The organism is Pseudomonas sp. LBUM1645, assembly GCF_059716185.1.
In genome coordinates, this window is record NZ_CP166811.1 from 2,374,789 (window position 1) to 2,432,459 (window position 57,671).

Annotated in this window: 39 protein-coding genes and 2 pseudogenes (2 of these 41 only partly in view); 24 read left to right on the forward strand and 17 right to left on the reverse strand. The window is 59.9% G+C overall.

Annotation, left to right across the window (positions count from 1 at the left end; genetic code table 11):
* The 3 genes in view from ACA079_RS10555 to ACA079_RS10565 are tightly spaced (at most 35 nt apart) and all read right to left on the reverse strand, a layout consistent with a single transcriptional unit that may run on beyond the window.
* Positions 1-400, reverse strand: partial view of a YoaK family protein gene (locus ACA079_RS10555; protein WP_497703393.1) — the 5' portion only. The gene continues 305 nt to the left of window position 1, outside the view; only the first 400 of its 705 coding nucleotides appear in the window; it begins with the start codon at positions 398-400; its stop codon lies off the left edge, out of view.
* A gap of 35 nt (positions 401-435) precedes the next feature.
* Positions 436-765, reverse strand: a complete 330-nt coding sequence (locus ACA079_RS10560; RefSeq protein WP_497703394.1) for a DUF6388 family protein — start codon at positions 763-765, stop codon at positions 436-438.
* A 20-nt stretch (positions 766-785) separates the two neighbouring features.
* Positions 786-1,034 (reverse strand): hypothetical protein, encoded by a 249-nt coding sequence (locus ACA079_RS10565; protein ID WP_008154823.1) that lies wholly within the window; start codon positions 1,032-1,034, stop codon positions 786-788.
* A gap of 160 nt (positions 1,035-1,194) precedes the next feature.
* Between ACA079_RS10565 and ACA079_RS10570 the strand changes: the two genes are divergently transcribed.
* Positions 1,195-1,545 carry a hypothetical protein gene (locus ACA079_RS10570; protein WP_497703395.1) on the forward strand — a complete coding sequence of 117 codons (351 nt, stop codon included), beginning with the start codon at positions 1,195-1,197 and terminating at the stop codon, positions 1,543-1,545.
* 150 nt (positions 1,546-1,695) lie between these two features.
* Here the strand turns inward: ACA079_RS10570 and ACA079_RS10575 are convergent, their stop codons facing one another.
* Positions 1,696-2,127 (reverse strand): GNAT family N-acetyltransferase, encoded by a 432-nt coding sequence (locus ACA079_RS10575; RefSeq protein WP_497703396.1) that lies wholly within the window; start codon positions 2,125-2,127, stop codon positions 1,696-1,698.
* A 152-nt stretch (positions 2,128-2,279) separates the two neighbouring features.
* Between ACA079_RS10575 and ACA079_RS10580 the strand changes: the two genes are divergently transcribed.
* Both ACA079_RS10580 and ACA079_RS10585 read left to right on the forward strand, forming a co-directional pair.
* On the forward strand, positions 2,280-2,717 hold the full coding sequence (locus ACA079_RS10580) for a hemerythrin domain-containing protein (RefSeq protein WP_497703397.1): 438 nt from the start codon (positions 2,280-2,282) through the stop codon (positions 2,715-2,717).
* Positions 2,718-2,778: 61 nt separating this feature from the next.
* A complete protein-coding gene (locus tag ACA079_RS10585; RefSeq protein ID WP_497703398.1) occupies positions 2,779-3,372 on the forward strand; it encodes an NUDIX domain-containing protein in 594 nt (197 codons plus the stop codon).
* A gap of 118 nt (positions 3,373-3,490) precedes the next feature.
* Here the strand turns inward: ACA079_RS10585 and ACA079_RS10590 are convergent, their stop codons facing one another.
* Positions 3,491-4,003, reverse strand: coding sequence for a methylated-DNA--[protein]-cysteine S-methyltransferase (locus ACA079_RS10590; RefSeq protein ID WP_497703399.1), 513 nt, complete (start codon positions 4,001-4,003; stop codon positions 3,491-3,493).
* A 150-nt stretch (positions 4,004-4,153) separates the two neighbouring features.
* On the opposite strand from ACA079_RS10590, the gene ggt reads away from it, so the two are divergent.
* Positions 4,154-5,881: a gamma-glutamyltransferase gene (gene ggt, locus ACA079_RS10595; protein ID WP_497703400.1), complete on the forward strand. Its 1,728-nt coding sequence runs from the start codon at positions 4,154-4,156 to the stop codon at positions 5,879-5,881.
* Positions 5,882-6,126: 245 nt separating this feature from the next.
* A complete protein-coding gene (locus ACA079_RS10600) occupies positions 6,127-6,660 on the forward strand; it encodes a cysteine hydrolase family protein (RefSeq protein WP_497703401.1) in 534 nt (177 codons plus the stop codon).
* 32 nt (positions 6,661-6,692) lie between these two features.
* Here ACA079_RS10600 and ACA079_RS10605 read toward each other — a convergent pair whose 3' ends face one another.
* Positions 6,693-7,595: a LysR family transcriptional regulator gene (locus ACA079_RS10605; RefSeq protein WP_497703402.1), complete on the reverse strand. Its 903-nt coding sequence runs from the start codon at positions 7,593-7,595 to the stop codon at positions 6,693-6,695.
* Positions 7,596-7,742: 147 nt separating this feature from the next.
* Here ACA079_RS10605 and ACA079_RS10610 point away from each other — a divergent pair, with 147 nt between their 5' ends.
* The 3 genes from ACA079_RS10610 to ACA079_RS10620 all read left to right on the forward strand — a co-directional run bounded on the left by ACA079_RS10610 (position 7,743) and on the right by ACA079_RS10620 (position 11,655).
* The gene (locus ACA079_RS10610) at positions 7,743-9,242 is read left to right on the forward strand and encodes a purine-cytosine permease family protein (protein WP_497703403.1); all 1,500 of its coding nucleotides are present in this window, start codon (positions 7,743-7,745) and stop codon (positions 9,240-9,242) included.
* Entirely contained in the window at positions 9,239-10,084 is an 846-nt protein-coding gene (locus ACA079_RS10615; RefSeq protein ID WP_497703404.1) for a nitrilase family protein, read from the forward strand. The genes ACA079_RS10610 and ACA079_RS10615 overlap by 4 nt, the downstream gene beginning before the upstream one ends.
* Before the next feature lie 362 nt (positions 10,085-10,446).
* Complete coding sequence (locus ACA079_RS10620) at positions 10,447-11,655, forward strand: MFS transporter (protein WP_497703405.1); 1,209 nt, start codon at positions 10,447-10,449, stop codon at positions 11,653-11,655.
* Positions 11,656-11,835: 180 nt separating this feature from the next.
* Here ACA079_RS10620 and ACA079_RS10625 read toward each other — a convergent pair whose 3' ends face one another.
* From ACA079_RS10625 to ACA079_RS10645, 5 genes are all read right to left on the reverse strand, one after another.
* Entirely contained in the window at positions 11,836-14,931 is a 3,096-nt protein-coding gene (locus ACA079_RS10625) for an efflux RND transporter permease subunit (protein WP_497703406.1), read from the reverse strand.
* Positions 14,928-16,040, reverse strand: coding sequence for an efflux RND transporter periplasmic adaptor subunit (locus ACA079_RS10630; RefSeq protein ID WP_497703407.1), 1,113 nt, complete (start codon positions 16,038-16,040; stop codon positions 14,928-14,930). Before ACA079_RS10630 ends, ACA079_RS10625 begins: the two co-directional genes overlap by 4 nt.
* Positions 16,041-16,070: 30 nt before the next feature.
* On the reverse strand, positions 16,071-17,585 hold the full coding sequence (locus tag ACA079_RS10635; RefSeq protein WP_497704303.1) for a TolC family protein: 1,515 nt from the start codon (positions 17,583-17,585) through the stop codon (positions 16,071-16,073).
* A gap of 117 nt (positions 17,586-17,702) precedes the next feature.
* The gene (locus ACA079_RS10640; RefSeq protein WP_497703408.1) at positions 17,703-17,918 is read right to left on the reverse strand and encodes a hypothetical protein; all 216 of its coding nucleotides are present in this window, start codon (positions 17,916-17,918) and stop codon (positions 17,703-17,705) included.
* Between the two features lie 121 nt (positions 17,919-18,039).
* Positions 18,040-20,937 carry an AAA family ATPase gene (locus ACA079_RS10645; RefSeq protein ID WP_497703409.1) on the reverse strand — a complete coding sequence of 966 codons (2,898 nt, stop codon included), beginning with the start codon at positions 20,935-20,937 and terminating at the stop codon, positions 18,040-18,042.
* A gap of 276 nt (positions 20,938-21,213) precedes the next feature.
* Here ACA079_RS10645 and mhpA point away from each other — a divergent pair, with 276 nt between their 5' ends.
* Both mhpA and ACA079_RS10655 read left to right on the forward strand, forming a co-directional pair.
* Complete coding sequence (gene mhpA / locus ACA079_RS10650) at positions 21,214-22,872, forward strand: bifunctional 3-(3-hydroxy-phenyl)propionate/3-hydroxycinnamic acid hydroxylase MhpA (RefSeq protein ID WP_497703410.1); 1,659 nt, start codon at positions 21,214-21,216, stop codon at positions 22,870-22,872.
* A 2-nt stretch (positions 22,873-22,874) separates the two neighbouring features.
* Positions 22,875-23,522, forward strand: a complete 648-nt coding sequence (locus ACA079_RS10655) for a TetR/AcrR family transcriptional regulator (protein WP_497703411.1) — start codon at positions 22,875-22,877, stop codon at positions 23,520-23,522.
* 4 nt (positions 23,523-23,526) lie between these two features.
* Here the strand turns inward: ACA079_RS10655 and ACA079_RS10660 are convergent, their stop codons facing one another.
* Positions 23,527-24,765, reverse strand: a complete 1,239-nt coding sequence (locus tag ACA079_RS10660; protein ID WP_497703412.1) for an NADH:flavin oxidoreductase/NADH oxidase family protein — start codon at positions 24,763-24,765, stop codon at positions 23,527-23,529.
* 227 nt (positions 24,766-24,992) lie between these two features.
* Between ACA079_RS10660 and ACA079_RS10665 the strand changes: the two genes are divergently transcribed.
* From ACA079_RS10665 to ACA079_RS10705, 9 genes and pseudogenes are all read left to right on the forward strand, one after another.
* Positions 24,993-25,607: a TetR/AcrR family transcriptional regulator gene (locus tag ACA079_RS10665; RefSeq protein ID WP_497703413.1), complete on the forward strand. Its 615-nt coding sequence runs from the start codon at positions 24,993-24,995 to the stop codon at positions 25,605-25,607.
* Positions 25,608-25,692: 85 nt separating this feature from the next.
* Positions 25,693-26,784 (forward strand): VOC family protein, encoded by a 1,092-nt coding sequence (locus ACA079_RS10670; RefSeq protein WP_497703414.1) that lies wholly within the window; start codon positions 25,693-25,695, stop codon positions 26,782-26,784.
* Positions 26,785-26,959: 175 nt separating this feature from the next.
* Positions 26,960-27,916, forward strand: coding sequence for a fumarylacetoacetate hydrolase family protein (locus ACA079_RS10675; RefSeq protein ID WP_497703415.1), 957 nt, complete (start codon positions 26,960-26,962; stop codon positions 27,914-27,916).
* Positions 27,916-29,817 (forward strand): acyl-CoA synthetase, encoded by a 1,902-nt coding sequence (locus ACA079_RS10680; RefSeq protein ID WP_497703416.1) that lies wholly within the window; start codon positions 27,916-27,918, stop codon positions 29,815-29,817. Before ACA079_RS10675 ends, ACA079_RS10680 begins: the two co-directional genes overlap by 1 nt.
* A gap of 160 nt (positions 29,818-29,977) precedes the next feature.
* Entirely contained in the window at positions 29,978-31,297 is a 1,320-nt protein-coding gene (locus tag ACA079_RS10685; protein ID WP_497703417.1) for an outer membrane protein transport protein, read from the forward strand.
* 56 nt (positions 31,298-31,353) lie between these two features.
* A pseudogene (locus ACA079_RS10690) lies at positions 31,354-32,136 on the forward strand (MCP four helix bundle domain-containing protein); the annotation flags it as partial.
* A gap of 261 nt (positions 32,137-32,397) precedes the next feature.
* Positions 32,398-32,994: pseudogene (locus ACA079_RS10695) on the forward strand (methyl-accepting chemotaxis protein); the annotation flags it as partial.
* 172 nt (positions 32,995-33,166) lie between these two features.
* Positions 33,167-36,064 (forward strand): sensor domain-containing phosphodiesterase, encoded by a 2,898-nt coding sequence (locus ACA079_RS10700; RefSeq protein ID WP_497703418.1) that lies wholly within the window; start codon positions 33,167-33,169, stop codon positions 36,062-36,064.
* A gap of 119 nt (positions 36,065-36,183) precedes the next feature.
* The gene (locus ACA079_RS10705; RefSeq protein WP_497703419.1) at positions 36,184-37,110 is read left to right on the forward strand and encodes a Gfo/Idh/MocA family protein; all 927 of its coding nucleotides are present in this window, start codon (positions 36,184-36,186) and stop codon (positions 37,108-37,110) included.
* Between the two features lie 94 nt (positions 37,111-37,204).
* Here the strand turns inward: ACA079_RS10705 and ACA079_RS10710 are convergent, their stop codons facing one another.
* The 3 genes from ACA079_RS10710 to ACA079_RS10720 are packed head-to-tail and all read right to left on the reverse strand — an operon-like array spanning position 37,205 to position 41,618.
* Positions 37,205-38,533, reverse strand: coding sequence for a TolC family outer membrane protein (locus ACA079_RS10710; RefSeq protein ID WP_497703420.1), 1,329 nt, complete (start codon positions 38,531-38,533; stop codon positions 37,205-37,207).
* A 1-nt stretch (position 38,534) separates the two neighbouring features.
* On the reverse strand, positions 38,535-39,875 hold the full coding sequence (locus ACA079_RS10715; RefSeq protein WP_497703421.1) for an HlyD family type I secretion periplasmic adaptor subunit: 1,341 nt from the start codon (positions 39,873-39,875) through the stop codon (positions 38,535-38,537).
* Positions 39,876-39,881: 6 nt separating this feature from the next.
* Complete coding sequence (locus ACA079_RS10720) at positions 39,882-41,618, reverse strand: type I secretion system permease/ATPase (protein WP_497703422.1); 1,737 nt, start codon at positions 41,616-41,618, stop codon at positions 39,882-39,884.
* 681 nt (positions 41,619-42,299) lie between these two features.
* Between ACA079_RS10720 and ACA079_RS10725 the strand changes: the two genes are divergently transcribed.
* The 3 genes from ACA079_RS10725 to ACA079_RS10735 all read left to right on the forward strand — a co-directional run bounded on the left by ACA079_RS10725 (position 42,300) and on the right by ACA079_RS10735 (position 55,410).
* Positions 42,300-53,342: a peroxidase family protein gene (locus ACA079_RS10725; RefSeq protein WP_497703423.1), complete on the forward strand. Its 11,043-nt coding sequence runs from the start codon at positions 42,300-42,302 to the stop codon at positions 53,340-53,342.
* A gap of 692 nt (positions 53,343-54,034) precedes the next feature.
* Positions 54,035-54,730 (forward strand): tRNA (adenine(22)-N(1))-methyltransferase, encoded by a 696-nt coding sequence (locus ACA079_RS10730; protein WP_497703424.1) that lies wholly within the window; start codon positions 54,035-54,037, stop codon positions 54,728-54,730.
* A gap of 83 nt (positions 54,731-54,813) precedes the next feature.
* Positions 54,814-55,410: a hypothetical protein gene (locus ACA079_RS10735; protein ID WP_497703425.1), complete on the forward strand. Its 597-nt coding sequence runs from the start codon at positions 54,814-54,816 to the stop codon at positions 55,408-55,410.
* A 137-nt stretch (positions 55,411-55,547) separates the two neighbouring features.
* On the opposite strand, the gene ACA079_RS10740 is transcribed toward ACA079_RS10735, so the two are convergent.
* Positions 55,548-55,973: a DUF2871 family protein gene (locus ACA079_RS10740; protein WP_497703426.1), complete on the reverse strand. Its 426-nt coding sequence runs from the start codon at positions 55,971-55,973 to the stop codon at positions 55,548-55,550.
* A 97-nt stretch (positions 55,974-56,070) separates the two neighbouring features.
* Between ACA079_RS10740 and ACA079_RS10745 the strand changes: the two genes are divergently transcribed.
* Entirely contained in the window at positions 56,071-56,763 is a 693-nt protein-coding gene (locus ACA079_RS10745; protein ID WP_497703427.1) for a TetR/AcrR family transcriptional regulator, read from the forward strand.
* 81 nt (positions 56,764-56,844) lie between these two features.
* Here the strand turns inward: ACA079_RS10745 and ACA079_RS10750 are convergent, their stop codons facing one another.
* On the reverse strand, positions 56,845-57,207 hold the full coding sequence (locus ACA079_RS10750; protein ID WP_497703428.1) for a winged helix-turn-helix transcriptional regulator: 363 nt from the start codon (positions 57,205-57,207) through the stop codon (positions 56,845-56,847).
* A gap of 112 nt (positions 57,208-57,319) precedes the next feature.
* Between ACA079_RS10750 and ACA079_RS10755 the strand changes: the two genes are divergently transcribed.
* Positions 57,320-57,671, forward strand: the beginning of a protein-coding gene (locus tag ACA079_RS10755; RefSeq protein ID WP_497703429.1) for an SDR family NAD(P)-dependent oxidoreductase. 383 nt of this gene lie beyond the right edge of the window; only the first 352 of its 735 coding nucleotides appear in the window; the start codon lies at positions 57,320-57,322; its stop codon lies off the right edge, out of view.

The window sequence follows — 57,671 nt, forward strand, 5'->3', positions numbered from 1 at the left end:
TGGCGATGATCGCCGCCAACAGCGCTGGCAATTGTTCGTCGTAGGGCCAGGCGGCGGCGCCGCAGAGCAGCATGGCGATGCACAGCAGCAAGGGTAGCGCGCGGCGACCGCCGAGGCGGCTGACGACAATCCCCAAGGCGTTGCCGACGATGAAGGTGCCGACGAGGATCACCAGGCGCAAGGTCAGGCCCAGGTCGCCGTCGCTGATGGCGACGGCGAGGCGGGTGGTGTTACCGCTCATGAACGAGACGAAATCGCCGCTGGCCATGAAGCCGATGGCGTCGGTCATGCCAGCGAGCACCGAGAGGCTGGCCACCAGCGACATGCCGATGCGTCCGCGCCATTTGCGGGTATGCAGATGGCCTGGGCTGGCGCGGTCAGTTGAGAGGGATGGCAACATCAGCGAAGGTCGTCCTCAGGCAGCGACCGAAATGGTCACTTACTCAATCCATATAACTCGCAATACTCAATCCAGTCCATGCCGGCCATCTCGGCCACTTCCTTGTGTACTTCCAGGCGCTGTGCCTGATAGTCCTCAGCCGTCGCGGCAGTCAGTTGCAGCGTCAGTTCCCAGGCAAACAATCCCAGGCGCTCGGCCTCGGCTTCGAAGGCTTCATGCAAGCGTTCGTCGCGGTACTGCGCCGCGGTCTCGCCCTTGGCCTGAGCCAACAGAGGGTTGAGGTTGTCGAGTTCGACGCGCAGTTCAGGGCGCTCATCGAGAAACTTCTTCAGCGCTTGCTCGTGTTGCTGTTCGGTTGCCGCCATGGTCGCTCCTTGAGGCTGGATTACGAAGACTGCTTCTTGCTGGCCTTGGCCGCTGCTGCCAGGCATTCGAGGGCAAACTGCTCGGGATACGTCATTTGAATCGGCGTGGTTTCACCTTTGACGGTTCTTTCGCCGTCGAGGATGTAACGAATCCGCTTGTCGGTGACGCCAATTCGCTTGGCGATCCAGGACGGCGTCTGACCGATCTGGCTGATCAGCTTGTCGGCATATTCAGCGGTCGGTTTGTAGTATTCGGCGTTGGGTGTCATGACCTTTCCAGAAAATAAGCCCGGAAAACGGGCGATGCGGTGTTAATGGCGCGACAGGGTGCGCGAATCGTCACTCGGTGTCGCGGTATAAATGAAGTAAAGCAGAACGATACGCCGTGCCGCGGTGATACAGTCCGCTTTTTCTTGATGAGCGAACGCAATGCGAATTCTGATGGTGGCGCTGGCCGTAACATTGCTGGCGGGATGCGCGGGCTCGGCGATGAACGAAGCCCGCACTGGAACCCCGTACAAAACCCTGACGTCGGACAAACCGGAAAAGGTCGTCGCCCAGTGTGTGCAGTTTTCCTGGCAGGATGAGGCGGTGTTCGGTGTCGATGCTGGTGCGTATTTGCAGCCTGGCGAGAAGGGCGGCACTACCGTTTACACGCGCTCGGCGGAGTCCTTTGTGGACGTGAAGACTGACGCATCCGCCACCGTGCTGAATTATTACGCGCAGCATGACGACTTTGTCGCCAAGCGCCGACTGGCGGCGTTGGCGACCTGCCTTTGACCTGACGCACAACCCCTGTGGGAGCGAGCTTGCTCGCGATAGCGGTTTATCATTCAACGTAGATGTTGACTGACCCGCCGCCATCGCGAGCAAGCTCGCTCCCACATTTGTTCTGTGTCGCTCATGAAAATGGGGTCTGCTCCCACCGGGTTATGTGTTGTTTATCAGGCGCTTCTGGAAAAAGAAGCGATTATGACCCGGCGGATAGTCAGTGATCTGCCCGAACTCGCTGTAGCCCAGTTTCTTGTAGAACTCTGGCGCCTGGAAGTCGAAGGTGTCGAGCCAGACCCCGATGCATCCCTTCTCCCGCGCCAGGTCTTCGGCCATCTGCATCAGCTTCGAACCCATGCCCTGGCCCCGGGCCTGTTCCGGTACCGACAGCAACTCGATGTATAACCACTGGTAAAACACCCGGCCATAGAGCCCGCCGAGGATCTCGTCGTTGTCGTCGCGGATTAGCAGGGCAATCGGCTCCGGCACGGTGGCGCCGGCCTTTGAAGCGTTATAGGCACGCAACGGCAGCACGATTGCATGTTCTTCGGCATCCGTGGGGCTCAGCGACTGTTCGATTCGCAAGGTCATCAGCTATTTCCTTATGGCTAGAGTGGACAACAGACCCAAGCCTATCGCGGCCAGCGGTCGTTGTTCCAGCCCCTCGGGCGGAACCGTCGCCAGCGCGCAGATGTCTAGCCTAAACAGCGTCATTCCAGAACGCGGCCTATGAGGACAATTCCGTGAATATTTTCGAAGCCTTGCGCGAAAGCCATGACCGCCAACGCACCTACGCCGATGCATTGATCCAGACCAGCGGCGACACCCCCGAGCGGGTCAAGGCTTACAAGCAACTCAAGTCCGAACTTCAGGCCCACGAAACCGCTGAAGAGCGCCATTTCTACATCCCGCTGATGGAGTTCGATAACGGCGTGGACCTCAGCCGCCATGCCATTTCAGAACACCACGAGATGGACGAAATGATGGAGGAACTGGACGAGACCGAGATGTCCAGCCCAGCCTGGCTGGCGGTCGCGAAGAAGCTCGCCGAGAAGGTCAATCACCACCTGGAAGAGGAAGAGCAGAAGTTCTTCCAGATGGCCGGCAAGCTACTCGACGACAAACAGAAAGAGACGCTGGCGGGTCAGTATGAGAGGGAATACAAGGCTCAGCTTTCTTAGCGCCAGGCTTTCGTTTTCGCCTAACATGGGCGTCTTCTGACGAAAAAAGGGATGCGTTGTCATGTCGAACACAGCCGAGCGGGTCAACCTCATCGAGTCTCAGGTGTTGTCCCACGACTGGTACCTGCTCAAAAAAATTACCTTCGATTACCAGCGCAACAACGGCGAATGGCAACGCCAGACCCGCGAGGTCTACGACCGTGGCAATGGCGCGGCGATTTTGCTGTTCAACCGCGAAAAGAAAACTGTCGTGCTCACTCGGCAATTCCGGTTGCCGGTGTTCGTCAACGGCCACGATGGGTTGCTGATCGAAGTCGCAGCGGGGCTGCTCGAAGGTGCGGCGCCTGAAGAGCGCATCCGCGAAGAAGCGGAGGAAGAAACCGGTTATCGCGTGCACCATGTGCACAAGGTGTTTGAGGCCTACATGAGCCCCGGCTCGGTGACCGAAAAGCTGCACTTCTTCATCGCTGAGTACGATGCCGCTTCCAAGGTCAGTGATGGCGGCGGACTGGAGGAAGAGACTGAGGAACTGGAAGTGTTGGAGTGGAAGTTCGACGACGCGCTCGAGGCGTTTTATCGCGGGGAAATCTGCGATGCGAAGACCATCATGCTGTTGCAGTATGCGGCGATGAAAAACATCTTCACCGCGGTTTAAGAGGCGCACCCAACCCCTGTAGGAGCTGCCGCAGGCTGCGATCTTTTGATCTTCAGCGTCTTCAAGGGCACCGAAGATCAAGATCAAAAGATCGCAGCCTGCGGCAGCTCCTACAAGGTCAAAAGCCTTCCAGTCGTCCAGTCCCACCCCATTGCCCGCCTTCCAGCGTCAGCAGCCGTTCCTTCGCCTCAAGCCCACCGGCAAACCCGGTGAGTTTCCCCGAAGCGCCAATCACCCGATGACACGGCGCAACAATCGAAATCGGATTCTTGCCATTCGCCGCACCCACTGCCCTCACAGCACTGGGATTGCCGATCTGCCGGGCAATCTCGCTATAGCTGCGGGTCTCGCCAAACGGAATGGTCAGCAACGCCGCCCAGACCTTCTTCTGAAAATCAGTCCCGGCAAAATCCAGTTCCAGCTCGAAATGATCGCGCGTGCCCGCAAAGTATTCCCGCAGCTGCTGAGCGGTGTGCATGAGGATCGGATTATCCGGCGCCTCGCGCATCGGCCCAAGCCGCACCCGGCCGGGTTTGTCGTTTTCCCAGAGGATGGCTGCCAGTCGCGAGCCGTTCGCGACCAGCTTCAACTCGCCCACCGGAGAGGCGAAGGTGATGAAGGTGTAACTCATGCCGGTGGACTCCGCAAAAGTGCTGAACTGGGGGCAAGCATACTGCCTCGACGGGGAGGCGCAATACGCAATCCCAGCCATACTTGCCTCTGCTCTTGAAGCCTTCCCTCTGTTTGTGTGCAGAGCCTAAAAACAAAAAGAGACCGACTCATGAAGTTCGAACCTTTTGCCAAATCGCTGATTGCGACCTCATTGGCGCTCAGCTGCCTCAGTGCTTACGCGGCCTCCGTGGCGCCGGTTGCGGCCGAAAACGGCATGGTCGTCACCGCGCAGCATCTGGCCAGTCATGTGGGCGTCGATGTACTCAAGAACGGCGGCAATGCCGTCGATGCCGCAGTAGCGGTCGGTTATGCGCTGGCGGTGGTTTATCCCGCGGCGGGCAACCTGGGTGGCGGCGGTTTCATGACCATTCAGTTGGCCGATGGGCGCAAGACCTTCCTCGACTTCCGTGAAAAAGCACCGCTGGCCGCCACCGCCAACATGTACCTCGACAAGGAGGGCAACGTCGTCCCTGACCTGAGCACCCGTGGCCATCTGGCCGTTGGCGTGCCGGGCACGGTGTCCGGCATGGAACTGGCGCTGAAGAAATACGGCACCAAACCGCGCAAGGAAGTGATAGCCCCGGCCATCAAGCTCGCCGAAGACGGTTTTGTGCTGGAGCAGGGCGATGTCGAATTGCTGGAATACGCCACCGACGTGTTCAAGAAGGACATCAAGGATTCCGGTGCGATCTTCCTGAGCAACGGCGAGCCGATGCAAATCGGTCAGAAACTGGTGCAAAAAGACCTCGGCAAGACCCTGCGGGAAATCTCCGAGAAGGGCGCCGACGGCTTCTATAAAGGCTGGGTGGCCGATGCCATCGTCACCGCCAGCCAGGCCAACAAGGGCATCATCACCCAGGCCGACCTCGACAAATACAAGACCCGCGAACTGGCCCCGATCGAATGCGATTACCGTGGCTATCACGTGGTTTCAGCGCCACCGCCAAGCTCTGGCGGCGTGGTGATTTGCGAGATCATGAACATTCTCGAAGGCTATCCGATGAAAGACCTGGGCTATCACTCGGCCCAGAGCATGCACTATCAGATCGAAGCGATGCGTCACGCCTACGTGGACCGCAACAGCTACCTCGGCGACCCGGATTTCGTGAAAAACCCGATCGCCCATCTGCTGGATAAAAACTACGCCACCAAAATCCGCACCGCCATCGATCCGCAAAAGGCCGGTGTGTCCCGCGAGCTCAAACCCGGCGTAGCGCCACATGAAGGCAGCAACACCACCCATTACTCCATCGTCGATAAATGGGGCAACGCGGTTTCGGTGACCTACACCTTGAACGACTGGTTCGGCGCCGGCGTCATGGCCAGCAAAACCGGGGTCATCCTCAACGATGAAATGGACGATTTCACCTCGAAAATCGGCGTGCCAAACATGTACGGCCTGGTGCAAGGGGAGGCCAACGCCATCGCTCCCGGCAAGGCACCGCTGTCGTCCATGAGCCCGACCATCGTCACCAAGGACGGCAAAGTGGTAATGGTGGTCGGCACCCCTGGCGGCAGCCGTATCATCACTGCAACCTTGCTGACCATGCTCAACGTGATCGACTACGGCATGAACATCCAGGAAGCGGTCGATGCACCGCGTTTCCACCAGCAGTGGTTGCCGGAAGAGACCAACCTTGAGACCTTCACTACCAGTCCCGATACGGTGAAGATGCTCGAAAGTTGGGGGCACAAGTTTGCCGGGCCACAGGACGCCAATCATGTGGCGGCGATTCTGGTCGGCGCGCCGTCGCTGGAAGGAAAACCGGTCGGCAAAAACCGCTTCTATGGGGCGAACGATCCACGTCGTAATACCGGGTTGTCGCTCGGTTATTGAGGCAGGTCTGAGGCCATCCCAATTCTTGAGGGTGGCCTGTGGTGAGGGGATTTATCCCCGTTGGGCTGCGAAGCGGCCCCTGTTTTTCCAGCAACACCGCGTCCAATGGATTACGACGGCTTCGCCGCCGAACGGGGATAAATCCCCTCACCACAGCCTCGCAGGCTCGGCAGCTGCTACAAGTTAAAAGGGGAACGGATTCGAAATCCGTTGCCGATTCACCGACCCATCCAGGAAGGAAGCTCATGGCTACCGCACTGCTGATCATCGACGTCCAGCGCGCCCTGTGCACTGGCGAGTACGCCTGTTTTGAGATCGAGCGCGTTATCGAGAACATCAACGGCCTCAGTGCCAAGGCTCGCGAAGCAGGCACCCCGGTCATCCTCATCCAGCACGAAGAAAAGGGCGACCAGCTGCAACACGGTTCCGAAGGCTGGCAACTGGCCGAAAGCCTGAAGACTTCGCCGCAAGACCTTCGCGTGCGAAAAACCAATCGAGACTCGTTCTACCGGACCCACTTGCAAGCCCAATTGCAGGATTTGGGCACCGACCGCCTGATCATCTGCGGGCTGCAAACCGACTATTGCGTCAACGCCACTGTCCGCCAGGCCCTGAACCTGGGCTATGACGTAGTGCTCGCCGCCGATGCGCATTCCACCGTCGACAACGGCAACCTCGCCGCCGAAGACATCATCACCGAGCACAACGCAGACCTGGCGCACTTGACGGGGCCCGTGGCGCGGATCGACGTTATCCCGACCAGCGAAATCCGGATCTGAAACTGGCGAGGCTCTTACCCTCGGGTTGACGTTTACACGGCCGCGAAAATGTCGATCAACTCAGTGAGAAAAGCACTCACCAAATCCCGCTGACGCGCCGAATGCCTGACCGCCGCATGAAAGCCGACCTCATAGCGCAACAGCTCAGGATTTAGCGGATGCAACTGCCCCAGCTGTTCATGCTTCGCCGCATAGTGCTGCGGCAGAAAGCCCAAATGCTGGCCCGACAGGATGAGCAGGGCGGCGCCGTCCATGCTGTCCGTGAGCACCGTCAGGCGTTCTATCGAGGTGGGCGCCGGCATTTCCGGCAAAGGATGGCTGGGCCATACCCAGTCGTAATCGCTGACGTCATCCCGGGTCAGCTCGCCCACTTGCTCGAACAGCGGATGAGTCGGGGCGCAGTAGGCGATCTGGGTTTCCTGGAATAACGCAAAGTAATCAATGTTGGGCAGGCGGTGCCAGAAATAGCCGATTGCCAGATCGATATGGCCGTTGATGATTTTCTCTTCCAGCAGCGATGACGACAGCTCCGTGAAATGGAAATACAGCCCTTCATGTCGGGACCGTAATCGCGCAATGGCCAAGGCGATTTTCTTGTTGGCCACCGGATCGATTTGACCGAGCAAGCCGATGTTGATGTTGCCCGACACCTTGCGATTGATGTGCTGGACTTCAACCCGGAACCCTTCGGCAGCCGCCAGCAATCGGCGGGCCGCCTCGACAAACTGGCTGCCCTTGGGCGTCACCGAAAATCCGCCGCGCCCACGCTCGCAAAGACGAAATCCCACCCGCGCTTCCAGGGTCGCCAATTGCGCACTGATGGTGGGTTGAGTGGTATTGAGCGCCGTTTGCGCGGCCGATATCCCGCCCGCCTCAACGACGGTCAGAAACACTCGGATCAAACGCAGATCCAGCTCCGATACAGTTCCCAGCATGCGTGCTCCCGATACTTACTTACATAGACGTGGATCTATGTGAACAGTGTGCCTGCGATATTTTACAGCCCTGGCCAACGCCCTACATTGCAATGAAACCGGCGCTTTGCCCATAAAAACAACAATCACCAGCATAGGAACACTCATATGTCAGGGTCCCCTCAATCTGCGCACGCCATCGAAGCGAGCAGCGGGTTGGCCATCGAAGGCCACTCGATCGATTACATTCCGGAAAACGAACGTCACGCCAAGCTCAGCAGCCAGGGCCCTTTCTGGTTTCTAGGCAACTTCCACTTCTTCACCATCTCCATCGGTTTCGTCGGTCCAAGCCTCGGCTTGTCAGCGCTGTGGACGATGTTAGCCGGTGCGCTGGGCATCATGTTTGGCACCATATTCATGGCGTTTCATGGCTCGCAAGGTCCGGAGATGGGCCTGCCGCAAATGATCCAGTCGCGTGCGCAGTTTGGTTATCGCGGGGTGATCCTGGCGTTGATGGCGACGATGTTTGTGTTCGTCGGTTTCAACGTGGTGAACATCTCGCTGATCATGAGCGGCCTCGAGCACGTGTTTGGTATTGACCCGACCATTGTTGCCGTCGCCGTGGTGCTGATCGGCGCGCTGCTGTCGATCTACGGCCACGACCTGATGCACAAAGCCTTCAAGTGGGCGTTGCTGGCCACGTTGCCGCTGTATGCGCTGGTCACCATCGCGTTGATGTTCGGCGCAGGGCAAGAGGGTGTCACTCCGGCGACCGACCTGGGTTTCAGCTGGATTGCCTTTGCCACGCTGTTTGCCATTGGCGCGAGCTACAACATTTCCTATGCGCCTTATGTCTCTGACTATTCCCGTTACCTGCCGAAAAACACCAGTCGACCAAAACTGATCGCCGCCGTATTCATCGGCGCGTCGTTGTCGGGCGGCTGGATGATCGGCCTCGGCGCCTGGCTCGCTCAGCAGCTCAAAGCGGCGGATGCGCTGGTGGCGCTGAATCAGGTTGGCTCTTCGATGATTCCAGGCCTGGGTAATGTGTTGGTGATCGTCTCGGTGGCGGGCTTTCTGCCGATCATCGCGCTCAACACCTACAGCGCCATGCTGACGTTGCTGACGGGTGTCGACTCGATCAAAAAAATCACCCCAACACCCCGCGCCCGAGTAATGTCGATCTCCGCGATCAGCGTCATTCTGTTGACTTGTGTGCTGTCGATCAAAGGCGATGGCATCGCCCTGTTGAACACCTTCCTCGTGCTGCTCCTGTACTTCCTCGTGCCGTGGACCGCGGTCAATCTGGTGGACTACTTCTTCGTGCGCAAGGGCCGCTACGCGATCCCGCATTTCTTCACGCCGAAGGGCATTTACGGCGCCTGGCAATTTCGCGGCATCGTCTCTTATCTGATTGGCTTCGCCGCCATGGTGCCGTTCTTCTACATCTTTGATGCGGCGGCCGGTAAAGAGGTGTTCGTCGGGCCGCTGGCGCGGATGCTTGAGGGCGTTGATATCGCCTGGCTGGTGGGCCTGGTGGTCTCGGGCCTGACGTATTACCTCCTCAGCCGTTCGATAGACCTTGAGTACGAACGCCGGATTATCGACTCGATTACCGAGAGCGACATTGTTTCCATGGCTCATCAGTCTGTGGAGGAGGGGCGTTGAACAGCACCAAAAGTACCGTGGTCGCCTGCTGCCAACTGGCGCCGAAAATAGGCGACCTCGCTTACAACCGGAAGCTGACCGAACGGGCGATTCGCTCGGCGGCTTACCAAGGCGCCCAAGTGGTGGTGCTACCTGAGCTGGTCCAGAGCGGCTACTTGTTTGCCGACCGTAGCGAAGCCCTGTCCCTGGCGGAAACCGTCGAAGGGCCGACCTTGCGTCTGTGGACGGCGCTGGCCCGGGAATTGAACATCGTCGTGGTGGGTGGATTCTGCGAGCGGTTAACCGGCGATGAACTGGCCAACAGCGCGGCGATGATCGATGCCCAAGGCCTGCGCGCCGTGTACCGCAAGGCGCACCTCTGGGATGGCGAGAACGAAATCTTCAGCGCCGGCAATGCCGCGCCGCCGGTTGTAGAAACCGTTCATGGACGGATTGGCATGCTGATTTGCTACGACCTGGAATTCCCCGAGTGGGTGCGACTCCCGGCGCTGGCCGGTGCGGACCTGCTCTGCGCACCGGTCAATTGGCCCGATGGGCCACGGCCGCAAACCGAGCGTCCGGCCGAAGTTGTGCGAGTCCAGGCCAACGCCTCGGTCAACCGAATGTTCATCGCCGCCTGTGATCGACATGGTCATGAACGTGGGGTGAGTTGGGTGCAGGGCTCGGTGATCGTCGATGCCGATGGTTACCCTGTGGCAGGGCCGGCGGAGCAGGGGGGCGAGCAGATTTTGCTGGCGACGCTGAACCTTGCCGAGGCGCGGAACAAGCGAATCAGTGCGCGTAATGATTTGCATCGGGATCGGCGGTCGCAGTTGTATGGGTTGGGTAGTTTGGTTGAGTAATGCGGGTGGACGTTTTGTGAAGGTGGGTAGGGCAGGTGTCAGCTTTCTCCATAGGAGACGTTCTGAAACTCACGAAGCGGGGGTTTTATAGATGGTATTCCATGGACTTGCACTTACATAATGTAGGTGCAATCAATTGATAGAAGTGACGTTATTCGCTTCTGGGAGGCAAGGATGCACGACCCACTTACTTCTGAATATTCAGATCATCTGTGTACTCATCCTCTATTGAGGAGCCGGTTGCGCGCAGTTCTGCGGCAACGGCACTCATCTTTAAGAGAACGGTGTTCAGCGATGGCGGAGTCAACGCCAGGGCTAATCGGCTTTATGCAAGTGGGGCCGTTACACGTTTTGGAGACACCATGACTAATCCCTATCGCGAACTTCTGACTACCCCCGGCGTCACGGGGTTAGTGATCGCGAGTTCCATTGCCCGTCTGCCACAGGCAATGATTGGCATCGGCATCATTACCATGTTGGTGCAGCAGACGGGTGTTTATTGGCTGGCTGGCGCGGTCGCAGGTACGTTTACATTGGCGAATGCGCTTATCGGCCCGCAAGTATCGAAACTCGTTGATCAGCGGGGTCAGAGTCGGGTTCTGCCCTTTGTTACAGCCTTCAGCATAGTCATGTTGCTGGCGCTGATCATTGCTGTCCATTTGAGGGCTTCGGCCTTTCTGCTTTTTATTCTTGCGGCACTGGCGGGCACGATGCCAAGCATGCCTGCCATGATAAGAGCACGCTGGACACGGCTTTTCCGTGGCAAGCCGCAATTACACACGGCCTTCTCCCTGGACACTGTTCTAACTGAACTCGCCTTTATTATCGGCCCGCCACTCGCCATTGGTCTGAGCATCAGCTTCTTCGCCGAAGCCGGACCTCTTGTCGCTGTCGTGCTACTGGTAATTGGCGTGACTGCCTTTCTCTTGCAGCGGCAGACAGAACCGGAGGTGGTCGTTGGCAGCAGGCGGAGCACACGCTCGACCTTACTGATCCCCGGCCTTCGCACCATCGTTCTGGCGCTTCTGGCAATGGGGGTGATTGGCGGATCAATCGATGTGGCTGTTGTTGCCTTCGCCAACGCACAAGGCTGGCCAACGTCCGCCAGCTTCATCCTGGCAGCCTATGCACTTGGCTCAATGATTGCTGGCCTGACGTTCGGTGCGATAAGGGTTTCCTTACCGATTGAAAAGCAGTTCTTTGTTGGAATACTGGTAACGGCAGTAACAGCCGTGTTGCCCATTCTCTCACCTGACGTCTACACCCTTGCGGGGATGCTCTTTGTGGCAGGTATGTCATTCGCGCCCACTATGGTCATCGTCATGAATCTCGGTACGATCATTCTTCCAGCGTCCAGGATCACCGAAGGACTAACGTGGATGACGACAGGCATCAGCATCGGCGTAGCGCTCGGTGGCGTACTAGCGGGCCTGATCATAGACGTCTATGGCGCGCGGGCAGGGTTCGGTGTAGCCATTGTCGCGGGGCTCGTGATGGTGGTGGTCGTGCTGTTGGGGCTGCGTACACTTCGTGCCACATCAGCGACTTGCGCCGAGCCGACCTTCCAGTAATTAGCAATTGGGAACAGCGGGCAGCTCCTTTGGCCATCAGCCTTTCCTGTAAGCCGCGAGGGAGCGAAAGAAATAAACGTTCGCAGGACCTCGCGGCTGACCTCGGTTGTTTTCAGAAGCGGCGTTGAGCAAGCCTTTCTAATAGCGGTGAGGTCCGGGGGCACAACGCCACGACACTCATCACTCAGAAGCGAGCAAGGCGTTACCCCTCGCTTGTTCAGTGTCAGCGGCCGTCTGGCGACCCACCTTGAACCATGCAGCGTACAACGCCGGGACGAAGAAAATCGTCAGCAGCGTCGCCACGGTAAGACCGCCCATGATCGCAATTGCCATCGGTCCCCAGAACACACTGCGCGTGAGCGGGATCATTGCAAGCACGGTGGCCAGCGCCGTCAGCATCACCGGTCGGGCTCGGTGAATGGCGGCATCCAGCACAGCGTTCCACGGGTCGCGCCCTTCGGCGATCTCGATTTGTACTTGATCGATCAGGATCACCGCGTTGCGCATGATCATGCCACCCAGTGCGATGATGCCCAGGATCGCGACGAAACCCAGCGGCGACTGGAACACCAGCAGCGCCGGAACCACGCCGATCAAGCCCAGCGGTGCAGTCAGCACTACCATCCACATGCGGGAGAAGTTCTGCAGTTGCAGCATGAGTAACAGCAGGATGGTGATCATCATCAGCGGGGCCACCGCGAGCAGCGCCTTGTTGGCCTTGTCACTTTCCTCAACGGCTCCGCCCACGTCGATGCGGTAACCCGTCGGCAGCTTGGCTTCGATGTCCTTAAGCAACGGCTGGATTTCCTGCGTCACCGATACACCCTGCTCACCATCATTCACGTCGGCACGCACAGTGATCGCCATGTCGCGATTGCGGCGCCACAGTACTGGCTCCTCCAGTTCAGAGCGCACCTGTGCGACTTGCGACAGCGGCACCACCGTGCCTTGGCGCGTGTAGAGGTTAATGTCTTTCAGTGTGTCGAGGTTCAAGCGTTCCTCTGGCACGGCACGGGCCACGATGTCGATCAGGTCCTCGTGCTCACGCAGCTGCGACAAGGTTGCGCCGTTCATCACGGTCTGGGTCGCCAGCGACACATCGGCCGGCGTAAGGCCAAGCGCGCTCGCCTTGTCCTGATCAAGCTCCACTTTCAGCGTTCGAACCGGGTCGTTCCAGTCGAGTTGGAGGTCGCGCACCTTCGGGTTGGACGCAACCACTTTCTCCACGTCGCGGGCGATCTTGCGCACCACCTGGGTATCGGGGCCTACGACGCGGAACTGCACCGGGTAGCCGACAGGTGGCCCCAACTCGAGCCGGGTCACGCGCACCCACGCCTGTGGGAATTGTTGGTCAGCCGAGGCCACCAGTCGCGCACGTACCCGCTCGCGTGCATCCAGGTCCTTGGTCATCACAACGAACTGGGCAAAACCCGGATTGGGCAGCTCGGGGTTGAGCGAGAGATAGAAACGCGGTGCACCGGCGCCGGTGTAGGCGGTATAGAAACGCACGTCCTCATCTTTCGCCAGGATCTCCTCCATGTGCTTGACCTGCTCGGTCGTCGCGGCGAACGAGGAACCTTCCTTCACGCGCAGATCAATGACCAGTTCAGGACGCGAACTGTTGGGGAAGAACTGCTGCGGCACCAGCTTGATACAGGCCAGAGCAAGTACCAGAGCGCCAACCGTCGCACCGATGACCACCCAGCGGCGCTCGATGGCGGCGTCGATCAGGCGGCGCAGGCTGCGATAGAACTTGGTGTCGTGCGGATCCGCGTGCTGGTGCGTGCCCAAGTCGTTGGGCAGCATCTTGACCGCCAGGTACGGCGTGAAGATGCCGGAACAGATCCACGAGAACAGCACCGCGGCGCCAACGATCCAGAAAATGCCACCCGCGTACTCGCCGGTGGTGGACTTCGAGAGGCCGATCGGCAGGAAGCCCACGACGGTAATGAGTGCGCCGGTCAGGCGCGGCATGGCGGTGGACTGATAGGAAAAGGCGGCCGCCTTCACGCGGTCCATGCCGGTTTCCATCTTCGCCACCATCATCTCGATGGCGATGATGGCGTCATCCACCAGCAGTCCCAACGCGATAATCAGTGAGCCGAGCGAGATGCGCTCAAGGTTCCAGCCCATCGCCAGCATCACCAGCGCCACGCCGCCCAGCACCAGCGGCACCGTGGCCGCGACCACGAGGCCGGCGCGCCAGCCCAGGCTGGCGAGGCTCACCGCGATCACGATGATCAGCGCCTCGGCCAGCGCACGCCCGAAGTCCAGGATTGCATCCTTCACCGTGGTCGGCTGGTCGGCCACCAGCTCCAGCTCCACGCCGTGCGGAAGTTCAGACTGGATCTTGGCGACGGCCGTGTCCATCGCCTTGCCAAGGTCCACGATGTTGCCGTCGCTGGTCATCGTGATGCCGAGCATCAGCACTGGCTGGCCGTTGTGGCGGACCGTGTAGGTGGGCGGATCCTCGAAACCACGTGTAACGGTCGCAATGTCGCCGAGCTTGATCTGCCGGCCGCCCGCGGCGATGGGCACGTTGCGGATAGCCGCTTCGCTGGCGAACTGGCCGCTCACACGTACCATAACGCGGTCGCCATGGGTGTCGATCTGGCCTGCGGGCACCATGGCGTTCTGGCTCTTGAGGCTTTCGGCAATGGCCAGTGGTGTGATGCCCAGTGCGGCCAGGCGCTCGTGCGAGAACTCGACGTAGACACGCTCGGCCTGCTTGCCGATGAGATCGATCTTCTTGACCATCGGCACCTTCAGCATCTGGCGCTTGATGTCCTCGGCCGCGTGCGACAGGTCGGCGTGACCGACGCCGTCGCCCTTGATGGCGTACATCAGGCCATACACGTCGCCGTACTCGTCGTTCAGGATCGGGCCGATCACGCCGTCAGGCATCTCGAGGCTCAGGTCGTTGAGTTTCTTGCGCGCCTGATACCAGGCTTCGCGCTGGTCAGCCTTGGAAGTGCCGCCGCGCACGGTGAGCGTCATGCCTGCATAGCCTTGCCGCGCGTAGGTGACCACCTTCTCGAAGTTGTCGATCTGTTCGAATTTCTTCTCCATGCGGTTGAGGACCTGGTCCTGCAACTGCTGGGCAGTGGCGCCCGGCCAGATGACCATGGCGGTCATGGAAGGCACGGAAAAGTTCGGATCCTCGAGCTGGCCGAGTCGGGTGAAGCTGAAGGCGCCAGCCACCGCGACAATGAGGAGCATGAACAGAACAATGGCGCGATGGCGCAGCGCCCAGTCGGTGAGGTTGAAGTTGTTCATCGGGTGGCCTGCTGCGTGGTGTTCGCGTCAACGATCGCCGTGTTGGGGAGGGCGACTTTCAGTCCGGACGTCATCTTCTGGACCCCGGCGGTGACGACCAATGCGCCGGCCTGCGGCCCGGAGACGAGCACCTCGTCGTTGCGGTAGCCCCAAACGGCCACACGCTCCAGTTCGACGATGCCTGCCGGATCCTTGCCCGCGGGCGTGACCACCCACAGCGCCGGCTGACCGCCGATTTGCGTCAGTGCCGTGGCGGGTACCGCCGCTACCGAGACACTGGTCATCTCGCGCTCGGCCATGACCGTGGCAGTGGCGCCCAGCGGCAGCGCCTGCATCGGCTTGAGCCGCGCGCGATAGGTACGCGTCTGCGCTGCAGCCTGCGGCGACAGCTCGCGCAGCGTGACATCGAAGGTCTCGTTCGGCGCACTGGCCAGCGAGGCCTTGAACTGCGCGTCCTTGAAGACGGACAACTGATCTTCGGGCACGTCGATGACGATCTCCGATTCATCCGGATTCGCGATCGAGATAACCGATTGGCCCTCCGCCACGACCTGGCCTGCCTCAAAGCGCATAGCCGTGACGACACCGCTACGCGAGGCCCGCAGCAGGGTGTACTTGAGCCGGTTGCGCGCAAGCTCGAGCTTTCGAGCCTCGGCCTCGGCGGTCGCATGCGCGGTTTGGGCATTGGTTTGCGCGCGTTCGGCGTCGGCCGCACTGACCGAGCCGTCAGCCTTCAGCGCGGTCAGGCGCTGGCGGTCCGAGTCGGCCTGGCGCGTCTGCTCGACGGCAACCGTCCACTGTTGTCGTGACGCTTCCTCAGCGAGGCGGTAGTCGCTGTCATCCAGTACAGCCAGGATGTCGCCTTCACGTACAAATTGGCCTACATCGACCTTGCGCTGGGCTACCTTGCCACCCACGCGGAAGGCCTGGTCGACTTCATGTCGCGACTGTACGGTGCCCACATAGCGACTGATGTCGCGGGCATTGTCGTAGCTGATTGCAACGGTGCGCACCGGTCGTGGTGCCTGCACGGTGGGCTGGTCGGGGCTACACGCGGACAGCATGACGGCTACGGCCAAGGCGCCGGCCGCAGTAAGGGAGGTTTTCAAGGCGGTTCCTCTTTGGAAAACGACAGATTCTTAGGAAAGTGGTGGCCGGTCGGCTTTGGCGGATGCGGTTGGATTGGAGGGTTGTTCGAACACCTGCCAGCCTCCGCCCAGTGCCTTGTAGAGCTGGACGCTATCGATCAGCAGGCGGGTGTTGCTTTCGTTGGAGTTCAAGCGGGCCGCCAGGCGCGCCCGCTGCGAATCCAGCAGCGGCAACAGGTCAATCTGCCCGCGGTTATAGAGCGACTGGGCGCGGTTCTGCGCAGCCTCGGCGGACGCGGCGGCCAATTGCAGAGACCCGGCGCGGCGCCGCTCTTGCGCAAGCGTGACGAGGGCGTTCTCCACATCCTCGAGCGCCCGTACGATGCCGTCTTCGGCGCGCAGCAGCGCCTCTTTTTGAGCGCTTTCGGCAGCGTCGTTGATTGCTTGCGTGCGCCCGGCGTTGAAGAGCGGCATCGCCAGCAGGCCCGCCACGTTGGTGAAGCGTGCAACGCCGAGATCGGCGCCGTTCAGGCTCAAGCCCTGGCGGCCGAAGGAGGCATCGAGGAACAGCCGCGGAAACCACTCGGCCGCGGCCTGCTTGCGGCGCGCATTGGCTGCATCGAGTTGCGCCATCAGCGCCAGCACGTCAGGTCGACGTTGCAGCAGCTCGGCGGGCTGGCCCGGCTTGGCTTCGGGCACCACTGTCACATCGCTAATCGAAGTCTGGATGTTCGCGGTATTGAAGGACTGGTCGGCAATCAGCACCGCGATACGATGGCGGGACACTGCCACCTGCGTTTCCAGCGGAGGAATCTGCGCCCGCGCCGACAACGCGTCGGTCTGAGCGCGTTCGACGTCGAAGGCGGATGCCAGCCCCACCTGCTGACGCGCGGTGACCAAGCGCAGCGTCTCGTCCTGCATCGCCGAGATTGCGCGAAGCGTCGCGACCTGGCGCTGCGCACCGACCAGTGTGAAGTAGTTGCTAACGACGTCGCTCATCACCAGCAGGCGCACTCCACGCATGCTGTGTTCAGCGGCTAGCGCATCGGCGTCAGCCGCCGCTGCGCCGGCTCGCAGACGGCCGCTCAGGTCGAGCTCCCACGAGACGTCCAGGCCCGCACTGGTGGTCTTGGTATCCGGATAACCCTGTTTCGTGGCCGAGTTGTAGCCAGTGCTGCGGTCACTGCCGGAGACGGATGCTCCGACGCTCGGGAACAGCCAGGATTGGCTGACCGTTTCTCCGGCACGCGCGGCACGCAAGCGCTCGGCGGCAATCTTGACGTCGCGATTCTCGCGCGCTGCCCGGCGCACCAGATCCGTCAGCACCGGGTCGTGGTAAACCTCCCACCATGCCGCCTCGGGTTCCATTTCGGAGGCCGTGCTCGCGGAGAAGTTGCTCGGCAGGTCTACCGACGGCGTGAGCACCTCCGTGGAGCAACCTGTCAAGAGCAGGGCAACAGACGCGGCGAGCGCTGCCCCCGTGACGATGCTGACCATGCGTTCGGCATATTGCAGGGGCGTCTGCCCGTTGCGGGTCAACAGATGGAAAGTTGGAAGTCGCGGCATCAGATTGGACTCGTGAAGATTCGAGGTGGCATCAGCGTAGGGCTCGGTGTGCGCGAAGTCGTCAGCGAAGGGTCGCCGTTCGGTCGCCATATCGAGCGCTCGTTCGTGGTGGAGGCGTCACTCGTCGCCGGAATCGGCCGTGTGCTCTCCGGCTGCCAACGCGAGGTCCGAGGCAATCGACTCCAGCAGCTCTTCGGCGGAGGAAAACTCGCGCTGTCGTCCGGTGACCAGGTTTTCGAGGCGGCCCACCAGGGCCCCCGGCGCGGCGTCGCTACGCAGCTTCACTACGTACGAGCGGCGGCTCGGGTATTTGGATTCAGGGTTCAGGCTCATCGCAGACCAGGGGATCAAGAAAGTTCGACGACAGCGTAGGCCGCCCCCTGAGGCGAGTCGTAAGCGAAAGGTCAGACTTCGGTCGGGACAGTAACTCTTACCGCAGAGAAATCGCGTCGCTTCAAGTCGGCTTGGCAGGGTGAATCAGCGAGCGCGCACGTTTCGCCAGCTCGGTTCCGTCAGTTTCGGGTGACTGGTCAATCAGCGTCGACAATGCCTGGTGGTCCTCGGCCATAGCGTCAGGGTGCTCGCACAGTTCGACCAGCGCTTGCAGCTCCAGCCACGGTGCTTCCTGGGCGCGAGCTTCTTCAACCGCGCGCCGCACCGCTGCGATGCCGGCGTCGGGCCGACCCTGCGCTCGCGCGATCGCTGCCTCTAGCAGCAATAACTGCGGCAGGTATACGCGCTCGCCCAATTCCTCTCCCACCCGTAATGCTTCCTGTAGCTCGACTTGCGCTGTGTTGTAATCGCCTGCCAGCAGCAGCGCCTCGGCGGCGTAGCCGAGTACCTCGCTGGCACCGGAACGCATGCCGAGTCCGGCGTGTTCTTCGTAAGCCTCGCGGATGCGACGGTAGCCGTCGCTCGGGGAGCCGCTGCGCGCGTCGGCCCAACCGTGCCACCAGCGGCAAGCCGTACGCCCCAGTGCGAGCGAATATTCATCGACTAACTTTTGCATGTCGTCAGCCAGCGCTGCTACACGCACATGGTTCCCCATCCTCACCTCGATCAACACCTCGTGCCAGGCGGCGACCAGCCAGGTCATGGGCTGGCGCAACGCCTGCGCGCGAACCCGCGCCTGCTGCCTGTGGACTCGGGCTTGCTCAAGCAGGCCAGAACGCACGAGTTCTATCGCCAGCATGCCGTGCAGCATGACCTGAGGATCAGCCGCAAAAATCTCGTTCGTCCCGATGTCCAGTGGCTCAGCGATCGCGAGGGCGCGCTCTAGCCAGCGGCGGGTCGTCTGCGTGCGTCCCTGGAGGTGATGCACCTCGCCCTGCACGATGCACGCCGCCAGCATGAGCTCTTGATCATTTGTGTCGCAGGAGAGGGCTTCGGCACGTTCCGCTACTTCCAGCGCCAGCGCATAGTCGCCGCGCAGACCGAGCAGATAGCCGAAACCGTGCAGCAAGCGACCACGCATTGGATGCTCGGGTACATCCGCCAGCAGCCTGTACGCACGTTCGAAGGCGCTCTTGGCTTCGCTGCCGACACCGAACATGTGGAAAGCCGAAACCCCTTGCAGCGTGGCCAGGGTAATTTCGAGCGCATTGTGCTCCGTCCCTTCGGGAGCCTGCATCAACAGGACCAAGGCGCGCTCAGTGAGGCCAATGCACAAGTCCGGGCTGAAGTGCAGTAGCGCGGCCTCCGCGGCCTCGGCGTAGTAACGCAGCGCAATCATCGGCTGCCGAGCCCGGTCGAAATGCATCGCCAGCTCCGAGGCCGCAACCGGTACGCCGACTGCGCGCTCGCGTTCGAGGGCAGTGCCAACCTGGCGATGGAGCTGGGTGCGCAATGAGCGCGGCGTGCGGTCGTACAGCACCTGGCGGAAAAGCGCATGTCGGAAAGAATGGGGTAGCTCTTCCGTCTCTTCACCTTCCGTGGTCCGTGACCGTATAAGCCAAACCTGCTCGCGAATCAGCTCTTCACAGGCGTGGGCCACCGAAGCGAGGTCGCGCTCGAGGGCCAGTGAAACCGTCTCGATTCGGAATTCGACCCCGCACACCGCTGCGACCGAAAGCAGCGCACGCTGCTCCGGCCCAAGCTTGGCAATGTAGTGATCAATGATGGCTGCGAGGTTTTCGGGAACCGCCAGATCCGCAAGCCGAGCCTCGATGGTGGCATCGTCGTCTGTTGGGTTCATCACTTCACTGATGACTGACGATACGAACAGCGGCACACCATCAGTGCGCTCGTGCAGGGCACGCACGAAGGCTTCATCGCACGCCAGAGAGGCCGAACGCAGCGCCACATAGTCAGCGACCTCGGTTTCCGAGAACGGATCGAGCACTACTTCCTCGCACAGACGTTGCAGACGCAGTTCGTGGCGCAATGAGCTGAGCGGGTGATCGAGCGCAACCACCTCGGCGAGGCGGAAGCTCGACAGCCACATCAGCCGCGTGCCGCTACGTCGCCGCGCCACATAGTTGATGAGCTGGACTGTCGCCCGATCGCTCCAGTGCAGGTCTTCGGTCACCAGCATCAGCGGTCGCTGCTCCGTGTAGCGGTCCAGCAATTCGCCCATTTCCCTCAGCATGCGATCCGGGCCGACGCCGGCAAGCTCGCGCCGCAACGCGTCTTTCTCCTGCGTGGTACTCAGCCACGGGAGTTGCAGCAGCCACGTCGGTGCCACGGCGCGCATCAGCGCCGGCAGGGTGGGGTCGCTGCGGCACAGATCGGCTAACGCCTCCAGCACCGGCAGATACGGCTCGCCGGCGCCGTAGTGCTCCACGCAATGGCCGCGTGCGCAGGCGATCCTGCCAAGGCTGGTGAGGAAATGTTCGATTAATGTGGTCTTGCCGATCCCCGGTTCTCCAGCGAGCCAGACCACTGCACGCTGGCCGCCGTCTGCCCGCTCCCACGCCCGTTGCAGTCTTGAGATCTCGTCGGTGCGACCGATGAATGGCGGTGATGGATGCGCGCCGGCCGCCGGCACCGTCGCGGATGCTGGCGGCATCGAAGGTGCAGGGGAGGGCGCGGCGATGAAGCGATAGCCGCGTCGCGACACGGTCTCGATATAGCGGGGCTGCCTGGGGTCGTCGCCCAGCACCTTGCGCAGATCGCTGATGGCCGTCTTCAGCACCGAATCGCTGACGAACCGATGCCCCCACACGGCATCAAGCAAGGCATCCTTGGACACAAGCGATCCCGGCTGGCGTGCAAGTACGCACAGCAGCGTGAATGGCGTTGGCGCCACCGCCACGGCTTCTCCGTTGCGTAACAAGCAGGCGTTGGCTTCGTCGAGTTCGAACTCGACGAAGCGGAGCTGGGCTGGATTCGGTTGAGGCTGCGGACGCGCCACGATTGATTCCTAAAACTAAAACATGGGTGTGCCCTCGTGAGGCATGGCACGTGGTCACTCCAATAACAACGCTGATCGGCTGAGAAGCCAAGCCTCACCGGTCGGAAACTGGCCTTCGGCACAGCCCCACATGGCCTCATCGTGGTGCGGTAATGATCTCAAAAATTTAATGACAGAAATATCAATATTGAAATTAGTTTCAATATTGAATACCTTGACCCTGCCTGACGATGAGACCTGCGTGCCTCACGACTTCAATCACAACAAGGGCTCAAGATGAACAACAATAAGAAAGTTTCCGAATTGCCTCCCTCCGCCGTCGACGTGCTGGTCGTCGGATACGGTCCGGTAGGTGCAACAATCGCGGCGCTGCTCGGTCGCTATGGGGTAACAACCCTGGTACTGGACAAGACCCACGAGGTCGTACTGATGCCTCGTGCCATCGCTCTGGACAACGAGGCGCTGCGCATCCTGCAACTCGCCGGTTTGTCGGAAGACGCTTTCGAGAAGATCGTTATCCCCGAAGTGAAGATGCACTCCCCGGTACTCGGGCAGTTCGGTCGAGCCAATACTGAAGGGTGTATCGACGGCCATCCCAAGCTTGTGACGTTCTATCAACCCGACCTCGAACACGCGATGCGCGGCCAGGTTTCAAGGCTTAAAACCGTAACCAGCCTGGGTGGCTTCGAGCTTGAGAGTCTGGTCGAGGAGTCGGATTGCGTCGTCGCCTCCGTACGGGATCAGAATGGGCAATCGCATTCTGTTCGCGCCCAGTACCTGGTCGGTGCGGATGGCGCAAGCTCCAGGGTCAGGGCTCTGATTGGCCAGGAGTTCGAAGGACAGACCTATGCGGAGGATTGGCTGATTGTCGATGTCATGAACCGGCATAAGTCAGCGATTGATCACGTTGAGTTTCTCTGTAATCCGCGGCGCCCAACGCCGCACATGCCCGCACCCGGCGGCAGGGAGCGTTGGGAGTTCATGCTGCAACCCGGTGAATCCCGGGAAGAGCTGGAAAGCCCGGAAAGCATAGCCCGGCTGATCGCGCCATGGATCAACCCGCAGGAGCTGCAAATCGAGCGCAAGGCGGTGTATCGATTCCACGCGCGTTGCTGCAACAGATTCAGCAAGGGACGTGTCTTCCTCGCCGGGGACGCAGCGCACATCACCCCTCCTTTTGTCGGGCAAGGCCTCGTAGCGGGACTTCGAGATGGCGCCAACCTTGCCTGGAAACTGGCCTGGGTCCTTCGCGGCCATGCCGCGCCTGCAATACTCGATACCTATGACGTAGAGCGCCGCCCCCATGCCCAGGCGATGATCAATCTGGCGAAACTCATGGGCCGCATGGTGATGCCCAAGAACAAGATCGCAGCTTTCTTTATCCACGGCCTGATGCGCATGCTGGCGTTGACTCCCGCTACCAGGAGGTACTTCGAACAGTTGGACATCAAGCCGAAGAACACCTTCAAAAACGGCTTGTTCGTGCAGCATCGCCGGGGCGACAAGCTGGTACGTGGCAGCCTGTTTCCCCAGGCCTGGACTCGCAATATGCAAAAGCAGATCAAACTGAGCGACGATGCTCTTGGAGACAACCTGACCCTGGTTGGATTCGGTGTTGACCCGTTGTCCCTGCTAACCACTGAGCAGATCGTTTCCTGGGAAAAAATGGGAGGCCACTTCCTGGAGGTCAGAACACGCGGTCAGCGCTCCGGCGGCAGCTGTGACTTCATCGAAGACATGAACCATGACATCCTGCCGCTGGCTCCTAAAGGAACGCTTGTCGCGGTACGTCCCGACCGGATCATCATGCACCACGCCCCTGGCGCAGAGGCAGGCAGTCTCCTTCGTGACTGCCGGGGCTTGCTGGCTAGCGAAGATGCCACACCTGATAGCGTTTCCGTTACCATCAACGAGCCCACTAGATTGCGAGCTTGATCATGCATTCCCCCACTCTTCCTTTAGAAGCTGATGCGCCAGAACCTCTCACGAGAGGTCACAAGAAACGTGAGCGCACCCGTCGCGGCCTGGTGGACGCGGCATTGCGTCTTGTCGCACGTAAGGAAGTGGGGGAGATCGCGCTGCTCGAGGTCGCCGCGGAAGCAGCGGTATCCAACGGCACCATCTACAACTATTTTCGAACGCGCGACGAAGTACTCGAGGCGGTGGGCATTGCCATGGCCGCCGAGTTTTCTGACGCCATTTCCGTCTTGAACTCGGACGTGCAATGCGGTGCGCAGCGGCTTTCGATTGGTGTTCGCATGTTTGTATGTCGGGCCGCCGACGACCACGAATGGGCCAATGCGCTGCTGCGCATCATCCATTTCGACCAGGCAATGCGCTCGCGTTTGGCTGACCATGTACTGGGCGATCTGCGTGAAGGACTGCGTGCGGGCACGTTTGCTTACGAGGACGAAGGGGTCGCTCTGGACATCGTCTTATCCTGCACAACCGGAGCGATGCGCTCAGTTGTCGAGGGACGTGCAGTGGCGGAGCACGATCTGCGGGTCGCCGAAATGGTGCTCCAGGCTCTGGGCGTAACACCTGCCAGAGCCAGGAAAATAGCCGGCAAACCTCTACCGGCCTGATCCTCTACCTGGCTTGATCAATCCATTGCCGATAGTTCTTCGCCTGGCGACGAGCCTTCAGTTGATTGCCGATCAATGCCATGAGTGGCGACGTCCCGGGTTTTGTCCGCTTCCCTTGACTCAGCAAGCCGAGCTGCTTCTTGATTACCGATGCCACTGCAAGCGATGCCAGCGCCTTGTTCTTCCATTGAACGACAATGGGCTCCACTTTGGTGTCCCGACCTGCCATCCACTGTCTCGGCAGGGCTGGCTCGATTGCCAATGCAGTGGCAAGTCCGACCATCGATACTGAGCCGCTCACCACTCGCTCCGCCACCTCCTTTCTACGCACGCCGCCGGTGACCATCAGCGGCATGCGCGCTATTTCTCCTATTTTTTCTGCGAACTCGAGAAAATAGGCTTCTCGAGCCAGGCTGCTGCCATCGCGGGTCTGCCCTTGCATGGCCGGGCTTTCGTAGCTGCCACCCGACAGCTCGACCAGGTCGACCGCCTTGGCGTTCAGCATTTCCACCACGCGAGCCGCATCTTCGGCATCGAAACCGCCGCGCTGAAAATCCGCGGAATTGAGCTTCACAGCGACGCAAAAAATCGGTGCTACTCGCTGACGTATCGCGTCGATGGTTTTCAATAGAATTTGCGCGCGGTTTTCCAGGCTGCCACCCCAGCGGTCATCACGCTGATTGGTCAGGGGGGAAAGGAATTGGCTGAATAGATAGCCATGCGCTGCGTGAATTTCCACGCCGGTGAATCCGGCGCGCTCCGCCAACACTGCCGCTTGGGTATAGCGCTCAATCAGCTCTTCGATCTCCTGCTCATTCAAGGCCCTGGGCGGCACAAACGCTTTTGACAGTCCGGGGATATCGACCGCAACGGCGGAGGGGCCCCTTGCCGGTTGCCCCATTGAAGCCAATAGCTGCCGTCCGGGATGATTGATTTGCATCCAGGCCTGAGCCCCGCGACTGCGGCAGGCATCGGCCCATAGCTTGAATTTGCCCAGGTTCCGATCGTCCTCAAGCACTACGCCAGCGGGTCCGGTCAAGGCGTGACGGTCAACCATGACGTTGCCAGTGATGATCAGACCGGCACCACCCTCCGCCCAACGCTGGTAGAGCTTAACCAGCGCTTCCCCAGGAGCGTGTTCCTCATCAGCAAGGTTCTCCTCCATGGCGGCCTTGGCGATTCGGTTTGGAATCACCGTGCCGTTGGGCAATCGAAGCGGTTTGAAGAGCTTTGAGCCGGTCATGTTCTGTCCTTCAGCTGGTAAAAGTTGGCCAGCATAATTGAACACGCGTGTTCAATTATGTCAATGTGAAGGGCTTTTGTTGATCCGGCGACATCGATCCTTGTATCCAGATTATTGGGATTAAGGCCGGTTTTCAGACAGAAAAACCAAACCGCTAAAAAATATGGTTGACGTAAAATGAACACGAGTGTTCAATCGGTCCATAAGGTAATCCTGGAGAGAGAACCGTGGAATCCCTGAATCCAACACAGCGCCGTATTCATCAAGCCGCCTTTCGCCTGTTCGCTGAAAGAGGCACCTCACAAGTGAACATCCTCGACCTCGCCCAAGAGGCAGGTGTGGCGCGCGGAACGGTCTATAGCAACATCGACAGCATGGAAAACCTGTTCGAGGCGGTCGCCAGCCATCTCGCGAGGGAGATGCATGAGCGCGTCAACAAGAGCTTCAATTCCCTCTCGGATCCAGCTCATCGCCTGGCCAATGGCATTCGATTCTTCATTCGCCGAGCCCACGAAGACTCCCAGTGGGGCGCGTTCATCCATAAATTCGCCATGAGCAATTCTGCGTTGCGCGAAATGTTCAGCAGCCAGGCGACCAAGGATCTTCTTAGCGGGCTTACCACTGGGCGCTACACGTTTCAGCAGGAGCAATTGCTCTCGGTACTGACGATGATATCGAGCAGCGTGCTCGGCTCGATTTTCCTGGTACTGGAAGGTCACAGAACGTGGCGCGAGTCGGGCTCTGATACCGCCGAACTGGTATTGCGCGCATTGGGCGTGCCGCCAGAGGAGGCGCGTGCGTTGGCGACCCAAGAGTTGCCGGCACTTCCATCTCTCGACTGAACTCGTAACTGACTTGACTGGATAAACCCCTGAGTTTTCAGGGGTTCGGGACCGCTTTGCCCTAAAAACCCGGAAAACAACAACAATGAACAACAAAAACGAATTGCACCGGTTGGCGACACCACACCCCGCGCGGCATCCGCAGCCGACGGTAAAGGCCCAGGATCTGACTCACCTGATCTTCCAACGGCCAGACTTGAATGAGGCGGCGCGTTTCCTGACCGACTTCGGCCTGACGGTAAGCCGGCAGGAGGCCGATACGCTTTATCTGCGGGCCACCGAAGCCACTGCCTATTGTTACCGTGTCCAACGGGCCGAACATGCACGTTTTATCGGGTTCGGACTTGCAGTGCAGTCCCTGGAAGATCTGAAAAAGCTCACTCGAATCCCGGGTGCGTCATCGGTCGAGCAATCGGAACATCCGGGTAAAGGGTATTACGTCAGACTGACGGATCCGTCCGGTTTCATTGTGGAAGCCGTTTGCGACCAGACGCCAGGCAAGACGCTGGCATATAGAGCGCCTCTGCACTGGAATCTGGCGCAGGAACAACTGCGAATCAACGCCACGCAGCGCCCGCCGATTGCTCCCCCTGAAGTACTTAAGCTCGGGCACATCGTTATTGAAGTGGCCGACTATCAAGCGACCTGTGCCTGGTATACGCAGCATTTCGGGTTTATTCCCAGCGATGTGCAGGTACTCCCCGATGGCACGCCTATCGTCACTTTCATGCGCCTTGATCTCGGTGACATTCCCGCGGATCACCATACGCTCGCGATTGCCCAAGGGTTCATGGCTACCTACAGCCATAGCGCCTATGAAGTCGTCGATGCAGACGCGGTGGGAATGGGACAGCGCGTCCTGCGCGAGCGCGGTTGGGAACACTCATGGGGAATCGGCCGACACATTCTGGGCAGTCAGATCTTCGATTACTGGCAAGACCCATGGGGCGATAAGCACGAGCATTACTGCGACGGGGATATTTTCACGGCCGCTCGGCCGACGGGCATTCATCCGGTAAGCCCCGAGGCAATGGCCCAGTGGGGTCAGCGCATGCCCAAGAGTTTTACAAAACCCAAGATGAACTTGACCAATGTGCGTCTGCTGATCCGCAACCTGCGACGCAGCCCGGACCTGACCATTCGCAAGTTGATAACACTCATGCGGATGTTCGGGTAGAGCTGCCGCCATGTCGGACAACTCAACCCGGTTTGGCCGGCGGGACGTGCTTAAAGCCGGCGCTTTGATTGCTGGCAGTGCGTGGGTCTACACCGTTGCCAGCCCACCTTCAGAACAACACCACAGTTCCCACGCCACCGAACGCGGGACAAACGCCGCTCCAGGAGTACCTTCAATGTCTGCTGTACACGTAGTCCGCTTTGAATTTGAGAACGGTATCCACTGGGGCGTGCTTCGCCAGGGCCGTATCACGGTCATTCCCGGTGTGTTTGAAACCACCGGTGACTTCCTTCGCCAGAACAATATCGACGACCTCGCTCAACTGAAAGGTACAGAGCTTGCGGAGGGCGAAGTAAAACTGCTATCGCCGATGACCCGTAACCAGCAGTTCGTCTGCCAGGGCGCCAATTACCGTCAGCACATGATCGAGTCGGGCATGGACCCGGATGCGAAGAAATTCAACATGATCTTCACCAAGGCGACGAGTTGCCTGGTGGCGGCTGACAGCGACCTGATCAAGCCGCGCCACGTGCGCTTCCTTGACTACGAGATCGAACTGGGCCTTGTGATGAAGCGCTCGATCACCGGCGCTGTTGCTGTCACCGACGCCAATCTGCATGAGTTCATCGCCGGCGTCGTCATCGTCAATGACTACTCGGCGCGTGACATTCAGATTCCCCAGATGCAGTTCTACAAGGGCAAGAGCTACCGCACTTTCGGCCCGGTCGGCCCGTACCTCTGCCTTCTGGATGCCTCGAACATTCATTACCTGAAAGACCTGCAGCTGCGCCTGACGGTGAACGATCAGGTGCGACAGAACGACAGCACGGCCAACCTGGTTTACGGTCCCGCTGAAACCCTGACCGAACTCTCCGCCTTGCAAGATCTCGACGTTGGAGACCTGATCGCCACCGGTACTCCTGCGGGCTGTGCGCTAACGATCCCTTCGCCTGGCAAAATGCGCATTGCAGCCCTTTTGCCAGAAGCCACCAAGTGGAAGCTTTTCCTCAAGGCGCAAGAGGGCCGGACGCAGTACCTCAAGGCAGGCGACGTGGTCGAGGCGCGCATTCGCAGCGCCGATGGCGTGATCGACCTCGGCGTGCAACGCAATCGAGTTGTGGGGGAAGCCTGATGGTGGTGCAGACCCTGAGCGACATCGAACATCTCGAACGAGTCCCCTTGTCGGAGCGTGGCCTGGCTTGCAGCACTTATGAAGCGCTGCGTCAGGCGGTCGAGCGCACCCCCCAGGCCCCGGCGTTGAGCTTCTTCGCCGATGCCGCTGATTTCAAGCGCACCTGCGAGTGGAACTACTCCCAGCTCTTCGCGGATATCACCCGCGCGGCAAATGCCTTCCATGACCTGGGTATAAAACCGGGCGAGGTGTTGGCCTTCATCCTGCCTAACCTGCCGGAAACCCACTTCACTATCTGGGGCGGGGAGGCGGCGGGGATCGTCATGGCGATCAATCCTCTGCTTGAGGCCAAGCAGATGGCTGGCTTGCTGAATGCCGCGAAGGCATCCGTGGTGGTGACACTCGCGCCGACTCCAGGCAGCGATCTGTGGCCCAAACTGGCTTCGCAGCTGGATCAGTTACCCACGGTCAGGTCTGTTGTCTGGGTCAGTATGGAACCCTATGTCTTCGAATCTGTGCGTGGGGCTCTTAAAGCCGTGGCACTGAAGGAGCGAGAATTACACAGCGGTATCGCGATTCATGATCTGCAATCGCTGATGAATACTCAGCCGCACACACACCTCAAGAGCGGTCGGCAAATCCGCCAGGATGAATGCTCCTCCTACATCTGTACGGGCGGCACCACCGGGCTCCCCAAGATCGCCGCGCGTAGCCATGGCTCTGAAGTATTCAATGCATGGGCCGCGGCTGCTCACATGCAGCCACGCAGTGGTGGCCAGGTGATCTTTTGTGGCCTGCCGCTATTTCATGTCAATGGCCAGTTGGTGACTGGACTGATGCCTTGGACTCAAGGCGACCATGTGATCCTAGGGACGCCTCAAGGGTATCGTGGCGAGGGGGTGATCCCACGATTCTGGGAGATGGTCGAGCACTTCGGTATCAACTTCTTTTCCGGCGTGCCAACGGTCTATGCCGCACTTCTGCAAAATGAATGTGAGGGCCGCGACCTGTCCAGCCTTCGCTATGCAATGTGTGGCGCCGCCCCCATGCCGGCTGAGCTTTTCCGAGAGTTCGAAAACCGTACCGGGGTGAAAATCCTTGAAGGTTACGGCCTGACTGAGGGCGCCTGCGTCTCATCAATCAATCCGCCCCATGGCGAGCGCCATATCGGCTCCATCGGGATACGGATCGCCTACCAGAATATGCGCGCGGTCTTGCTCACCGATTCGGGAGAGTACCTGCGCGACGCCAGCGTGGATGAGATCGGCCTCATCACGATCAGTGGCCCGAACCTCTTCGAAGGCTATCTGGAGGAGCGTCATAACCAGGGCCTCTGGATCGATATCGACGGTCAGCGCTGGTTGAATACGGGTGACTTGGGTCGTCAGGATGCGCAAGGTTATTTCTGGCTGACCGGACGCAAGAAGGAGTTGATCATCCGAGGCGGTCACAACATCGATCCCAAGCAAATCGAGGAGGCTCTTCAGGCGCATCCCGCCGTTGCCTTGGCCGCTGCAATCGGCAGCCCCGATGCCTACTCGGGCGAGGTGCCGGTCGCCTACGTTCAACTACGCCCCGGGCAAGTGTGCAGCGCTGAAGAACTTGAGGCATTCGCGCATCTCAACATCAGCGAGCGGGCAGCCGTTCCCAAACGCATTGAAATCCTCGAAGCGTTGCCACTGACGGCCGTGGGCAAGATATTCAAGCCCGCTTTGCAACAGCGGGAGATTGCCAAAGTCGTCCAGCAGGAAGTGGAGCGCCTGGCGCTTTCGAATATTACTGTCGAGGTCGTGCAGGACAATCGCCGCGGGCATGTCGCCTGCATCAGGGCCGGAACTGACCAGGAAACCCTGGCTCCGCTCTTGGGGCGCTATAGCTTTCAACTCGAGTGGCTTAATTGAGTCTCTGATGCATCTGTAAGTCCAGCAATCAAGCCCTGGCGCTGTTCAGTCAGGGCGTTTTACACAACTTCGATCAACTCCAACCGGCACTGAGAAGTGCACAGGACGGCGAAGCCTTGCCTACGTGCAATCAACAAAAACAATAAACAAGAGGTGGACAATGAAACTGAATAGCCGTGTGAACCCGTGTCTCTCTGTTCAGCGAAAGTGTGCTGTCTGGATTAAGTTCACCAGTGCCATGGCACTCCTCAGCGCCTCTACAATTGCAGGCGCCAATGGCATTGCCCTTAACGAACAAAGTGCAAGCAGTGCGGGAACTGCTTATGCGGGAAGGTCGTCATCCGCGCTGGATGCCAGCACCATCTTTGGCAATCCGGCAGGCTTGACCAAGTTGAAGCGTACTGAGATTTCCGGCGGGGCAGCGGTGGTCTCGGTGAGCGACGACATCAGTGATGCGCAGAGCAGTGCCCCAGGAACGAATGAGGGGGACTCTGTACCTTTGGGAGTCGTGCCCTTCGCTTATATGTCGACGCCACTTGATGATCGCTTTTCGATTGGTCTTGGCCTGTATGCGCCGAGTGGTCTGATCAATGATTACGAGAGCTCTTTTCAGGGCCGCTACCATGGTTCCTATAGCACGACCAAGGAAGTAACCCTGCAGCCGACCATTGCTTATCGGATCAATGATTACGTGTCCATTGGTGGCGGACCGACCATAAACCGTTTCAATGCCAAGCTTCAGAATTACCTGGCCACCGGTGCCCTGAACAACGGCGAGGACACACTGGTCACCATCAAAGGCGATGACACGGCACTTGGCTACAACGTAGGCATATTGATTGACTTTACTGAGGCAACCAGTTGGGGGATTAACTATCACTCGAAGGTGGACTATGAACTCAAGGGGCATACTGAGGTTTCTGGCTCACCGAGCGTTATCCCGCTGGACGGAAATTATGACAACAAGATAGACCTCACGATGCCCGAATCCGTGGACACGTCTATCACCCATCATTTCAATGATCGCTGGACGGGATACCTGGGAACCACCTGGAAACGTTGGAGCCGGATCCAGAAGGTCGAGGCAGTCAACAGCGGTCTTTCCCCCGTGGGCCAGGCGGCTGGCATGAGCACGGTGATCGAAGAAATGAACTGGCGCGACACTTGGTCCACCGCAGTTGGCGCCTCCTATCAAGTGAACCAGCAATGGCTCCTGCGCGCGGGCTACGCCTATGATCCATCGCCTATCAGAAATGCCGATCGCAGCGTGCGCATTCCAGTTGGCAATCGCCAGGCCGTGACCCTGGGTGGTGCTTATTCGCCGAATTCCGATCTGACCATAGACTTTGCTTATGGTTATCTCTGGGATTCCAAAGTCTCGATAAAGCAGTCGAACAACTCCGGTCTTCAACCGGAATACAGTGCCAACTATGACAACAGTGCGAATGGACTTTCAGTGCAGGCAACCTATCGGTACTGATCGACACGACTCTATTTTTAATAGAGTCGATACCTCCAATCCATCGAGTTAGCCACGTGAACCTTCTGAATCAGTCCAAATTCTCGACCAAGCTTTTGACCTCATTCGTCATCTGCGCCCTGATCACCCTCGTCGTGGGTGGGTTGGGAATGGTGGGGGTCAGCCGTTTGGCGACTGCGCTGTCATTGACCTTTTCCAACAGCCTGGTTTCAGTGGGCAACATCAACGAGACCATGACCAGCCTGGTCGCTCACAACCGCGGGCTTTACCGGTTGCTTGATGCTCACGCCGGCGATGTGTCCGAAGCGGACAAGGCGCGTGTTCGCCAGAACCTGGCGACGGATCTGGCTCGGGCAGAAGATGCTTTCGCGACCTACCGTGCCACACCTCTGGCGGTTGATGAGCGGGCAGCGGGGGACAAGTACAAAGCACTGTGGCCCGGTTATGTGGAAGGTGCACGGAAGGTCATTGAGTTGGTGGACGTCGGTGATCTTGCGCAGGCACGCATTCGCCTGAACGCGCTGTCGGTTGACGTGTTCATTCATGCCCGCGATCACCTGCGGGCCATGATCGATTCGAACAAGCGGCAGATCAAAGAAAGTGCCGAGGGTGCGCAGGAACTCGAAGCCAGCTCAATGCTGATCCTGCTGGTCGGGATCGTGATCGCCTTTCTGGTGGCTGTCGCTCTGGGCATTCTGATTACGCGCATGATCACCCGCCCACTGGCGGTGGCAGTCGCGAGTGCCCAGCGCATTGCCGGTGGCGATCTGACCCAGAGCATTTCCACTACCCGCGGCGATGAAGCGGGGCAACTGCTCAATGCCTTGGCGGACATGCAGGGCGGCTTGAAACACACCATTGCGCAGATCGCCAGCGCCTCGAACCAGTTGGCCTCGGCCGCCGAAGAGCTGAGCGCTGTGACCGAGGAAAGTACCCGGGGCCTGACGCGGCAGAATAACGAAATCCAGCAGGCGGCCACCGCTGTCAATGAAATGACTGCGGCCGTCGAGGCCGTGGCGCGCAACGCCGTGTCGACCTCCAAGGCCTCTAAAGCCGCGGCCGAAGACGCTGCTCATGGCCGCAGTCAGGTCGACCATACGCTCATGGGCATCAGCACCATGGTGGAAGAGATCACCGAGTCGACCGAAACGGTGACCGAACTGGCCGGGCACATTCGGGAAGTCAGCCAGGTACTGGACGTGATCCGCAGCATTGCCGAACAGACCAACCTGCTGGCGCTCAACGCCGCCATCGAAGCCGCCCGTGCTGGCGAACAGGGACGCGGATTTGCGGTGGTAGCCGATGAAGTGCGCGCGCTCGCCCACCGTACCCAAGCCTCGACCGTAGAAATCGAAGGCATGATCAGTACCGTGCAATCGGGCGCTAATGGGGCCGTCACTGCAATGGGCAAGAGCCTGTCGCTGGCCACCAACACCGAGGAACTCGCCCGGAGCGCCGGGGCGGCGCTGGAAAAGATTACAGACAGGGTCGTCACCATCAACGAGCGCAATCTGGTGATCGCTTCGGCGTCCGAAGAACAGGCCCAGGTCGCCCGTGAGGTGGACCGTAATCTGCTGAACATCCAGGACCTTTCGACCCAGACCGCTGCGGGTGCCAACCAGACCAGCGCTTCGAGCCAGGAACTTTCGCGGCTTGCCGTCTCCTTCAATGCCCTGGTCACTCAATTCAAGCTTTAAGGTCCGGAGGACGGCTTCACGCAGAAACTTGTGGGCTGTGGCATGTTGACATGGCACTAAAGCGAATAAAACGATTGAAAAAAACCTCTATAAGCTTTAAACGGGAAGCTCGCCGGCACATTGCTGGCAAACAGTACGCGAGTATTGCCAGTTTCTGGCTCAGGGAGCGCTGATGAGTATTCGTCCATTGACCGACTCTGCGCGGCAATCGAACGATTGCGACGTTGTTGCCTCTCAACAAAAAGACAATTCGGATACTGTCGGCCCGGCCTACGCTGGCAACGAGGACACGATCGAACAATTGCTGGAGTCAGCGCGCAACTGGGCCCACACCACCGCCTGGGTCGTTTACCGTGCCGGTGAACAAATGCATTGGGTCGGGCAGGGCAACCCGCTGGAGCAGTGGCCGTCAAGCGTTGCGAATGACGAGTTTGAAGCCTTTTGCCTGTCCAAGCAGTTGCACCGCTGGCCGACTGGTAAAGGCGAAAGTGTGCTGGGTTGGCTACTCGCGCCAGTCAACGATGCCGCGGAACCGGCGCTCGCCGAGTTTGCCCAGCGCCTGGGCATTCAGGTTCAGACCAGTACCCTTGCCCGTGCGCAGATTACTCAGCGTGTGCTGTATGAAATTACCTACCTGGCCAGTTCGACCCGCGACCGGTCAGTGTTTCTGGTGGGGGTTCACCGGCTGCTGGCTAGCCTGATCGACGCCGAGAACTTTTATCTGGCGCTGTATGACCCGCACAGCGGCAAGATTGACTACCCGTATTACGTCGACATCATCGACGTTGATGCCGTGGAGTCCTCGCACTACGAATACCTTGACCCTTCGCACCTGTCGTTGACCGGCCAGGTGTTGACCACTGGCCAGCCGTTGCTGATCGACGCCGCCGGCATTCTTGCGGCGCAGGCCGAGGACCGTTTTTACTGCGTGGGTGATCGTCCCGAATTCTGGATGGGCGCACCGTTGAAAAATGCCTCGGATGACGTGTTCGGCATGCTTGCCATGCAGGTCTACGACGTTTCGCGTACCTACAGCGCCGAAGACCGCGCGCTGTTTCTGGTGGTGGCGCGCCACGTGGCCATGGCGCTGGACCGGATTCTGCACCGAGAGGACCTGGAAGCGACGGTGATGCGTCGAACCCTGGAGCTTTCGGCACTCAACGACGCATTGAGGCAGGAAGTGGCAGAACGAGAGCGCGCCGAACATCTGCAGAGCGCGCTGTTCCAGATTGCTGAATTGTCGAGCCAGCCTGGCGACATGGCTGAGTTGTTTCAGACCTTGCACGGCATCGTCGGTGATCTGCTGTTCGCGCAGAACTTCTACATTGCGCTGTTCGACGACGCGACCAGTGAAGTGACCTTTCCGTATTACGTCGATGAGCGGCAGACGGTCCGCCCGGAGGCACGGCGTGGGTGCCGGGGCTTGACCGAGTACGTTATCCGTCAGCGTCGACCTTGCCTGATTGACGCCGGCGAGGCTGACCGATTGACTGCGCACAATGAAATCGAAGTTGCCGATGTGTATTTCCAATCCTATTCCTGGCTGGGCATCCCCTTGTTCGATGGCGATGTGGTGCGTGGCGTGCTCGCGGTGCAAAGCTATACCTCGCAAGTGCGGTATACCCTGCGTGACCAGGAACTGCTGACGTTCGTGTCGCGGCACATTGACACAGCGTTGTCACGACGCACCGCCGCCGAAGCGATCCATGCCGCCAACCTCAAGCTGGAAGCCCGGGTGCAGAACCGCACCCGCGAACTCGATCACGCCAATGCCAAGTTGCAACACGAAAACTCCCACGATGCGCTGACCGGGCTGCCGAATCGTACCTACCTGCAACAGCGCCTCAACACGGCCTGGTCGCAGTTCGGCAGCGAAGGCGGGCACCTGGCGGTGATGTTCATCGACCTCGACCGGTTCAAGATGGTCAACGACAGCCTCGGCCACCATTTTGGCGACCTGCTGTTGATGCAGGCCGCCCACCGTTTACGCGGTTGTCTGCGCGACACCGACATGCTGGCGCGCCTGGGGGGCGATGAGTTTTCGGTGCTGGCTCCCGAGGCGCCGCTGGACGTGGTGATCGACATCGCCGAACGGATTCTGGTGGCGTTTGACCTGCCGTTTTTCATCAATGGCTATGAAGTTTTTTCGTCCTGCAGTATCGGTATTGTCAGCGCCGACAGTCAGTTCCATCACGAGCCAGCCGACTTGCTGCGCGATGCCGATGCAGCGATGTACCGGGTCAAGAGTGCCGGGCGCGACAGCTACGCGGTGTTCAATCAAGAAGTGCGCCGCGAAGTTTCGGATCAGGTTGAGCGTGAAGGGGCCTTGCGCAACGCGCTCAAACGTACCGACGAACTGTTGCCGTATTTCCAGCCAATTGTCAGCGTCGAAACCGGCGAACTGTTGGCCCTTGAAGCGCTGATCCGCTGGCATCAGCCGGGCGGCCGGGTGATCGCGCCGGGCGAGTTTTTGCCGGACGTCGAGGGTTTGCGCCTGATCGGTCGACTGGACCTGTACATGCTGACCAGCATCGCAGTGATCCTCGCACATCCCGAGCACGCCAATTGGCCTGCAGTGCACGTCAATTGCTCCAGCTACAGCATGACGCGTCCGGACTTCGCCAGTGATGTGCTTGCGTTGTTGGCGCGGCATGGGGTCTCGCCGTCGCGGATCTGCCTGGAGTTGACCGAAGGTGCGTTGGTCGCTGAGCCGGCGATTGCCCGACTGACCATGCAGCAATTGGCCGACAACGGCATGTCGGTGGTGCTCGATGACTTCGGTGCAGGGTTTTCATCCCTGAGCTATGTGCATCAATACCGTTTCAGCGGCTTGAAAATCGACAAGTCGTTCATCCTCGAATTGACCACCAGTCCCCGCAGTCGCGCAATCGTCCGGGCGATTGTGCGGATGGCCGAATCGCTGGACCTCAGCGTGGTGGCCGAAGGTGTCGAGGATGAAGCAACGCTGGTCTTGCTGCGCGAAATGGGCGCAGGGCAGGCCCAGGGTTATTACTTTGCCAAGCCGATGGGGTTGGAGGCGTTGTTGGCGAGTTCGCTGCTCGGTCGCTAGGGTTTGTTGACGTTCCGAGGCTGTGCCAGCCCGGCCATGCTCTGGTGGATAAGCCCGCTATACAAACGTAACCTTGCCAGTTCGCTTCCCAAGACAAGAAAAAAAACCAGGAGTTATTGATGCAACCGATCCGTCTCGGTCTGGTGGGCTATGGCAAGATTGCCCGGGATCAACACGTCCCCGCTATCAACGCCAACCCCGCGTTCCAGTTGGTCTCTGTCGCAACACAAGGGCAGCCCTGCGACGGGGTCGCAAACTTTCAGTCCCTGAGTGAGCTGCTCGAAAACGGCCCGGCCGTGGATGCGATTGCGTTTTGCACGCCGCCGCAAGGACGATTCGTTCTGGTGCAACAAGCGCTGGCCGCTGGCAAACACGTGCTGGTGGAAAAACCGCCGTGCGCCACGTTGGGTGAAGCGATGGCGTTGGTGAATCAGGCCGATGAGCAAGGCGTCAGCGGTTTGTTCGCCTGGCATTCACGCTACGCGCCCGGCATCGAAGCCGCCCGCAACTGGCTGGCCACCCGCACCCTGCAAAGCGTACAGATCGACTGGAAGGAAGACGTGCGCAAGTGGCACCCAGGCCAGGCATGGATCTGGCAACCCGGAGGCCTGGGCGTCTTCGATCCCGGCATCAATGCCTTGTCGATTGCAACCCATCTGCTGGCGCTGCCACTGTTTGTTGAGTCTGCCGAACTGCGAGTTCCCAGCAACTGCCAGTCGCCTATCGCCGCTTCGATTAAAATGTCTGACGCGCACCACCTCGATGTTCGCGCGGAGTTCGATTTCGACCACGGTCACGAAGAACTTTGGAGCATCGAGATTCGCTGCACCGAAGGCATCTTGAGACTGGACAACGGTGGCGCCCTGTTGAGTATCGACGGCGTGCGCCAAGCCGTATCGGAGGAAGGTGAGTACGCGGCGGTGTATCGACATTTTCAACAGCTGATTGGCGACAAAGCCAGTGACCTGGACCTCCAGCCGCTGCGACTGGTTGCCGACAGCTTTTTCGTCGGCAGTCGGGCGTTGGTTGCGCCGTTCTACGATTAGCGTCCGCTCAGAAACGCAGAGGTGGGTGAAAGGCACGCTGTTGCGTGCCTGGGTTTTGCCGACCACCTTGTAAAAATTGCCGCGCAGGTGAACGTCAGTTGGTGACCAACAGTTCCGGGCCGAGGTAGTCGTTGATGTGGTCGATATCGTCGTCGCCCAGACTGCCCACCGAAGAGGCCAGGCGCAGGCGCGACATCAAGTAGCGCAGCTTGGCCTCGAACAGATCGTGGCGGGCAACGTAGAGCAGCTCTTCGGCATTGAGGACGTCCGCATTGGTGCTGGTGCCCCCTTCTTTGAAGCCCTTGCGTGTCGAATTCAGTGAGCGTTCGTTGGACTCCACGGCCCGCTCCAGCGCGTGAATACGTTGGGCGCCGCTCTCTACGCCGCGATATTCACGGGTGGTACCGGTGATGACTTCCTGGCGCGTGGCGTCGAGTTCGTCCAGGGCCTTATAGCTATTGGCACTGGCCTGGCGTGTCAACGCGCTGGTGCCGCCACCGCTGTACAACGGGAAGTTTACTTCCAGCCCGATTGAGCCGTAGCGGTTGCGTTGATTCAACTCGGAGATTGATTGGCTCTGACCCGCGGTGTAGCCGGCAACGAAATCCAGTGTTGGCCAGTGGCCGGCCTTGGCGCGCTTCACTTCTTCTTCGGCGAGGTCGCTGCTATGACGGCGCGCATGGATCAGCGGGCTGTCGGCCTGGGCTTTGACCAACCAGTCTTGCAGGTTGCTCGGTAGCAGCGGTGGTGTATCGAAGCTCGGACGCAAAGTGGTCAACGATTCGGGGGTTTCACCGATAAATTCCTCAAGTTTGCGACGCGCGTTGACCAGGTTGTCCTGCGCTTCGATCAGCTCAACCGCGGCGAGGTCGTGGCGAGCGGCCGACTCGTCGATGTCGGTGATGGTGCCGGCCCCCAACTCCATGCGCCGTTTCGCCGAAGCGAGTTGCTCGTCGAAGGCGCTCAGTTTGGACTTGGCAAGGGTGATGGTTTCGCTGGCCAGGAGCACGTCGAAATAGCTTTCAGCCAGGCGCACTGCGGCGTCCTGACTCTTCGCATCGAACACCGCGACGCTGTAGTCGGCACGTTGCTTGCCCTGGCGGTACTCGGCCATCTTCTGTTTGTTGAACAGCGGCTGGCGCAGGCGCACGTTAGCGCCCTTGGAGGTGTAGTCGAGATCTCTATCGACGCCGCTCTGGCGTTGGGTGCCATTGACCTTGTTGTCGTAGGCCGAGGCATTGATTTGCGGTAGCAGACCGGCCATGCCGATGTCGCGGTTTTGCGCACCAGCCTCCTTTTCATGCACGGCGGCGCGATAGACGGGGCCTTGGTACTGCAACAGATCCCAGGCTTGTTTGAGGTCCATGGCACTGGTCGGGAGGGACAGCGCCAGCAGGCAGAAGAACAGGCAATGACGGTCCATTTCATTGTTCCTTGAAGGAGCTGTCAACACGCTCAAGCATCGGTTTGAGAAGATAGCTCATCATGTTGCGCTCGCCAGTCTTGATGGTGACGCTGGCGGGCATACCGGGACGAATGTGATTGCTGCCAAGAAGGCTCATGCCATCGGGCGTGACTTCCACCTGAGCCAGGTAGAACGGCTGCTTGCTTTCCTCGTCGAGCAGGCGGTCGGCGGAGACGGTCTTCACGCGGCCGGGTATGTTGGGCGTCCGGGCATGGTTGAAGGCCGGGAAGGATATGTCCACGGCCAGGCCGGGGACCATCTTGTCGATGGCTTGCACGGGAATCATCGCGTCGACCTGCAGCGGTTCGTTGTCCGGAACGATTTCCATGATCTTGAAGCCGGGCTGAATGATCCCTCCGATGGTGGCGATGCTCAGGGACTGGACCATGCCATCGATGGGCGATCGAATCACCGTGTGGGTCACTTCATAGTCCAGCGCACGCAAGCGGTCGGCCAGGGTGGTGTTTTCCTTGGCGGTGTCGGTGAGCTGCGATTCGACTTCCTTCAGGTAATCGTGCTGGCGCTGCAGGATGCGCAGCTTGATTTCGGTGGTCTGGCTACGCACGCGAGCGATGTTGTTGAGGTTCTCGGCCTGGCCGGCGGAGAGGTCGGCATTGCTGCGTTCCAGCTCAAGCAGACGGTTGCGCGGGACATAGCCTTCGGCCGCCAGCGCGCGGGTGCCTGTCAGTTCCTGGCTGAGGAAGTTGATCTGCGAGGCGCGGGCGCCATAGACCTGCTGCAGACCCTTGAGCTGCACCGCCGACGCCGCGAGGTTTTCCTGCAGGATGCTGATTTCGCCAGCGAGGCCGGCACGCCGGGTGTCCAACAGGCGTTGTTGCAGATCCATGGCGGCCACCAGGCGCTGGTCATTACCGAAGCGCTTGAACAATTCGGGATCGTAGTTCACCACGTCGCGGCCGTCACGTTCCGCTTCCAGGCGGTTTTCCACCGTCTTGCTGACGATGTACTGGGCGCTGACCGCACCCTGTTCGGCAGCGGCACGCAACGAGTCGAGGCGGACCACCTCCTGACCCTTTTTCACTGTATCGCCTTCGCGGACAAGAATGGCCTCCACGGTACCGCCGCTCAGATGCTGCACGGCTTTGCGATTGCTGGTGACTTTTACCGTGCCTGTCGCTACTACGCCGGCATCCAGCGGCGCCAGCCAGGACCACAGGAGGAAACCGCCGAAGCCGGCGAGCATCAGCAACATGCCCCAGCGCACGGGTTTACCGACATCCAGATCCACCTCGTTCCTGGGATCGGCGAGAATCATGTCGGTGTGTTGGCTCATTTGCATGATCGGTTACTCCCGTGCTTTGACGGAGGCCAGCGGAGTTGACGCGCCTGCAGGCATCACACTGGCCTTGCGCAGCGCTGCGAATACTTCGTCGCGAGTGCCGAGCATCTGCACGCCGCCGTCGCGCAGCATCAGCACCTTATCGACGGCGCAGAGCACATTGGGACGGTGGGAAATCAGAATGACGGTGGCGCCACGGTTTTTGAGTTGGGCCAGCGCATCGACCAAGGCCTTTTCACCGACGTCGTCGAGGTTGGCGTTCGGCTCGTCCAGCACAATCAGATTGGGTTCTCCATACAGCGCGCGGGCCAAGGCGATCCGTTGCTTCTGGCCACCGGAAAGCGGGCTGCCATCGGTGCCCAGACGGGTCTCATAACCCTGCGCCAAACGCAGGATCATTTCGTGCACTCCAGTCGTCCTGGCGGCGCGGATGACCGCGTCGCTGTCCACTTCACCAAAGCGCGCAATGTTGTCGGCGATGGTGCCTTCGAACAGCTCTACATCCTGTGGCAGGTAACCGAGCCAGGGGCCAAGTTCGCCCTTGTTCCAGGTGAATATGTCTGCGCCGTCCAGGCGCACCTTGCCGGCCTGTGCCGGCCAGACGCCGACCAACAGGCGGGCGAGGGTGGATTTGCCCGAGGCGGATGGACCGATAATGCCAAGGCTTTCGCCGGGGGAAAGGTTGAAGCTCACCCCGCGCAGAATCGTGTTGGCGGTGCCGGGGGCGCCGGCATACACATTTTCCACCGCCAGCATGCCCAGCGGCCGCTGCAGTGACATGCTCGGTGGCCGGCGCGGATAGTCGTTCAGCATCTCGTTCAACCGGCCCCAAGCCGAACGGCAGCCAAGCAGCTGCTTCCACGACGCGATGACTTGTTCCACCGGGCCCAGCGCGCGGCCGGTGAGGATCGAGCAAGCAATCATCATCCCGGGGGTGATCTTGCCTTCGATCGCCAGCAGCGCGCCGGCGCCGAGGATCAGTGACTGCAAAGTGATACGCACGAAGCGCCCGGTGCTGCTGATCAGGGCGGCACGGTCGGAGGCCAGGGTCTGCATTTCCAGTATGCGCAAATGGCTTTGGTACCAGCGCTTGCCGATCGACGGCAGCATGCCCATGGCCTCGATGACCTCGGCGTTGCGCAGGTTGTTGTTGGCGTAGCTGGCGGAGGAGAGGGCGGCCTGATTGGCTTCGGCCAGCGGCTTTTGCGTCGCCTTCTCGGTGAGATACGCCAGGCCCACCAGAATCAGCGAGCCGATCAGCGTGACCAGTCCGAGCAGCGGGTGGATCAGATAGGCGACCAGCAGGTAGATCGGCGTCCATGGTGCATCAAAGAAAGCGAACAGGCCATTGCCGGTGAGGAACTGACGCACCTGCGCGAGATCCTGCAGGGCCTGGGCCGGATTACCTCCGGCGCGGCTCAGGTTGCGCTCGAATGCTGCGGTGAAAATGCGTCGATTGAGGTCCATGTCGAGGCAGTTGCCGACCCGGATCAACACACGGGTGCGGAACATTTCCAGCGTGGCCATCAGTAAGAACAGGCCTATCACCAGAATGGTCAACATCGTCAACGTTGTGACGTTGCGACTGACCAAGGCCCGATCATAGACCTGCAACATATAAATAGCTGGCGTCAACATCATGACGTTGATGACGCCGCTGAACCCTGCGAGTGAGTAAAAACTGCGGCGAAGTCGAAAAAGCGCGTCAGCCAGTTCTGATCGAGTGCTCGATTGTTTGTGCATTTGGGCGACCCCTCTTCGAAAAGCCGTTAGCCCTTGCGGCGCAACAGCTAACAGATGTAGTCCGCAGGCAGTTTGTCGATATACAGGGTGGTCGCTCTAGGGCGAATCTCCTGCAAATCTCTGCGTTGCTTCCATAGCCAGCAGCGTAGGTGGCGTCGAAACAATCTGAAATAACATTTCGCTCTAATGCTGCAATGAACTATCTATAAGTCTTTTAAAAACAGCTAGTTGTGAGGCTAATTGCCAGTCGTCAGTTTTACGTGTCGTAAAATTGACAATCTTTCGCTATGGAACTTTAGTCTCAGTCATTGAGGGAGCCGCTCGCCTGAAGCCTGTCAACTTTTTGGCAACGCAAGGTGTGATGATTTTCCCGATGGAGCACACCATGTCGATGATTTCGTTCTACTGCGGAGTGAAGGGGCTGTTCAGGAAGTTCGCCGTTACTTCAAGTTTCCATGGCCCACCCAGGGCTGGGGTTCGCTCTGCCTAATCGCCGAGCGAGCCATTCTTTCGCGAATTCCAGGCGCGCATCCCGGGGGGCCGTGTAACGGCTTTGCCATCCCGCGCCAGCGCTCGCCAAAAAAAAAGAACCAACACACTGCGCAAGCCAGCACCGGACTGGGCGCGGGAGGATTCTTATCGTCCTGTGTCCTTTCCCCAAAGAGATCGAGGGCAATCAAAATGGCCAATTTCAACAAGTCGGACCTGGAGTTCATCCTCAAACAAATCTTCATCGCAGAAGCGCATGCCGACGGCGCCAGCCTGAGTGATTTGCTACCCAACAGTCAGGTGCCATTCGGCCTGCGCACTGTCGATGGCAGCGACAACAACCTGGTCGCCGGGCAAAGCGAGTTTGGCGCCGCGGACAATTCCTTCCTGCGCCTGCTTGATGCCCAGTATCGAGCGGCCTATGCCGCGTCAGGGACGGTGTCCGACTCGCAGCCACGGACTATCAGTAACCTGATTGTCGACCAGACCGCCAACAACCCGGCCGCAGTAGCGGCGAACGGCGGTGCAGCCCCGGTGATCAGCCCCGGTCTGGATGGCGTGTTCGGCACGGAAGACGACAAGGAAGTGTTCTTCATCCCCAACGTGTCGGCGGACGCCGGTCTGACCGCCGGCTTCAACTCGTGGATGACCTTCTTTGGCCAGTTCTTCGATCACGGCCTCGACCTGGTCACCAAGAGCAGTACCGACTTCGTGTTTATTCCGCTGCAGCCGGACGATCCGTTGTACGTGCTGGGCAGCCCGACCAACTTCATGGTGCTGCCACGTGCAGTGCATACCCCCGGCGCGGACGGAATACTCGGCACTGCCGATGATGGCCAGCCCAACACCACCTCGCCATTCGTGGACCAAAGCCAGACTTACAGCTCGCACCCTTCGCATCAGGTGTTCCTGCGTGAGTACGTCCTCAACGCGGCAGGTGACCCTGTTGCAACGGGGCGCTTGATTACCAACCGCGATCTCGGCGCCGACGGCAAGTTCGGCACGGCCGATGATGGCGACGGCACCAATGGCGGCATGGCGACCTGGGCCGTGGTCAAGGCCCAGGCCCGTGACATTCTCGGTATCAATCTGACCGACGCCGATGTGCACAGCGTGCCGCTGCTGGCAACCGATGCGTATGGCAACTTCATCCGGGGCTCGAGCGGCATGCCGCAGGTGGTGATGCGCGTCAGTAACGGTGCTGACGGGATCGCCGGGACAGCGGATGACGTCACTCAACTGGTCGAAGGCAACCGGGATGCTCCGATCAGCCTGGCCAACGCCGTGAGCGCCGGGCATGGCTTCCTCGACGACATCGCCCACAATGCCGCGCCGGTAGTCGTTGGCGGGGTTCTGCAGGCGGATGCTGACGCCGATATCGGCAATGCGCAGCTGGTTGGCGCGGGCGGCAACAACCTGACCTACGACAACGAACTGCTCGACGCTCACTACATTGCCGGCGACGGCCGGGTGAACGAGAACATCGGCCTGACCACCGTGCACCATGTGTTCCACTCCGAACACAATCGCCTGGTCCAGCAAACCAAGGACACCCTCCTTGCCGCCGGCGATCTGGCCTTCCTCAATGAGTGGCTGGTGGACGACGTGACCGCGATTCCGACTACACCCGCCGGAATCGCTGCGTTGGTGTGGGACGGCGAACGCCTGTTCCAGGCCGCCAAGTTCGGCACCGAGATGCAGTACCAGCACCTGGTGTTCGAGGAGTTTGCGCGGACCGTTCAGCCGCAGATCGACGAATTCCTTGCACCCAACGGGTATGACACCTCGATCAACCCGGCAATCCTCGCCGAGTTCGCCCACGTGGTGTATCGCTTCGGTCACTCGATGTTGACCGAGACCGTCGATCGCTTCGACCCCGAATTCAATCCGCTCCTCACTGACCCGAACAACCCGGACTCGCAAATGGGTTTGATCGCGGCCTTCCTCAACCCGCTGGCGTTCGCCGGCAGCGGGGCGACGGCGGACGAAGCGGCAGGGGCAATCATTCGCGGTGTGACCCGCCAACTCGGCAACGAGATCGACGAGTTCGTCACCGAAGCGTTGCGCAACAATCTGCTCGGTCTACCGCTTGATTTGCCGGCCCTGAACATGGCGCGTGGTCGCGACACTGGCATCCCCACGTTGAATGAAGCGCGTCGTGAGATGTACGCATCAACCGGCGACAGCCAACTCAAGCCGTACATCAGTTGGGCTGACTTTGCGGACCACCTCAAGCACCCCGAGTCGCTGGTCAACTTCATCGCGGCCTATGGCACGCATGACACGATTACGGCGGTGACCTCACTGGCAGACAAACGCGCTGCAGCCTTGGCGCTGGTATTCGGCGGTGCCGGTTCACCGGCTGACCGCCTGAGCTTCCTCAACAGCACCGGTGCCTATGCCAGCGTAACGCTGGCCGGCAAGGATGGGCTGCTGGGTACTGCCGACGACGTGAAGGGTGTGACGATCACAGGCCTCGACGACATCGACTTCTGGGTCGGTGGCCTCGCCGAGCAGAAAATGCCGTTCGGCGGCATGCTCGGCTCGACGTTCAACTTCGTGTTTGAAACCCAGCTGGAGGCGTTGCAGAACGGCGACCGCTTCTACTACCTGTCGCGTACCGCGGGCCTGAACTTCGGCACCGAGTTGGAGAACAACTCCTTTGCCAAGCTGATCATGCTCAACACCGATGTCACCCACTTGGCGAACACCGTGTTCCTGACGCCGACGTTCACTCTCGAAGTGAATCAGGACAATCAGTTCACTAACCTTGGCCTGGACGGCAAAGCCGATCCGACGGGCGGGATCATGATCAACGGCGTGGAAATCGTGCCGCTGGTGATCCGCGACAACCCCGACACCCCTGGTCTGGACAGTAATTATCTGCATTACACCGGTGAAGACCATGTCGTCCTGGGCGGTACCGCCGGTAATGACATCATCATCTCCGGTGACGGCGATGACACCCTTTACGGCGACGGCGGTAACGATCGCCTCGAAGGCGGCGCCGGCAACGATGCGGTACTGGGTGGCGCGGGCGATGACATCATCACCGACTCGTTTGGCGACAACCGTCTGGAAGGTAATGCCGGTAACGACGTGATCGTGGCCGGTAGCATGGGGGTTGCAGGCAACCTGATCCTGGGTGGCGATGGCCAGGACTTCATCGTCACCACCGAAGACATCACCACCACCTTTGGCGGCCAGGGTGACGATTTCATCCTCGGCGCCAAGACCAACCTGCCACCTACCGGCAACGAAGGTGATGACTGGATCGAGAAAGGCACCCAGGACGGTGCGCCTGGCGATAACGCCGCGCCGTTGCTCACTGACGATACGATCGGCAACGACATCTTTGTCGGTGGTGGTGGCTTCGACGAAATGATCGGCGAGGGTGGCGATGACATCTTTGTCGGCAGCGATGCCCAGGACAAGATGGACGGCATGTCCGGTTTCGACTGGGTGACCTACAAAAATGACAGGGTCGGCGTGACCGTTGACCTGTCCTTGGCCGCGCTGGCTCAGCCACACGGCAACGCGCCAAACCAGAACACCGGGGTGTTCAATCCGGTCGGCGCCTCGCCGGCCTCGATTCTCGACCGTTTTGCCGAGGTCGAAGGCTTGTCCGGTTCGAAGTTCGGCGATGTGCTCAAGGGCGATGATGTCGATGCGGACACTATCATCAACCACGGTGGTGCCACGGGCAGTGCGATGACCAATGTGGCGTTGATCCGCGGACTGGAGCAGTTTCTGGCCGATGCCGGTTTGCCGACCACCGGCTTTGCCACTGGCAACATCATCCTTGGTGGCAATGGCAGTGACCTGATCGAGGGCCGGGGTGGCGATGATCTGATCGACGGCGACAAATGGCTCAACGTCAGAATCGCAGTGTATGCCCCTGGCGATGTCAACCATACCGGTCCCGAGATCGCCTCCTTCGACAGCATGGTCGATATGATCCCGTTCATGCTGGACCGCACCTATAACCCGGGTCAGCTCAAGGCCGTGCGGGAAATCATGTCCGGCACCTCGACGGGCGGGGCGGCCTTCGACACCGCCATTTTCTCGGGGCTTCAGTCCGAGTATGTGGTGACGCGTGACACCCGCGGCACGGCCAATGTGGCGGACGATGTCTGGACGGTGACCGATACCGTAGTTGCTCGCGACGGCACCGATACCTTGCTGCATATCGAACGCCTGCAGTTCGCCGATACCCAGCAAGTGCTGGTGACGGGGGTGAATGCACAACCGGTGGGCAGGCCGACCGTCGCGGATGGAAACGGCGGCGCGATAACAGTGGGCGACACACTGACGGTGAGCATGGCCGGTGTGCGCGATGCCAACAACATCGCGGTGGGTAATCTGCAGGGTACTGTCAACAACACCTCAGTGTCCTACTATTGGCAGTTCGAAGCCGACCCCGGCACCGGTGTGTTCGAAGACATCATCCTGCTGCCTGCAGGTGATCTGGCGTTCCAAAGTGCTGACGGCACCTCGTTCAAGGTCTCCCCGGATCTTGCCGGGCTGTCACTGCGGGTCAAGGCGATCTACCAGGATGGTCATGGCACGACTGAAATAGTGTTCTCGCAGCCGACGGCCGTGGTGGAACCCGGCGCGCCGGTAGTGCCGACGGCGCCGACACCGGTAGTCGATGCCACTGCGGGTGGCGAGGGCCTTCACATGGTCCGCTCCGACCTCAACTTCATTCTTGATCAGATCAAGATTGCCGAGGCTGACGCGGCCGGTCAGGACATCCTCTCGCTGATCCCGAATATCCGCGCGCCATTGGGCCTGCGTGCGGTCGATGGCTCGAACAACAACCTGATGAACCTCAACGGTATTAACAACACCGAGTTTGGTGCCGCGGATAACACCTTCCCGCGCTTGTCCGATCCGGTCTTCAATCCGGCGGAAGGTGCTCCTGCCGGGTTCTTTGGCCCCGGCTCGCCGGCCATCCCGGGATCGTCGTACCAACAGAACAGCGGCTCTGTGTTTGACTCGCAGCCGCGCACCATCAGCAATCTGATCGTCGACCAGACGTCGAACAACCCGGCGGCCTATGCCACGGCTTACGACCCTGGGGCAGACGGTAAGCTCAACTTCGGCGAGGTGGGTAACGACGACGTACTCAAGGATGGCGTACGGATAGTCGCCAGCCCCGGCATGGATGGTCAGTTCGGTACTGCCGACGACCACAATGTGTACCTGTTCGAGAACACCACGGCGGATGCGGGGTTGTCCGCGCCGTTCAACGCCTGGATGACCTTCTTCGGGCAGTTCTTCGATCACGGTCTGGACCTGGTGACCAAAGGTGGTTCGGGCACCATCTTCATCCCGCTGAAAGCGGATGATCCGCTGTATGTGGAAGGCGGCAACGCCAACTTCATGGTGCTGACCCGCGCGACCAACCTGCCAGGGGCGGATGGTGTTCTCGGCACGGCCGACGACATCCATGAACACACCAACACCACCTCGCCGTTTGTGGACCAAAACCAGACCTACAGCTCGCACCCGTCGCACCAGGTTTTCCTGCGCGGTTATGAGCTGACCGACAACGGCCCCATCGCGACCGGCAGGCTGATCACTAACGTTGACCTGGGATTGGATGGCAAGTATGGCACCGGAGACGACACCGAAATCGGTGGCATGGCGACCTGGAAAGTGGTCAAGGCGCAGGCCAACGACATCCTGGGTATCCACCTTACCGATGCCGACGTCGGTAACGCCCCGTTGTTGGCGACTGACGCCTACGGCAATTTCATCAAGGGGCCGAACGGCTTCCCGATGGTTGTGATGAAAGGGGCTGACGGTCTTGGTGGCACGGCTGATGACGTCCTTGTCGAAGGCAATCCGCTGTCCCCCATTAGCCTGACCAATGCTGTGCGCACCGGTCACCAGTTCCTCGTCGACATCAACAACAATGCAGCGCCGGTGTTCAGCGGTGGCGTGCTCGTGCCTGACGCGGATCACGACGTTGGTAACTCAGTGCCGTTCAATCCGCAGACCGGGGCCAACCTGGCCTACGACAACGAACTGTTGGATGCGCACTACATCGCTGGCGACGGCCGGGTCAACGAGAACATTGGCTTGACCGCGGTGCATGCGATCTTCCACTCCGAGCATAATCGGCTGGTCGCACAGACCAAGGACACCGTGCTCGATTCAGGTGACGTAGCTTTCCTCAACGAGTGGCTGCTCAATCCGGTGAATGCGTTGCCAACCAACCAGGCTGAGATCGATGCGCTGGTGTGGAATGGCGAGCGCTTGTTCCAGGCCGCCAAGTTCGGCACCGAGATGCAGTATCAGCACCTGGTGTTCGAGGAGTTTGCCCGGACCATCCAGCCCAGGGTCGACCTGTTCTTCGCACCGACCCAAGTCTATGACGTTGACCTCGATGCCTCGATCGTCGCCGAGTTCGCCCACACCGTGTACCGGTTTGGCCACTCGATGTTGACCGAGACCGTCGATCGCTTCGACGTCGATTTCAGCGTGGTCGGCGATCCGAACAGTGCTGATCCTGATCAGCAACTCGGCCTGATCGCGGCGTTCCTCAACCCGTTGGCGTACGCCGCCAGTGGTGTGACGCCCGAGGATGCGACCAGTGCGATCGTGCGTGGGTTGACTCGGCAAGCTGGTAACGAAATCGACGAGTTCGTCACCGAGGCGCTGCGCAACAACCTGCTCGGCCTGCCGCTCGACCTGCCGGCGTTGAACATCGCCCGTGGCCGCGACGTGGGGATTCCTTCGCTCAATGCGATCCGCCGCGACATCTTCAGCCAAACCGGTGATACCCAACTCAAGCCGTACAGCAGCTGGGTCGATCTGGTGCAGCACCTGAAACATCCGGAGTCGTTGATCAACTTCATCGCGGCCTATGGCACGCATGAAACGATCACGGAGGCGACCACGCTGGAAGGCAAACGCGCTGCGGCCATGGCGCTGGTATTTGGTGGTGATGATGCGCCGGATGACCGCCTGGACTTCCTCAACGGCAGCGGTACCTGGGCCAACGTAACGCGGGCCGGCAAGGATGGTGTGCTGGGGACTGCCGACGATCTGAAGGGCGTGACGATCACGGGCGTAGATGCCATCGATCTCTGGATCGGCGGCCTGGCCGAAGAGAAAACGCCGTTCGGCGGCATGCTCGGCTCGACCTTCAACTTCGTGTTCGAGAACCAGCTGGAAAAACTGCAGGACGGTGACCGCTTCTACTACCTGGAGCGTACCGCTGGCCTGTCGATGAACGCCGAACTGGAAAGCAACTCGTTCGCCAAGCTGATCATGGCCAACACTTCGGCCACGCACTTGCCGGGCCTGGTGTTCTCGGACCCTGGGTTCTATCTGGAAGTGGACAAGACCAAGCAGTACAACGATGGCCTGGGCAACGCCGATCCGCTTGGTGAGAACGGCGAGAAAGTGGTGTTCCGCGACAACCCGCTGACCGATGGGCCAGACACCAACTACATCCGGTACTCGGGTGGAGAGCACATCGTGCTGGGCGGCACCAACGGCGCAGACATCCTCATCTCGAGTGAAGGTGATGACACGGTCTGGGGTGACGGCGGCAACGATCGCATTGACGGCGGTTACGGCAACGACCAACTGCGTGGTGGTGCCGGCGACGACATCATCACTGACGTCGGCGGCGACGATAACATCCAGGGCGGCGACGGCAACGACGTGCTGCACGGTGGCAACGGCGTCAACCTGATCATTGGCGGGTTCGGCAATGACTTCATCATTACCGGTGAGGACGCTTCCGAGGCCATTGGTGGTCAGGGCAACGACTTTATCCTGGGCAGCAAAGCCAACGAACAGGACATGGGTAACGAAGGCGACGACTGGATCGAGAAGGGCACTTCGGACGGTGCACCTGGCGACAACTTCGACCCGGCTGGCAATGACCCGGTGATCGGCCACGATGTGTTCATCGGCGGTAACGAGAACGATAAGTTCAATGGTGAAGGCGGTGACGACATCATGGTCGGCAGTCTCGGCCTGGGTGACCGCTATATCGGCGGCTCCGGCTTTGACTGGGCAACCTTCAAGGGGCTCGCCCAAGGCGTGACCATCGATTACACCGACCGCTTTTTCGATGTTCCACCGATGCCGGGTTCGGGTGCTTCGGCGCTGGTGCGTTTCGACATCATGGAAGGTCTGTCGGGTTCATCGCACGGTGACTTCCTGCGCGGTGATAACGAAGATGCCACATCGCTGCCCACTGCGGGTGCAACCGGCAGTGTGCTGACCAACATCAACCTGATCCACGGCCTGGCGGATTTGCTGCCAGACGGAGCGACGTTCTTCGACGGGGGCAACATCATCCTCGGCGGTAGCGGCAGCGACCTGATCGAAGGTCGCGGTGGTGACGACATCATCGATGGTGACAAGTGGCTGAACGTACGCATCAGCGTACGGGCGAATGCTGATGGGACTGGCCCGGAAATCGCCACGTTCGACAGCATGGAGCCAATGGTGCCGTTCATGCTGAACGGTACTTACAACCCGGGCCAGTTGGTCATCGTGCGGGAGATTCTGACGGGTGATAACAGCTACGACACTGCGTTGTTCTCCGGTAGTTTGGGGGAATACGGAATCGAGATCGATGGCGACACTGTCATTGTGACCGACTCGGTGGCGGGGCGTGATGGCGTCGATCGCCTGACGGGCATCGAGCGTCTGCAGTTCGCTGACGTTGCAGTCTCGTCCGGAGTGGGCACCGCTCAAAACAACGACCCATTGGGTCATCTGGCAATCCTCGATGCTGCCACCGGTGTGCGTGACGAAACGCCTGTCGCCGGCCAGTTGCTGCGCGTCAGCGATCGGGGGGTACACGACGCGGACAACCAAAGCGTGGCCAACCCGACCGGTGCGGTAACTGGTGCGGTGGCTTACTACTGGCAGGTCGAAACCATTCCCGGATCGGGCATCTATGACGACATCACCACCGTCGCCGCTGGCGAGGCGACACGGGCGACTGGCACCACCTTCCGGGTGGGGGCCGATGAGGCGGGTCTGAACATCCGCGTCCGTGCGGTGTATCAGGATGCCAAGGGCACGCTGGAGATTGTCGACTCGTCCGGGAACAGTACACCGACCGAAGGGCCGACCGTTATCGGGCTTGCAGCGCAGAACCAGGTGTTGACCGCTGACCCGTCGAGCATCATCGACCTCGATGGCCTGAGCAATCCGCATTTCACCTACCAATGGCAGGCGAACGACGGGCTTGGCTTCGTCAACATCGCCGGCGCTACCGGTAGTACGTTCGCGCTTGGCCAGGCTCAGGTCGACAAGGAAGTGCGCGTGGTGATGGGTTACGTGGATAACTTCGGTGTGGCCGAAAGCGTTTCGTCCAACATCGTGGGGCCGGTGGACAACGTCAACGATGCACCGACTGCAGGGCCGACCGTAACCGGGCTTGCAGTGCAGAACCAGGTGTTGACTGCTAACCCGGCGAGCATCATCGACGTTGATGGCCTCAGCAATCCGCATTTCACCTACCAATGGCAGGCGAACAACGGGCCTGGCTTCGTCAACATCGCCGGCGCTACCGGTAGCACATTCGCGCTTGGCCAGGCTCAGGTCGGCCAGGCAGTGCGCGTGGTGGTCAGTTACGTGGATGACTTCGGTGCGGCCGAAAGCGCTTCGTCCAACATCATGGGGCCGGTGGCCAACGTCAACGATGCACCGACAGGCGTGTTGCTGATCAGCGATACGACACCGGATCAAGGGCAGGTGCTGACCGCGCTGACGGGTGGGATTGCCGATCCGGATGGGCTGGGCACCTTCAGCTTCCAGTGGCAGCAAGGTAACGGCGCGTCCTTCACTAACATCAACGGCGCGACTACTGCGACCTTCACCCCTGGTGCGGCGCAGGTCAATCTGCAACTGCGAGTGATCGTGCGCTACACCGATGGCTTCGGCACGCTGGAGTCGGTGACCTCTGCGGCGACGGCGGCGGTTGTGATACAGGGCGTGGTGCTGCAGGGCAATGCTTTGGCGAACACCCTCACCGGCACCGCGGGTAACGATGTGCTGTCTGGCCTGGGCGGGAACGATACGCTGAATGGCCTCGCCGGTATCGACCAGTTGTTTGGCGGCACTGGCGACGACATCCTCAACGGCGGAGACAACAACGACGTCCTCAATGGCGAGGACGGCAACGACACCCTCAACGGTGGGCTCGGCGCGGATGCCATGAACGGCGGTGCCGGCAACGACACGTTTGTGGTCGACAACGTCGGTGACGTTGTCACCGAGGCGCTGGGTGGTGGTACCGATCTGGTGCAAACCAGCCTGACGAACTACCTGCTCGGTGCCAACGTCGAGAACCTGACCTATACCGGCGCCGGTAACTTCACCGGTACCGGTAACGCGCTGGCCAACACCATCACCGGCGGGGTAGGTAACGACCTCCTCAATGGCGGTGCGGGTGCTGACCGGATGGTGGGGGGCGCCGGCAACGATACCTACGTTGTCGATGCAGCCGCAGACGTGGTGGTCGAGGTGGCGGGTGGCGGTACGGACACCGTGCAGACCTCGCTGGCCAGCTACACGCTGGGCGCTAATGTCGAGAATCTGACCTATACGGGAGCCGGTAACTTCACCGGTACCGGTAACGCGCTAGCCAACACCATCACCGGCGGGGTGGGTAATGACACCCTCAATGGTGGCGACGGCAACGACATCCTCACCGGCAACGGCGGTAACGACACACTGAATGGCGACGCCGGTAACGACCAACTGTTCGGTGGCCTTGGCACGGATACCCTCAACGGCGGCGCTGGCGATGACAGCCTCGACGGCGGTGATGGGGCGGATATCTTGAATGGTGGAGCAGGCAACGACACGCTGCTCGGTGGTGAGGCTAACGACACATTGTTGGGTGGTGCCGGCAATGACTCTATCGATGGCGGTATTGGCAACAATACGGTGACTGGCGGTGCCGGCAACGACGTGATGGTTGCCAGCAGTGGCAACGATATCTTCATGTTCGCATCGGGCTTCGGGGTCGATCAGATCATCGGCTTCGATGCCAACGCGGTGGGAGGCCAGGACCGGCTCGATATTTCCGCGTTCGGCGTCACTGCTGCGACCTTTGCTGGCAGCGTCATCATCACCGATGTCGGTGCGGATACCTTGATCAGCGCCGCAGGAATAGCTGACTCCATCCGCCTGGTCGGTGTGGCCGATGCAACAACCGTCACTGCCGCAGACTTCATTCTCGCCACTTGAGGTCCTGATCAGTACTGTCGCAGACGCGTAAAAAGAGGAGGGGAGGGCATGGATGCCCTCCCTTTTTTTCTTTAAAAAAACTGGCTGTTTGTTGAGCTGAAAATGGGTGAAACACCCTGGCAGGTCGGTATGTCGGACCGTAGGAAACACTCGATCAACATTTGAGTGGGGAGGGGAAAAAGAGGGATCGTCTGATGAATGCTTCCTACTGACTCTTAACTGCTGAACAAGCCGATAAGACTCCAGGCTGCCCCTATCGAAAAAATGAAAAGAATGAGTACCAGCGTGAGGATTAGCGGCTCGATGCGCATGAAAGTGACTCCTCGGAAGGGCTGGCAATGCGCGCCTGATCTGCGACGCAGGTGTTTTTCAAGGCAACGGTTGCATGTATAGGGAGAGTCTCAGGAAAGTTGTTTTTCCAGTGGTAACAGCGCTTCAAACTCTCAATTAATGCGCTAGTGAACTCGCAGCATTCTCTATGCCAAAAAATTTAACAGCCTATAATTCCCCGCCGGCGGGGCTGCCTGATTCTGTGGTCAGTTCTCCATCGGAAAAGTTGAAACAGGATGCGGGTAATACAGCCCGTTTATGGGGAATTTCTCTCAACGTGGGTACGGCAATACCACAGGTGCTTGTGCCTTTCGCAGCCTGCTGATATCGACCTGATGCGGACACTGAAAAAGGAACAGCGGTTGAACGAACAGACATTGTCCATGCGCCTGGAGCGCGTGGCGGCGCATGTGCCAGTAGATGCGCGCCTGGCTGATATCGGCTCGGATCACGGCTACCTGCCGGTGGCGTTGATGCGCCGTGGCGCCATCGCAGCAGCGGTGGCCGGCGAGGTGGCATTGACGCCGTTCCACTCGGCCGAACGCACCGTGCGCGAGAACGGCCTGGACCAGCGGATCACCGTGCGCCTGGCCAATGGTCTGGCGGCGATCGAGCCGGGAGACGGGATCACGGCGATCAGCATCTGCGGCATGGGCGGCGAGACGATCCGCGACATCCTCGACAGTGGCAAGGCGCGCCTGAGCGGACAGGAGCGCCTGATCCTGCAGCCCAACGGCGGCGAGCAGCCACTGCGCCAATGGCTGATGGAAAATGGCTACCGCATCCTCTGCGAGGAACTGCTGCGGGAAAATCGCTTCGACTACGAAATCATCGTCGCCGAGCGCGCCGGGCCGGTGATGTACACCGCCGAGGAGCTTTACTTCGGCCCGCTGCAGATGCAGGCACGCAGCCCGGTGTTCCTGATCAAGTGGCAGCGCATTCTGCGCGAGAAACAGAAGACCCTGACCCACTTCGCCCGTGCGCGACAGGCCGTTCCCGAGGAGAAGGTGCAAGACATCGCCCGGCAGGCCCGGTGGATCACCGAGCTGCTGGCTTGAGCACTTGTACGAAAAAGTCGCCGAGTGGCGATCAGGCAAGCCGAAAACAGGCGAGGAACGGCTGCGGCCTTAGGTGCAAAAAGATGTTCAAAATCAACAACGATTTTGCGCTTTTCATTGTGTTGCTTACCTGTGCAGATCAAGTCTTAGGGGCGGACCTGCCGCCGGCCAGCGTGAATGTATTGGCATGGCCGCGCATGTCCTCAAGCGAGTTTGGTTGCTACATGGAGAAGACACTGGGGCATCGAGACAAGCGCTTCAACTGCGCCTTGAAGGGTTACAAAAATCAAGGTGATCCGTGCAACAAAACCGATGCCTATGAAGAAGGCCCTGACTTTCCCGCAAGTTTGGCTGCCAGGATTCACCCGCTCGCGACGGAGGTGCAACTGAGCTGGGAGCATGGGGAGCTACAACAAGTCACCATCTTACTCAAGGGAACACTCAGCGAGGTCGAGGTCCGCTACGCGTTTAAATTACCTCGTGCCGAAGGCTATATGTTATCCGAAGCAGAACAGCGGTCCCTGCCGGGAAATATCATGGACACCCATGTTCAGTATGAATCGATCAATAGTTCGCCGGGAAAACGCCCTGGTGATCCGTCCTCAGGGCTTACTTCGGTCATGCTTACCGGCTTCGATCATATTGGAGGGGGCGATGTCGACTGCAACGCCAATGGGTGACCTCCAATGAATTTATGCCCACTACTCTCGATGTCCCTTCTGGCCGATAGCTACCGGTTGCGAAGGGCAGCAATCGATCCGAAGCAGATCTCACCCCGCACCGATACGCTGCCCAAAAGTGGCTACTGGTTTGCGCGTTATGACAGACGCGATTCGCGTGTCGCGCTGCTCAAGCGCTCGGCCGTTATACCGATGCGCGAAAACACCAGCCACACAAAAAGCAGCACGCTGCAGCCAATGAGGATTGATGCGACGGCAATCAATGGCTCGACTGACGGGAAGCCCTTGAGGCGCAGCGTCAGTGCGCCGAGCATCACCGGGACGCCAACGTTGTACGTCCAGAACTGTGCTGCAGCAGCGCGCCCTTCGGTGATCGACGGGTGCGCTGTGCCGATGAGTCCGAACAACGCCATCGATACCCATCCCAACAGATTGAGATGGGCATGTACCGCGAAGAGCGAGTGGTCGCCGGAAGCGCCCATCGCCACGCCCAACACGACGCCAATGGCAAAGTAGAGGGCAGCGAGCCGAAACCAGGTCCGCGAACGGGGTGTTAGATTCATGGCATTCACCTCATGCGCCCTGAGGCGCGCTCAGTTGCTGAAAAATCGTCTATCATGAGACTTGAGTCTCATTACAAGACAGGATCTCATTTATCCCATGACGACCCCGAAGTCAAGCCCGTCTATCCGTGATGGCGATCAGGGCCGCGCCAACCAGCGGGGCCGAACGCGCCAAGCACTTATCGATGCCGCTGTCGCATTGCGCGACGAGGGCCATAACCCAACTGTTGCGCAAGTGGCCGAGCGCGCGATGGTGTCGCGCGCCACGGCGTATCGCTACTTTCCTTCGTCTGAGGCGTTGATCAGCGAGACGGCGGCCGATCGTGACATGACGCCGCTGGAGCGCATCTGGCGGCAGGGAGACGATCCGGTCAAGGGCATTGGTCTGGCGGCGAACGCGCTGAACAAACTCTTGATCGACGACGAGATCGGCCTGCACGTGATGGAACGTTCATTTATGACAGTGTGGCTCGAAAGTGAGTCCCACGAGCCCCTGCGGCCGGGCCGGCGCATGAGCTACATTGAGCCGATTGTCGACTCGCTGAAGGACGTGCTCTCGCCTCGGGCGCGCAAACGACTGAAGCAGGCCCTGTCGATCGTCATGGGCACCGAGGCTTTGATCGCCGTGCGCGATATCAGTCGCGCGAGCGTCGAAGAATCACTCGACACCGCCGCCTGGGCGGCTCGGGCGCTCGTTCGTCAGGCACTGACGGAGGAAGAACAAGCGCGGCGAAAGCGCGACCCTTTGCATAAGAACTCGCGGTCTTCTCCTCCACATCGCGCATCCTGACGATCTGATCGGAGGAATTCGACCTGCCGCCCTCCCACCAATGCGCAGGGTCGTCCGACGCATCGGTTCTTCAGCATCCCGCTAGGGCAACGTGTCGCGCTTGGCGAAGATGCTTGCCATTTCCGCCGCGTTCTCTGTTCCCCAGGTGCACAGCGGGATGATCGCGTCAGCCAGGCTGCGACCAAGCGGTGTCAGCGCGTAATCCACGCGCGGCGGCACTTCCTTGTAGTCGGTCCGCGCCAGGACTTGATCGGCCTCCAAATCCTTCAATTGTTGGATCAGCACCTTGTCACTGACGCCCTGGACCAAGCGCTTTAGTTCGCCATAGCGCTTTGGGCCGTCACGCAGGAAAAACAGGACCAGCGGTTTCCACTTGCCCGAGATGATGCGGAGCGTGGCGTTGAGCCCGCAGCCGGAGTCGCAGGTTTCAGAAGGTGTCGTCATATTGGGTACTTACCTAAAAGTGCATACTTGTCGTTAGGTTATTAGAACCGCATAGTCGTCCTCAAGCAAGCAGCTCCCTGCTTCCACACAACGCTTGGGAAGGATGCACGACATGACCAGACTGAATGGAAAGACCGCAGTGATCACCGGTGGTGCTACCGGCATCGGCCGCGCCGCCGCAAAACGCTTCATCGAGGAGGGCGCCTTCGTCTTCATCTTCGGCCGCCGGCAGGAAGCGCTCGATGCCGCTGTAGCCGAACTCGGGCCCAATGCCCGCGCGGTGAAGGGCTCGGTTTCCGATGAGGCCGACCTCGACCGACTTTACGCGGCGGTGAAGGCCGAACGCGGAACCCTCGACATCGTCTTCGCCAATGCCGGGGCCGGAAGCCAGCTTGCGCTCGGCAAGATCACCGCCGAGCACATTGACGAAACCTTCGACACCAACGTGAAGGGGACGATCTTCA

Excerpts from the sequence above, each read along its gene's own strand:
- ACA079_RS10705 (WP_497703419.1), top strand. The coding sequence starts at position 36,184 with ATGCAACCGATCCGTCTCGGTCTGGTGGGCTATGGCAAGATTGCCCGG.
- ACA079_RS10660 (WP_497703412.1), bottom strand. The coding sequence starts at position 24,765 with ATGACCGGCTCAAAGCTCTTCAAACCGCTTCGATTGCCCAACGGCACG.
- ACA079_RS10700 (WP_497703418.1), top strand. The coding sequence starts at position 33,167 with ATGAGTATTCGTCCATTGACCGACTCTGCGCGGCAATCGAACGATTGC.
- ACA079_RS10635 (WP_497704303.1), bottom strand. The coding sequence starts at position 17,585 with ATGCCGCGACTTCCAACTTTCCATCTGTTGACCCGCAACGGGCAGACG.
- ACA079_RS10625 (WP_497703406.1), bottom strand. The coding sequence starts at position 14,931 with ATGAACAACTTCAACCTCACCGACTGGGCGCTGCGCCATCGCGCCATT.
- ACA079_RS10640 (WP_497703408.1), bottom strand. The coding sequence starts at position 17,918 with ATGAGCCTGAACCCTGAATCCAAATACCCGAGCCGCCGCTCGTACGTA.
- ACA079_RS10590 (WP_497703399.1), bottom strand. The coding sequence starts at position 4,003 with ATGAGTTACACCTTCATCACCTTCGCCTCTCCGGTGGGCGAGTTGAAG.
- ACA079_RS10740 (WP_497703426.1), bottom strand. The coding sequence starts at position 55,973 with ATGAATCTAACACCCCGTTCGCGGACCTGGTTTCGGCTCGCTGCCCTC.
- ACA079_RS10565 (WP_008154823.1), bottom strand. The coding sequence starts at position 1,034 with ATGACACCCAACGCCGAATACTACAAACCGACCGCTGAATATGCCGAC.
- ACA079_RS10560 (WP_497703394.1), bottom strand. The coding sequence starts at position 765 with ATGGCGGCAACCGAACAGCAACACGAGCAAGCGCTGAAGAAGTTTCTC.
- ACA079_RS10610 (WP_497703403.1), top strand. The coding sequence starts at position 7,743 with ATGTCAGGGTCCCCTCAATCTGCGCACGCCATCGAAGCGAGCAGCGGG.
- ggt (WP_497703400.1), top strand. The coding sequence starts at position 4,154 with ATGAAGTTCGAACCTTTTGCCAAATCGCTGATTGCGACCTCATTGGCG.
- ACA079_RS10725 (WP_497703423.1), top strand. The coding sequence starts at position 42,300 with ATGGCCAATTTCAACAAGTCGGACCTGGAGTTCATCCTCAAACAAATC.
- mhpA (WP_497703410.1), top strand. The coding sequence starts at position 21,214 with ATGAACAACAATAAGAAAGTTTCCGAATTGCCTCCCTCCGCCGTCGAC.
- ACA079_RS10710 (WP_497703420.1), bottom strand. The coding sequence starts at position 38,533 with ATGGACCGTCATTGCCTGTTCTTCTGCCTGCTGGCGCTGTCCCTCCCG.
- ACA079_RS10750 (WP_497703428.1), bottom strand. The coding sequence starts at position 57,207 with ATGACGACACCTTCTGAAACCTGCGACTCCGGCTGCGGGCTCAACGCC.
- ACA079_RS10720 (WP_497703422.1), bottom strand. The coding sequence starts at position 41,618 with ATGCACAAACAATCGAGCACTCGATCAGAACTGGCTGACGCGCTTTTT.
- ACA079_RS10715 (WP_497703421.1), bottom strand. The coding sequence starts at position 39,875 with ATGCAAATGAGCCAACACACCGACATGATTCTCGCCGATCCCAGGAAC.
- ACA079_RS10685 (WP_497703417.1), top strand. The coding sequence starts at position 29,978 with ATGAAACTGAATAGCCGTGTGAACCCGTGTCTCTCTGTTCAGCGAAAG.
- ACA079_RS10575 (WP_497703396.1), bottom strand. The coding sequence starts at position 2,127 with ATGACCTTGCGAATCGAACAGTCGCTGAGCCCCACGGATGCCGAAGAA.
- ACA079_RS10585 (WP_497703398.1), top strand. The coding sequence starts at position 2,779 with ATGTCGAACACAGCCGAGCGGGTCAACCTCATCGAGTCTCAGGTGTTG.
- ACA079_RS10570 (WP_497703395.1), top strand. The coding sequence starts at position 1,195 with ATGCGAATTCTGATGGTGGCGCTGGCCGTAACATTGCTGGCGGGATGC.
- ACA079_RS10675 (WP_497703415.1), top strand. The coding sequence starts at position 26,960 with ATGTCTGCTGTACACGTAGTCCGCTTTGAATTTGAGAACGGTATCCAC.
- ACA079_RS10620 (WP_497703405.1), top strand. The coding sequence starts at position 10,447 with ATGACTAATCCCTATCGCGAACTTCTGACTACCCCCGGCGTCACGGGG.
- ACA079_RS10605 (WP_497703402.1), bottom strand. The coding sequence starts at position 7,595 with ATGCTGGGAACTGTATCGGAGCTGGATCTGCGTTTGATCCGAGTGTTT.
- ACA079_RS10600 (WP_497703401.1), top strand. The coding sequence starts at position 6,127 with ATGGCTACCGCACTGCTGATCATCGACGTCCAGCGCGCCCTGTGCACT.
- ACA079_RS10670 (WP_497703414.1), top strand. The coding sequence starts at position 25,693 with ATGAACAACAAAAACGAATTGCACCGGTTGGCGACACCACACCCCGCG.
- ACA079_RS10745 (WP_497703427.1), top strand. The coding sequence starts at position 56,071 with ATGACGACCCCGAAGTCAAGCCCGTCTATCCGTGATGGCGATCAGGGC.
- ACA079_RS10735 (WP_497703425.1), top strand. The coding sequence starts at position 54,814 with ATGTTCAAAATCAACAACGATTTTGCGCTTTTCATTGTGTTGCTTACC.
- ACA079_RS10655 (WP_497703411.1), top strand. The coding sequence starts at position 22,875 with ATGCATTCCCCCACTCTTCCTTTAGAAGCTGATGCGCCAGAACCTCTC.
- ACA079_RS10680 (WP_497703416.1), top strand. The coding sequence starts at position 27,916 with ATGGTGGTGCAGACCCTGAGCGACATCGAACATCTCGAACGAGTCCCC.